This is a genomic window from Streptomyces sp. NPDC004610, assembly GCF_040609715.1.
Lineage (GTDB): Bacteria > Actinomycetota > Actinomycetes > Streptomycetales > Streptomycetaceae > Streptomyces.
In genome coordinates this window covers 55,881-100,036 of sequence record NZ_JBEXLA010000040.1, presented here as the reverse complement: position 1 = coordinate 100,036, position 44,156 = coordinate 55,881, and the positions used below count along the sequence as shown (strand labels likewise).

The window sequence follows — 44,156 nt, the reverse complement described above, 5'->3', positions numbered from 1 at the left end:
ATCGGACAACGTGATCGCCACAGCAGAGGGCCCCGAATGCGACATGGCAACAGGGTACTTACTAATCCTCAGGATTTCCGGCGCATCACACTAGATGTCGCTGGAGCGGGCGAGGGCGACCAGTCCGGCGAACGCGCTGCCTGACCCCTGCCCAGGGGTCAGGCCCGTGCGACGGTCAGCAGCAGCGGCACATGGACACCGAGGCGGGCAGCGGAGTCGGCTACGACCTCGGCCAGCCAGCCGACCGCGTCACAGGACCACTCCGCCAGTGCGCCGGACAGCGATGCCCCGTGCAGGGGCGGACCGTTCCAGAAACGGTCGTCGAACGGCGGCGCCGGGAAGAAATCCGGGGGAGCACTGTCATCAAGCCCGCCCGCGAACACGTTCTGCTCCAGAAGGCCGAGGCCGTGGGCGAGCTGCGATGCCACTTCCGTGGCGGACGGGTCGCGACCGCTGTCGATACGGACCTTCACCGTTGTCCGCGCCCCTGGATCGGATGTGCCGAACCAGTCGGGCGTCTGCATGGACGGCACCGTCGCGTAGGGCGGGCGGGCCGAGGAGTCGATCCCCTGAACCGGCAAGAGAACCTGTACCGCGGCGAGGTGCACGACCCCGATCCGCTCTGTCGTGTCCTGTGCGCAACGCAGGAACGGCTGCACGGGGAGCGGTCTGTCACCGGCCACGGCACTGGCCTCGACCTGGAACCACGCCATCAGGTCCGATGCCCGCGCGGCGAGAGGGTGGTTCCAGCCCGCGTCGTTCATGGCCCACAGTCCTGGTGCGACAGCAGGGTGTGCACCGGGCGCGTCCACTTCCGGGACGCTGGCCCGGTCATCGAGCCAGCCCATGGCCAGCGAGCGCTGGTGGAACAACTGGTAGGCGTCATGCTCGGACTCGGGGTCGTACCAGGCGTGCGGGACCAGCGTGCCGTAGAGGGCGGCGAACATGGTCCCAGCGGTGCGGCGAGCGGCAGGCGCGATGCCCGGCCGTGCGGGGGAGTCCTGCGCAGGCATGTCGCGCTCCTCATGATTCGGTGGTGACCATTGTGGTCGGCCGTCGCCGAGCGGTGGCCGACGGGGCCCCTCAATACACTCGGCAATTCACCTCGGCCTGGTTCATCGGCTTCTCGCCGGTACGTCGACGTCCACATGGTTGCGCCACGGACTGGAGAGTCCCGCTGCCCTGAGGTCTTCGGGGTGTGACGTGCCCGAGCCCCACTGTTTCGGATGATGGGGGGTGGAGGGGCTCGGGGTCGCGCGGGTCGACTAGATGTCGCTGGAGCGGGCGAGGGCGACCAGTCCGGCGAACGCGCTGAGGGACAGGTTGAGTACGGGGCCGTGCGGGTTCTTGCTGTCCCGGACGGGGACGATGCCGGAGGCGGTCGCGCTGTCAGGGGCCCACTCGACGCAGGCTCCGCCGTTGTCGACGCTGTATGAGGACTTGGCCCATTGGAGCGGGGGCGTGTTGGTCGTGAGCATCGGAGGGTGTCCTTTCGTAGCTGTTCGGTGATGGCTACGGATTCCGCCTGAGAGGCGGCCCCGAGCTGAAGCTGATGGTGGTTCTTCACCAGGGGCAGGACGGATGTCAGTCCGCTGCCCGAGCCCCAGCGTTCCGGATGTTGGGGGCGGAGGGGCTCGGGGTCGCGCGGGTCGACTAGATGTTGCTGGACCGGGCGAGGGCGACCAGTCCGGCGAACGCCGAGGGGGAGAGCATCAGAACTGGCTCATTAGGGTTCTTGAAATCACGGACGGGAACCACGCCCTGTGATGTGAGGAGGTTTGCGGCTGCCTCTACGCACTGACCACCGTTCGCGCTGAAAGATGATGCGAACCATTGAGGTGACTCGTTCGTCACGAGGTGCCCTTCCGTAGTGTGCGGATCACGGTCAGGGAAACTGATCGCGGCAGTGATTCGGCTTGCAGTCGATGGTAGGCCGCCAAGATGGGCAACACTGCCTGGGCGGCACGCTCGACATTGTGCCCCGGCACCTGCCTGGAGTGGAGAGTCCCGCTGCCCTGAGGTCTTCAGGGTGTGACGTGCCCGAGCCCCACCGTTCCGGAGGATGGGAGGCGGCGGGGCTCGGGGTCACGCGGGTCGAACTAGCTGTCGCTGGAGCGGGCGAGGGCGACCAGTCCGGCGAACGCGCTGAGGGACAGGTTCAGTACGGGGCCGTGTGGGTTCTTGCTGTCCCGGACGGGGACGACGCCGGACGTGGTGACGCGGTCAGGGGCCCACTCGACACAGGACCCGCCGTTGTCAACGCTGTATGAGGACTTGACCCACTGAAGTGGGGAGGAGTCGGTCTTGGCCATCACAAAGTGCCCTTTCGTAGCTGTTCGATCATGGCGACGGACTCAGCCTGTGACGCTGCCTCGATCTGAAGTTGATGGTACTTCCTCACGAGCGGAAGCACGGAAGACGGATCGCGGTCCAAATGCCCCTGAGTCTGCGACTCAACGTAAGACATGACGGAACGATCGGTCATGGTCAAAAGGTTGACCAACCGGTTAAACGGACGACGCTCGCCCATGCTGAATGGGGCGATCTGTAGCCCAGAGTTGGGCATGGCTGCGAACTCAAGGAGGCCTGCCAACTGGGCGTTCATCACATCCGGTCCGCCGATGGGTCGTCGAATGCAACTCTCATCCAGCACTACATGGATCATCGGGCCCGGGGTCCGAAACAGTGCTGCCTGTCGATCCGCCTGGAAAGTGACCCGTTCAGTGGCTTGCTCGGGTGTTATGTCCCCTTGCTGGACGCCGAAGTCGGCAAGTGCCTGCGTGTATTCGCGCGCCTGAAGTGGTCCGGGGATCAAGCCTGCCTCGAACAGACGGACTTCGGTTGCACGGCTTTCATAGCCGACGTACTCAGGAAATCCCTCCAGCAAGCTGCCGTTACGCATCTCATGCCACTGGCGTTCGAACGTGTCTACCGTTCCCACCAGCCCGAAGGCAACATCCGCAGCTTTCGCGAAGTGCAAGGACGGCGACTTGCGAGTTGTTTCAACTCCCGAGATATGCCCGCTGGATACTCCCATGCGCTCGGACGTATCTTCCTGGGTCCAGCCCTTCGCCTCGCGTGATCTGCGGAGGCGTGCCCCGAAGGCCGCTTGCGGCGACGCATCCGGATTCAGTTCCTTGCGATTGACCATCCCTGCCCCAACTGTCGCGTCCTGACAGCCACGTTGATCGGGTTCCGACCCTACGCCACTCTGATTCCGCCCGGTAGTGGAATCACTACGGAGAGGAGTCGTCATGTCCGGTGAGAACGTACCGACAAATCCCCCGACACCCCAACTCCGCGTCGGTGAGCTGGTGTTGGACACCGCGCGGAACAGACTCGCGATCCTCATGGACACCGGCGGAACCTGGGCGGACGGCCGATACGCGCTCCGTCCGCCCGGCGGCGGTGTCGAGTGGCCCGCGTGGCGTTCGGACATCCGGCCGGCGACCGTGACAGATCGACTCCGCCCCGCCCTCGCCGAGCTGAACGAACGCAGTAGCGGGGGCGCCCCCTGGGGATGACGTGACCCTCGCGTTCGCCCGGCTGACCCGAGGTCGGGCAGCCGGGCGGACCTGAACCCCCGTTCCGTGCGGCAGCGTTCCCCCCGGCGCTGCGGAGGATCGCATGGAACGGTGCCCCTTCGGCCCCGTGTGGCTCGACCACCACTGAGCCGAAGGAAGGGGGGCGGGCACTCACCCGCTCCCGGCCCCGACTGCCCCGTCCTTCACTCGGCAGTCGGGGCCCCTGACTCGCTCAGAAACGTTGAGTCCTGCCTACGGAGGCTGATCGATGACTGACTTACCCAAGCCCGTGGCGCTCCGCGTGCCCCCTCTACAGCCCGCCCCGGTCGAGGGGTGCGCCGTGGGCGGTGCGGCGGCAACCACTCGGGGCTCCGCCCGGAAACCGGGCAGCGCGGTCAGTCCCTTGCCCAATCGCGGGAACTGGTCCGCGAGCACAACCGTAAGCGCCGGGAGGGTGGCCGGTCCCTGTGACAAGTCGTAACCCCGTTCCCCCCGTTCCCGTTCCCGCGCCCACCCGGGTGAACCGACCGCACCCGTTCTTCCACACCCCGCACGAGATCGTCATCGGCATGGTCGTCTTCGATCTCGACTACGACATGCCCGGCAGGGTGAGAAGCCTTGACGGTCGCTGGGTTGAGTTGCAGCGCCCCACCGGATTCAGCTGGCGCGTGCACTTCAGCCGGTTGAGACGGGGCACGGAGCGCGAGGCCCGCCAGCTGATCGCCCTCGGCAAGCTCCAGCGGACACGTGAACGGGGGCGATCCTCTTGAAGTGCTGGCGCGATTTCGCCGCAGCAGTCACCGGGCCGCTTCTGCTCGTTGTACTGAGCGGCACCTGCGGATTCGCGCTCTGCATGGTGCTCCGCACCTAGATTCCCGGTCCTGCGGGAGCGGGTGCCTGGTCCCGAAGTGACGGAACGGGGTTGGGCGCCTCCGAGCCCCGCTCGACTGGCAGAGACGGACAGCCGCAGTCGGGCGGAATCCCGGGTCCGACCGGGCCCGGGACACCTTCGAAAGAGAGCACCGCATGGGCAAGTCCAAGACGGTCAAGGCCGTACGCGCCGAGGCGATCAGGGCGGCCAAGGGGCAACCGACCGGACCCCAGGACAACCAGGAAGCGGCGGAGCGTCGAGCACTGATGCGTGAGGCGAGCAACGAGCACCGGCGATTGCACGCTCGAGAGCGAGTACAGCTGAGCGAGAACGGGCCCGGAGTCCCCGACCCGCACTGACAACAACCCCGCAGCTGAGGAGGGGGTACCGCACTCAGGCGTGTCCCGGTGCCCCTTCCCCGTCTCGTGTTTGACCGCGTCGACGGACGGCACATCGACTACGGGCCCGAGACCGGTGATCTGATCCCCCTCGCCGACATGCTGCGCCGACTGCGACACCTGCGCACACCCGCCTTTCCCGTTCCCCAGTTGGCGGACCGCCTCGCCGGACATCTCAGTGCCCGGGAAGCGCACGCCCTGCGCGGAACCCATCTGCTCCACACGGACACCAACCCCCACAACGTTCTTGTCAGCCGCAGCGGACACGCTCACCTCGTGGACTGGGCCATGCCCGCCCTCGGGCCCGCCTGGGTCGACGCCGCCTACACCGCCACCTGGCTGATGTGCTTCGGGCAGACCCCCGAGGACACGGGGACGTGGCTCTCCGGCATCCCCAGTTGGCAACAGGCGGACACCCGCGCCGTTGAGGCATTCGTCAACGGGACCTGCCGGGACTTCACGGCAAGGGTGGGGGAGCGGGGCGCGGAGGCCAGCAACGCACGGTTCCGGTGTCTCCTCGACCTTCCCCGTCCATCATGATCCGCCCAACACCTCCCCCCCCGGATATTGCGTTGCGGCGCCCGCCGCCCACCCCGGACAGTGGTCCGATGGACCCAGTCATCCGCCCCGCCACCCCCGCCGACGCCCCCGAGATCAGCGTGCTGCTGAACGCCGTCGATCTGATCGAGATCGGTCGTGAGGAGACCGACACGGCCCAGGTGGAGGAGGACCTCACCCACCCCGAGGCCGCCCTCGCGGAGAACTCGTGGCTGGCGTTCCATGACGGGCGGCTCGTGGCGTACGGGCTGGTGTGGGACGACTCGCGCGCCGAGCGGATCGACATGGACCACTATGTGCTGCCGGACCACCAGGACGCGGGGGAGCAGCTTCTCGACCTGATGGAGACCCAGACCGTGCGCCGCGCCCGCGCCAACGGTGCGGCGAAGGCCGTCGTCCATCTCCATCTCAATATCCGGCCCACCCTGGACACCAGCCTGCTCACCGGGCGCGGCTGGTCCACCGTCCGCCGCTACCACGTCCTCACCCGCCCGCTCGACCCCACCGCCGACCCACTGCCCGCCGCCCCCGCCGGGCTGCGGCTGCGCGACTGCCGTGACGAGGGCGACCGGCGTACGGCCCATGCGCTGGTGGAGGAGACCTTTGTCGACCACTTCGACCACACCCCCCTCACCTACGACCAGTGGCTCACCAACCTGGGCAACCGGATGGAGTGGGACCGCGTCTGGATCGCCTCCCTCGACGGCTCGGGCGACGCCGCCGTGCTGGTCACCTCCGACCACCGCGAGCCCTACGCCTGGATCAACGTCCTCGGCGTCCGCAAGGCGTTCCGCGGTCAGGGCATCGCCGGTCATCTGCTGCGGCACGCCTTCGGGGCGTACGCGGCGACCGGCCGGGACACCATCGGCCTGGGCGTCGACACCGCCAACGAGACCGGCGCGCTGCGCCTCTACGAGCGGCACGGCATGAGCACCCACTTCGCTGTGGACACCTGGGAGGTCACCCTGCCCGTGTCCCCGGACGACCACCCCGGGGCCTGACCCGGCGACCGGCCCTGTGCTTGGATGCGCCGCATGAACGACGACGACGGCGGCACCCAGCTCTGGATCGGTACGATCCCCTCCCTCGACCCGGACACCCCGGAGGTGTTCCTCGGGCTCGACCACACCTCCGCCGACCCCGGTGAGCGGCTGGTGTGCGGGCTGCTGGGCAGAGGGCACGAGGGGGAGGAGGGTGTGTTCTATCTGCTTCCCGAGGATCTGTCGGCCCGTTATGAGAGGACCGGCGACCGGCTGTCGGTGACTCTGGTCTCCCACCGGGCCGTCCTCGCCCGCGAGGCCGACGACCCGGAGGGCGGCGACCCGGAGGCCGGTGACCCGGAGGGCGACGCGCTCCCGGTCGACCCCCGCGACCCCGACTACCGGGTACTGCTCCGCCGCGAGACCGTCACCGACCTGGTCCCGCCGAAGACGGACGGCACGGACGGCGGCGAGCCCCGGCCCCTGCTGCTGCTCGACCACACCGGCGGCCCGGTCACCCCGGCCGAGCTGATCGCCCGGTTCGAGCGGGGCGAAGGCGGCATCACCGTCGTGGGCGCGACGGTGTGACGGTCCGTAGGCGATACATAGCGGACGTTCGTGTACTCCTGGCGGCCCCCTGCGTTCACGCCTGGCGGTGAGTGGGGCCACTGACCGGCCCAACCCCGGGGTCCCCCGGGTGGTGGGCGGCACCCGGCGATTCGACACTCCGGGCATGAGCAACCTCACCCCCCGCCCCTCCGGGCGCCTGCGACGGCGCGCGAGATCCGCGGGGCTCTCCTGCGCCGTGGCGCTCACGGCCGTACCCGTGCTGGTCCTCGGCCCCGGAGTGTCCTCCGCGTCCGCCGCGCCGCTGCCCGGTGGCCTCGGCCCCTGTGTCCCCGGTGACTGCCCCGACCCCTACCCCGGTATCAGCAACGGCCCCATCGCGGGCCGGGACAACGGCATCAACATCTTCGTCGGCAGCGACTTCAACGTCCGCGAGGCCGCGTCCGAGGCCGAGGGCCGGGTCGTCGTCCTGGACAACTTCGACATGAACAAGCGCGCGGGCGTCAGCCAGGTCTACAACCTCGGCGAGGTCGGCGTCGGCTCCCGCGTCCCGCCCCCGGTCGGCGCCGACTGGCTGACCACCGGCGGTGACATCACCGTGGCGAGCGGGCAGCGGCTGCTGGCCGAGGCGGGGGTCGTCCGGCACGCGGGCACCGTCACCGGCACCGTCCTGGCCGATCTGGTGCAGGACCCGGACGCCACCGACCCCTATGTGGACCTGCGTGACGAGCTGACCGACGCCAGCCAGTGCTACGCCCGGGTGGACGGCGCCCCGCGCCCCGCCACCGGCACCGCCGTCAACCAGGGCTCCCAGACCCTGTTCACCGGCGACGGCACCTCCGCCCTCCAGGTCTTCAACGTCAACTTCAACCTGACCGCCCCCAATGGCGGCCAGCAGGGCGTGGTCTTCGCGAACATCCCCGCCAACGCCACCATCCTCGTCAACATCGTCGGCGCCGACCGCACCATCAACACCTACAGCGGCGGCATCGACGACGCCACCGACCCGCTCAACGCCTACCGCGAGCGCCTGCTGTGGAACTTCCCCGACGCCGCCTCGGTGGGCCTGATCGGCACCGGGCAGTTCCAGGGCAGCTTCCTGATCGGCAACCAGGCATCCAGCACCACGGTGACCCTGCCGGGCATCAACGGCCGGTTCTTCACCACCGGTTCCCTCACCCACACCTCCGCCGCGACCGGGGGCGGCGGCCAGGAGTTCCACGCCTACCCCTTCGACGGTGATCTGCCCGACTGCGGCGCTCCCGAGCCGGCCACCGGCGTGGTCAGCGTGGAGAAGGTCGACGCCGGGACCCAGGAGGCCCTCGCGGGCGCCACCTTCCAGCTCTGGCGCGAGACCAACAACGTTCCCGGCCTCCAGACCACCGGCACCGACCCCGACACCCGCGTCGGCGCCCCCTGCGTCACCGACGCCGAGGGCCTGTGCGCCCGGACCGTGCAGACGGGCACGTACTACTGGCAGGAGACGGACGCCCCCGACGGCTACGAACTCCCCGAGCCCGCGGTCTTCGGCCCGCTGGTCCTCACCGCCCAGAACGCCCCCGACGGCGTCTCGGTGACCGCGGCCAACCGGCCCACCAACGTCCCGCAGGACAACGGCGCGGTGCAGATCATCAAGACCGACTCCGACACCGGCGACCCGCTGGCCGGGGCCACCTTCGAACTGTGGCAGGAGACCAACGGCGTCCCCGGCCTCCAGACCACCGGCGCCGACCCCGACACCCATGTCGGCGGCGTCTGCACCACGGACGCCGACGGCCGCTGCACCTTCGGTGAACTCCCGCAGGGCACCTACTACCTGCTTGAGACCGCCGTCCCCGACGGCTATCTCCTGCCGGACAACCCGGTCAGCGGCCCGTACGTCCTCGACACCGACGGCGAGACCGCCACGGCCCGCCTCGACAACACCCCCGAGGGCGAGGAACCCCCCGAGCCGTGCAAGCCCGGCTACGGCGACCACGGTCACGGCCACGATTACGGCGATGACGGCTACGGCGACAAGAAGGAGTACGGCGACAAGAAGGACCACGGCAAGGGCTACGGCGACCACTGCACCGACGCCTGATCCCGACCGGCCGGGGAAACCCGTCCCGACCCGCGCCCGCCGTCCCTGTCCCCCGACGGCGGGCGCGGCCGTGCTCCCGGTACTGGTTAGGCTGCGCCCAGTCATCACAGGACAGCGGGAGAGGGGGTCGGCCGATGCCGACGGAGGTCGCGGGGTTGCGGGCACCGGAGGGCCGGGCGGCTCGCGCGGCGGAACTGGTCTGCGCGGAGTACGCGGACGAGGCGCTGCGCCATCACAGTCTGCGCGCCTACTTCTTCGCCGCGGCCTGGGCCCGGGACCGGGGCCTGGACTTCGACGCGGAACTCCTCTACGTCGCCGCGCTGCTGCACGATCTGGGGCTCACCCCGCCCTTCGACAGCCACACCCTGCCGTTCGAGGAGGCGGGCGGGCACCTGGCGCGGGTGCTCACGGCCGGGCTGGGCTGGCCGCCGGAGCGGCGCGACCGGGCCGCCGAGGTGATCGTGCTGCACATGCGGGACGACGTGGCACCCGAGGCGGATCCGGAGAGCAGGCTGCTCCAGGTGGGCACCACCGCCGATGTGTCCGGCGGGACCCTCGGGGACTTCGACCCCGCCTTCCGCCGGGCCCTGGTCGCGGCGTATCCGCGCGGGGACTTCGCGGCGTCCTTCGTCCGGCTCTTCGAGGACCAGGCCGCCCGCAAGCCGGGATGCGCGGCGGCCCTGCTGGTGGCGAGCGGGATGGCGGACCGGGTGACGGCCAACCCGCTCGACCGGGACCTCGATCGGGACCTCGACCGGGACTGACTCACTCCGGGAGGTCCCGGACCGAGTCAGTCCGGGACGGCCGTCTCCTCGTCGGGGGACAGGCCGTTCAGGATCAGGGTGAGTCCGAAGTCGAACTCGTCGGCGTAGTCGTAGCCCGGCTTCATCACATGTTCCATGGCCAGTTCGGCGAGATGGGGGTAGGCGTCGGCGGGCATCCGGTCGATGATGGCGCCCGCCACCTCGTCGCGCTCCGGCTCGCCCCGGAAGGGGAGGCTCACCTCCTGGAGCACGAAACCGTAGAGATAGCTGTCGATCAGTGAGACGGTGTGCGCGGCCATCGGCACCGAGAAACCGGCCGCGCGCAGGGCCCCGATCACCGTGTCGTGGTGGCGCAGGGTCGCCGGGCCGGGGTGGGTGCGGGAGTCCATCAGGCCGATCGCCCAGGGGTGGCGCAGCAGCGCGGCGCGGGCCGAGCGGGCGCGGGCGGCCATCGCCTCCCGCCAGCCGGTGCCCGGGGGGCCCGGGGTGCCCGGCGGTGTGAGCGACGGGAGTTCGATCTCCCCGAAGACCGTGTCGACCATGCCGTCGAGGATGTCCTCCCGGCCCGCCACATGGTGGTACAGGGACATCGCCTCGACGCCCAGCGGTGCCGCGACGGCCCGCATGGTGAGGGACGCCGACCCCTTCTCGTCCGCCACCTCCACCGCCGTACGGATCACCCGTTCACGGCTGAGCGGGGTGCGTCCCGCCGGGCCGCGCCGGGCCCTTCCTCCCTCGGGCATCCGTTGCTCCACCCTCTCTCGCCTCGGCTCTCCTTGACTGCCTTACGGCATAAGGTTACCTTGCCTTACAAGGTAAGGTTCGCAGGTCGGTGGCAGTGAAGGGGTTGTGGCATGGACGGGGAGCAGGGGCCGGGGCGGATGGCCAAGGTCTGTATCGTCGGCGCGTCCGGCAAGCTCGGGCAGTACATGGTCCGGCAGGCGCTGGAGCGCGGTTACGAGGTGGTCGGGGTCTGCCGGGAGCGCAGTGTGCCCAAGCTGGCCGGGTTCGAGGGGCGGATCACCGTGGTGCCGGGGGACACCGACGACCGCGAGGTGATCCGACGGGCGGTCGAGGGGTGCGACGGGGTGCTCACGGTGCTGGTGCCGTGGGGGGTGCGGCAGTACTCCTCGGGCACCGCGCAGGCGGTGCTCGACTTCGCCCGGCCCGGCGCCCGGCTGGTCTTCTCCTGCGGCTGGCACATCACCCGGGACGGCAAGGACCGCTACTCACGGCTGTTCACCCTCGGGCTGCGGGCCGCGACCGTCATCGGCAAGCTGGTGCGGTTCGCCGAGATCGACGACCAGGTGGAGGCGTGCCGCCGGATCTTCGCCAGTGACACCCGCTGGACCGTGGTGCGGGGCAGTTCGCTGGAGGAGGGCGAGAGCCAGGGGCTGCCGGTGTGGGCCGAGCATGTCGGGGATCCGCTGCTGGCCAGCGATCTGACCCGGCGGGTGGACTTCGCCCTGTTCATGGTCGCCGCCCTCACCGACGACAGCCTGATCCAGCAGGCCCCCGCGATCGTCGGCCGCCACGCCCCGAGCGCGCTGGCCCACGCCGCGGGTAGGACGTGAGGGAAAAGGGGGAAAGGGGGGTGGCGTATCGGCATCTCGGGGCCCGAGCAGGCAGCCGGGGACCTCACCCACCCCCCATGGCCGCGAGTCCCTCACGATCTCCGTCCGGCCCACCCATCAGGGGCGACGAGCATAACCCCGGGCACCGACAACGCCCGGGGCCGGGAAGCGGACCCGCTCAGCCGTCGGTCGGCTTCGCCCCGCCCCGCCCGTCCAGCAGCAGGGTCTCCACCTCGCCCACACCCCACCCGTACGCCATCTTGTGCACCTCCAGGACGAAGAACGACTCGGTGGAGATCACGCCCTCCATCAGATGCATCCGCTCATTGACCAGATCGGTGAAGTGGTCGGTGTCCCGGCAGATGACCTCGGCCATCACGTCGTACTGACCCGCCGTCATGATGACGTACGAGGTCTCCGGCAGTTCGCGCAGTTGGCGGCAGACCTCACGGGTCATGCCGGGGCGCACCTTCAGCCCTATCATCGCGAACCGGTCGAAGCCGATGGTCAGCGGATTGGCGATACCGACGATCTGGAGGACGCCGTTCTCCTCCAGCCGCTGCACCCGGTAGCGGACCGAGGAGGCCGGGATACCGAGGTCCTCCGCGATCTGGCTGTAGGCCCGCCGCCCGTCGGCCTGGAGGATGGCGATGATGCGCCGGTCGATGTCGTCGAGCGGATGGCCGCCCTGATGTGCCGTGGAACCCATGGGCCCATCATTCCTCGCCCGGCTCATGAGTCGAAGCCGAGGCCGAGCCGGTCGAGGGTGCGCAGCCACAGATTGCGGGTGCCGGTCTCGTCCTCGTGGGCCATCGAGCGGCGGGTCGCCTGGATGCCGAGCCAGCGCACCGGTTCGGGCGGGAAGGGGACCGGGGGGCGGCGGATCATCGCCGGGCTGGTGGCCTCGGTACGGCGTCCGGCCAGCAGGTCCAGCATCACCTCGGCGCCGTAGCGGGTGGCGCCGACGCCGAGTCCGGTGAAGCCGAGGGCGTAGGAGACCCGGCCGCGGGCCGCCGTACCGGCGAACATGCAGAACCGGGTGGTGGAGTCGATGACGCCGCCCCAGGCGTGCGCGAAGGAGACCCCGGCGAGCGGCGGGAACGCCTCGGCGAACTGCCGGGCGAGGGTCTCGAAGGTCGCGGCGCGCTGGGTGAGTTCGTCGTCGGTGCGGCTGCCGTAGTGGTAGATGGCGTCGTAGCCGCCCCACAGGATCCGCCGGTCGGCGGTCTTGCGGAGGTAGTGGAACTGGTTCCCGGCGTCGGTGATGCCGTGGTCGCCGCTCCAGCCGACCGACGCGAGCTGGGCGTCCGTCAGGGGCTCGGTCACCAGGGCGTAGTCGTAGACCGGGACCATGGTGAGGGCGAGGCGGCGCAGCAGCGGGCGGTGGATGTTGGTGGCGAGGGCGACCTTCCCGGCCCGCACCTCGGCGTAGGGGGTGCGCAGCCGGACGGGGCCGCGCGGGCGGGTGTCCAGGGCCTCGACCTCGGTGTGCTCGGCGATCCGCACGCCCTGTTCCAGACAGGCGCGGCGCAGCCCCCACACCAGGCGGGCCGGGTCGAGCAGGGCGTAGTCCGGGCTCCACAGCCCGGCCTGCCACATCGGGGAGTCGACGTACGCGCGCAGGGCGTCGCGGTCGAGGAGGGTGGCGGGTTCGCCGTGGGCGCGGGACAGGTCGGCGGCGTCGGCGAGGGCGCGGGCCTGCCAGTCGGTGGCGGCGACGGTCACCTTGCCGGTGCGGGCGAAGCCGCAGTCGATGCCGTGGGTCTCCAGGTCGCGTGCGAAGGCGTCGAAGTTGGCGGCGCCCAGGCGCTGGAGGAGACCGATCTCGCCGGGCCAGCGGGCGACGCCGTTGGCGAGGCCGTGGGTGAGGGAGGGGGAGCAGAAGCCGCCGTTGCGGCCACTGGCGGCGTGGCCGCAGGTCTTCTGCTCCAGCAGCAGCACATCCAGCTTCGGGAAGCGGCGCTTGGCGAGCAGCGCGGTCCACAGGCCGGTGTAGCCACCGCCGATCACCGCGAGATCGCATGCGGTGTCCCCGGTGAGCCTGGGCAGGGGGGCGGGGCTCTCGGGGCGGTCGAGCCAGTAGGGGGTGGGGGTGGTGTGGCGGAGCCGGAGGCGGGGGTCCTCCGGACGGGCGGTCGCGGAGGCGGTCGGGGGCGCGGGGGCCGCCGGGGTCCCGGAGGTCTCGGAGGTCTCAGGAGTCTCGGGGGCGGAGGTTCCGGAGGTCTCGGGGGCGGAGGTCATGGGCTCCTCACTGCTCAAGTGGGCCGGATGTGGGGGCGGAAGTGGGGGCGGGGGAGGGGGCGTGTCCCGGATCGGGGCACGCCCCCTGTGCTCGGGTCGGACCCTGCTCGGGTCGGACCTGCTCCGGCCGGACCCCGCTCGGGCCGGACCCCGCTCGGGTCGGACCCCCTGCGGTCAGAGACTGATGACCCCCGTACGCGTGTCCGTCATGTCCATCAGCGTCCACTTGCCGCCGATCCGGCCCCAGCCGGTGCCGCGGGAGCCCGCGCCGCCGAACGGCATGTTGATGTCCCACCAGTTGTTGGACTCGTTGACGATCACCTGGCCGACCTCCAGTTCCTCCATGAACCGGAAGGCGGACTTCATGGACGAGGTGAAGACCGCGCCCTGGAGGCCGAGGGCGTCGTCGTTGGCGATGCGCAGCAGATCGTCCTCGTCGCGGCCGGTGATGATCGGCACGACCGGACCGAAGGACTCCTCCCGGGACAGCAGGCTGTCCTCGGGCACGGCGTCGACCACGGTGAACTCGTAGTAGAGGTCGGTCGGCATCCCGCTGCGGCGGGCGCCGCCGAGCAGGATCTCGGCGCCGCGCGCGCGGGCGTCGGCCATGTGCCGGTCCATCTTGGCGGCCACGCCCTCGTTGTTGAGCGGACCGAGGACGGTCTTGTCGTCGAACGGGTCGCCGAGCCGCACCCGCTCCGACTCGCGCAGCACGGCCTCGACGAACGCGTCGTGCACCGAGGCGTCCACGACGACCCGCTCGGTGGCGCAGCAGACCTGCCCGGCGCACGGGTAGGCCCCGTCGACGGCGGCCTTCGCGGCGGCGTCCAGGTCGGCGTCGGCGAGGACGACCAGCGGGCCGTTGCCGGAGCACTCCATCAGGGACCGCTTGAGCCCGGCCGCGGCGGTGATCTTCGCGCCGGTCGCGGAGGAGCCGATGAAGCCGATGGCGTGGATGCCGGGGTGGCGGACCAGGGCGTCACCGAAGGGGCCGTCGCCGGGCAGGATGTTGACCAGGCCCTCCGGCAGCCCGGCGGCGGCGACCGCCTCCATGGCCTTGAGGACGGTCAGCGGCGTGTTGGCCGGCGGCTTGACGATCAGGGCGTTGCCGGTGGCGAGGCCGGGGGCTGCGAACTCGGCGAACATGAGCAGCGGGAAGTTCCAGGGCGTGATGATCGCCCAGGTGCCGACCGGCCGGTGGAAGGTGAACATCTTCTTGGAGTTGTCGCGGGACAGCAGCGTCTCGCCGTTCAGCCGGACCGCGTCCTCGGCGTGCAGCCGGAACAACTGCGCGGTCTCGGTGACATCGGCGACCGACTCGGCGAGCGGCTTGCCCTGCTCCAGGGTCTGGAGGCGGGCCAGTTCGGCGCGGCGCTTGTCGATCTCGTCGGCGATGCGGTGACAGGCCGCCGCCCGGTCCCACACATTGACCCCGGCCCACGCGCGCTGCGCCCGGTGCGCGGCCTCGACGGCGGCGTCCAGGTCGGCCGCGACGGGCAGCGGGAAGGAACCGACGCGCTCGCCGGTGGCCGGGCTGATCACCTCGGCGGTCTGCGCGCCGGCCCCGTCGGTGAAGGCGCCGTTGATGAAGAGCTGCTGCTCTGCGGTGGTCATGAGGTGAGTGCTCCTCTGTCCGATGGTCAGGTGGCCCGATGGTCAGGTGGCCCGGTGGCTCGATGATCAGCTGGCCCGGTGGCCCGGTGGCCCGGTGGCCCGATCCGTGGTCTGTCGTCCGATTCGGCGTCGTCTACTACGGCAGATGATTCATCGACAAGTTTGAGACGTCAAGATTCACGGATCCGCAAAGTAAAACCTTCCTGATTGCTCATGCGTGCATCTTGACGGGAAATTTTCGCTGGACTTATAAACACCGCCATGAGCACCCCGGCACCCACGAGTCCTCCGGCGAAGTCGCCCACCGCGTCCGCCGAACCCGCCCTCGCCAAGAAGATCCGCTGGTACGACGGCTTCGCCATGTCGCTGACCATGCCCGCGGCCCTGATCGCCTCCCTCGGCGCCTCCATCGGCGGCCTCGGAGCCTGGGGAGCCATAGCCCTCTGGGCGGCCTCCATGGTCCTGGCCACCGCCACCAACTGGATCTACACCGAACTCGCCGCGATGTTCCCGAACTCCTCCGGCGGGATCGCCGCCTACGCCGCCGAGGGCTGGCGCTCCCGCGCCCCCGTCGTCGGCCCGATCGCCAGCGTCGGCTACTGGTTCCCCTGGACCACCGCGCTCGCCGTCTACGCCGGGATCATCGGCTCGTTCGTGCAGGCCCAGTGGTTCCCCGGCCAGGACTGGTCGGTCACCCTCGGCCCGGCCGAACTCAGCTTCCCGATCGTGGTCGGCCTGGCGGTGATCCTGCTCCTCTTCGCCGCCACGATGTTCGGCCTGCATGTCGCGATGTGGCTGGTCTACGTCACCGGCGGCGCGCTGCTCGTCCCGCTGGTCGTCTTCATCGTGCTGCCGTTCCTCAGCGGCGACTGGAGCGCGAGCGGACTGCACTGGAACCTCCCGGACGGCATGGGCGGCGTCCGCGAGGCCCTCGTCTGGCTCTATGTGATGGCCTGGACGTCCTTCGGCGTCGAGGTCTGCGCGACCTTCGCCCCCGAGTACAAGGACACCGTCCGGGACACCTCACGGGCCCTGCGCGCCGGAGTCCTGTTCTGCCTGGGCGTCTTCATCCTGCTCCCGTTCGCCCTGTCCGGCTACGTCGGTGAATCGGCCATCTCCGCCGACCCCACCACGTTCTACGTCGGCGCCTTCCAGGACCTGGTGGGCGGCGCGGCCGATCTGATGGTCGTCTTCCTCATCGCGTCCCTGCTGCTCATCATGATCACCGGCCTCGCCGACGGCTCCCGCGTGCTCTACGAGATGGGCCGCCAGGGCCACACCGTCCGCCAGGTCGGCGTCCTCAACCGGCGGGGCGTCCCGGCCCGCGCGCTGCTGGTCGCCCTGGTCCTCAACATCGTCGTCCTGACGGTCCTGAAGACCCCCCTGGCGATCATCGTCACCGGCAACCTCGGCTACATCCTGGTCCATGTCCTCGCCATCTCCGGCTTCGCCCTGCTGCGCCGCGACCGCCCGGACGCGCCGCGCCCGATCCGCCTGCCGAACTTCTTCGTCCCGCTGGCCTGGTTCCTGGCGGCCCTGCTCACCGTGATCCTGGTCGTCGGCGCCACGGGCTTCTCCATCACCGGGTACGGCGGCTTCAAGGAACTCGCCATCGCGCTGGGTGTGCTGGCGGTGTCGGTGGTGCTGTGGGTGTACCGGCGGAGGGTGCAGGACCGGAGGGAGTGAGGAGGCGGTTCCTCGGGGTGGGCGGTTCCCGGGGAGGAGCGGGCGCCCGGGAGTGCCCGGCAGGGGCGGGCGGTCGGGGAGTGCGTCACCGGAGCGAGCCGCTCCCCGCGCGCCCTTCCCCGCCGCTCACACACCCCACCCCCGTCCCCCGCCCGCATCCGGCCCCGGCGGGCGGGTAGGACGGCGGTAGATTCCGTCCCGGCGGTGCAGCAGGGTGCGCCGTGCGGGGGTTCGCCGGGGGTGGGGGATGGGCGTGCGTACGGGCGGGGGACGGCCCCCCGACGGGGGTGGGGCCGGTTCCGGCACGGGGTGGCGGCAGTGGGTCCGGGTGGCCGCGCCAGCGCTCTGTCTCGCCGTGGTCGCCGGGCTCTGGGCGTGGTGGCCGGCCGGTGGGGGTGCGCCCGGCGCGCACGGGGCGCCCGTCACCGCCGGGCCCGCCCGCCCGGTCGTCGGCTGGCAGGTGGCCGCGAGCGGAGGCCGCCATGACGAGGGCCCCGGCGCCTGGGGCCTCGGGGACACCGTCGTCCAGGGCCGCCTGGACGGACTCTTCGCCTACGCCGCCGGTGACGGGGCCGTGCTGTGGAGCGTGGCCCCGCCCGGCCGCAAGGCCGTCTGCGCGATGAGCCCCGGGGTCGCGCAGGGCGTCGGGCTCATCGGGTTCGGGGAACGGGGGCGGCCCTGCGCCACCCTGGCCGCCGTCCGCGTCTCCGACGGCGCGCACCTGTGGCGGCGCTCCCTGACCGGCGGCGGGCTGGTCGCGGGCGGCCTCGCCGTCGGCGCCTCCCTCGTCCTCACCGCCGAGCGGGACGCCCTGCGCGCCCGCTCCGCCGAGACCGGCGTCCAGCGGTGGTGGCGCGGTATCGCCGACGGCTGCGCGGCCCGCGCCCTCGGCGCCGACGACGACCGCGCGCTGCTGGTCGAGCAGTGCGGTGGGCGGGCCCGCCTCGTCGCCCTCGACACCCGCACCGGCGCGCAGCGCTGGGTCCGGACGCTTCCGGTCCGGGCGCCGGGCGTCACCGCCGCGGTGGTGACGGCGACGCCCGCCGTCCTCGCGGTGGCGGAGGCGGACTCGCGTGGCACCCGGGCCTACCTCGGCTTCGACGCGCGCGGCCGGCCCACGGCGACCGTGCCGCTGTCGGGGCCCGGCGGGGAACTCGTCGCGCCCAAGGGGGTGCGGTCGGGCGGGGGAGCGGCGAGCCCGCCCCTGGTCGCCGGGGAACTGCTGGTCACCCTCGCCGGGCGGCACCACGGCGACGGTGTCCCGGACCATGTGGTCGCCCACTCCCTCACCACCGGCCGCCCGGTCTGGGACCACCGTCCCGAGGGGGTCACCACCGACGCCCTCGCCCGCGAACCCGACGGCCGGATCGGTGTGCTCGGGTCCGGTCCCGGGGGCGGCCTCGTCGTCCTGCTGGGCACGGACGGGCGCGAACAGGGCCGGATCGCTCCGCGGGACCCCGGCGCCACGGCGACGCTGTCGGTCCGGCCGGAGCTGATTCCGGTGACGGAGGGGCATGTGGTGGTGAACCACCTGGCGATGAGCGGAGAGCCGGGGGTGTTCTCCCTGCGCTGAGATCGGCCGAGTGGGGAGGGGGTTTCCCGTGAATCCGATCGGAATGGTGAGGAAGGACCGAACGACCGGCGGGGGCCGGGCCGGGGAACCGGAAGCAGTCGATCCGGCACCCGGTCGCTCCGCGGGCCCGGTGGCTCCGGGGCTCCGGTGCCGATCGACCACCGCCCCTTCGCCGGAGGCGGCAACGTGATTTCGACCCGTCGGCGGTACACCGTTGCCGTTGCCGTTGCCGTTGCCGTTGCCGGAGCCGGAGCGGCCGGGACGCTGACCGCCCTCCAGGTCTGCGAGACCGCCCCGCGCCGCCGTACCCCCTCGACCTCGACCTCGTCCTCGCCGACCGCGCGCCGGAGGCCGGACGGGGCACGGCCCGCGCCACCCGCGCCCCCGGGCACCGGCTCGACGCCCCCACCGGCACCATGAGCTGCTCCCCCGACGACCCCGGCCACTTCACCCGCTGCCCGCCGGGGACGTACTGGCGCCCGTCGAGCGGGAGGTACGGGAACGTCCCGCGCCCGCCTACACCGCCCCGCACGGCGCCGCCGCCCTCGCCGCGGCCGACGACCTCGCCGCCCAGCGCGAGATCGTCGGGGAGACCCTGCTGACACCCTGTGTCCGGCCGGGCGCTGCGCCGCGGCCCAGCGGCTGCCGACGGCCCGCCCGGACCGCAGGGGAGGCACTCCGGGACCGCGAGGAGGCACCCCGGGACCGGACCGCAAGGAGGCACCCCTGGACCGCAAGGGAGGCACCCCGGGACCGCGAGGGACGCCGACGCCCCCCCCCGCGACCGCCGGATGACGGCCGAGCCGACCGCCCCCCGGCGGGGTCCGTACCCGCCCTCCACCCCCGGCAGGGTCCGTACCCGCCCTCCACCGCCGGCCGCTCACAGCAGTTGCGACACCGCCCGGTGTGCCGCGTCGAACGCCGCCTGGGTGTAGCCGAAGCCCTCGGCGTCCGAGTTGGCGATGGTGATCCGGCCGACCGGGCGGCGGGCCTGGGCGTAGGGCCGCTCGGACTCGGGGCGGAACAGGTGCGGGTCGTCCAGGGAGTTGTACTCGTAGGCGTAGCCGTGCGCCCACCGGTTCACGGTGATCGCGGTGATGTCCCGGGCCGCGTCGAAGCCGTACGAGGACAGGGAGCGGGCCATCGAGTCGCGGATCTCGCGCTCGAAGTCGGCGAACTGCATCCGCATCAGCTGCCGCCGCCCCGCCTTGTGCTGCTCGCGGCAGATCAGTCCGGGCTGCCCCGGGGTCGCCGACAGGGAGACCACGGTGGGCAGTTCCGGGCGGCTCGGCATCTTGAAGTCGCCGATCTCGGTGACCGTGGGCAGCCCGAAGCTGCTGAAGAACCGGGACGGGGTGGACACCCGGGACACCCGGGCCCGCGCGAACGGCTGCCAGTCGCGCAGCGCCACCCGCGCGTACACCAGCGGCACCTTGACGCCGTAGCGCATCGCCGCGGCCTGCTCGGCGGGGAGTTCGGGCATGACGTACGAGGCGACCGAGTTCCAGCAGGCCATCACCACGCCCTTGGCGCGGACCTGGTAGCTGCGCCCGCCCTGGGAGTAGTGGATGTCCACCCCGCGCCGCCCGTCGTTGCGGACGCTGAACGCGGTGCTGGCGAGCCGGACGCGCACCTTGTTGCCGGGCCGGTCCAGGCGCCCGTAGTCGGCCTTGGCGGTGACGATCTCGCGCCAGTCGGGGCGGCGCTCGTCGAACGCCTCCGGGACCAGCTTGCTGAGCAGCAGCCGGGCGAGGGCGGCGTTGCCCTCCGGGAAGTAGAAGTAGCCGTCGTCGTCGGTCTCGGCGAGCTGCATCAGCGGGGTGAAACCGGCGCCGGGCCAGGCGGTGTGCGCCAGGTTCAGCCCGCCGAAGCCCGGTTGCCCGGTCGCCCAGGCGTCGGCCGCCGCGACCCGGTCCACATTGACGCCCCACAGCCCGTTCGTGCCCCGCTTGACGACCTCCAGCGCGTCGTCGTCCATCCCGATCTTCTCGCGCAGATAGGTCTCGTACGGGGTGCGCGCCAGGATCTCCTTCTTCTGCGCGTCGGTCAGCCCCGGGTAGAAGTCCTCGGTGGTGGTGTACAGCCGCACCAGCGCGGCCCGGCTGGCCGCCCCCATGGGCAGCTTGGTGGCGTACGAGGCCCAGGACTCGCCCGACTCCCGGATGACCAGCTGGTCCTTGCCCCAGCGCTCGGCGTTGAACAGGGTGGCGCTGCGCAGGGAGTACTTGGCGTAGGCGTCGCTCTTGACCGTGGCCTCCAGCGCCTTGAGGTCGACGCCGAGGTCCTTGGTGAGCAGATCGCGGGAGGCGCGGGTCCAGGTGCTGGGGGTGTCGATATTGACGGTGCCGCCGTTGGAGAGCAGCAGATTGCGGCCGACCTGGAACTCATTGCGGCGGGCGTGACCGCCGAAGTCGTCCAGGGCGTCCAGGATCAGCACCCTGGCGTTCTTCCCGGCATGCTTGCGGTAGAGGTAGGCCGCGGCGAGCCCGCTCAGCCCGGCACCGACCACGACCAGGTCGTACGACTCCTTGAGGCCGTTGATCTTCCCCGGGTCGAAGTCGCCGTTGCGGACGGCGTGGGCGACGTCGTAGGAGCCCTGGCCCTGGCCTTTGAGGCCGGTTTCGGTGGGCGGGTAGGGGGTTTTCGGGCCATGGCCGTGCCCATGGCCGCCATGGCCGCCGTGGCCGTTGCCCTTGCCCGTACCCGGTGCGGCCTGGGCGATGCCGGGGAGCGCGGTGGCGGCGGCGACCGCGGCCGTGCCGACGGCCACGCCGTCGATGAAGTCGCGGCGGGTGATGCGCCGTCCCATACCGAGTTCACGATCACTGAAACCGGGCATGCCAGTCCTCCACGCATGAGTACGGAATCCGGATACGTGGGGGGTGATCGAGATGCTAAACAGTGGTTGGCGCGATAGTTAAGTGCGAAATTCGTTGCAAGTAGGGAATATTGATGCGGAATCAGTTGTGGGGTGGTGAGGGGAGGGTGTGGGTCGTCTGTGCCGATTCCACGGTGTTCGGGCCCAATTCATCAGGTGGGGTGGGGGAGTGGGGCGGGGCGGACGGCGGGCGCCGGGGAGCGCGGCCCGGCCTCCCGGCGTCGGCCGACGGCCCTTTTCCCCACCCCCGGCCACCCCTCCGTCCTCCCGGCACCACCTGCGCCTTTGCCCGCCGGGGAGGGGAATCCGCCGCGACCGGCCGCGCCCCGGCGACGGAATCGACACAGGTCACTCCGGTCACTCCGGGTCGTGGGCCCCCGTGCCGCGCCCGGCGGCCGTGTTGAGGCGGGCCGCCTGCCGGGTCAGATGGTCCCGCTCCCCGACCGTGGGCGCCCGCTCGGCCGCCTCCGCGTACAGCCGGGCCGCCAGCGCCCGGTCCCCGGCCCGCTCATGGAGGTGCGCCGCCACCGCCGGATGACGCGGCAGCGACGCGTCCAGCCCGGCCAGCGCCGCGAGTCCGGCGCGCGGCCCGTCGGCCTCGCCCACCGCCACCGCCCGGTTCAGCCGGACCACGGGACTGTCCGTCAGCCGCACCAGCTCGTCGTACCACTCCACGATCTGCGTCCAGTCCGTCTCCTCGGCGGTGGGCGCGTCCGCGTGCAGCGCAGCGATGGCCGCCTGCGCCTGGAACTCGCCCAGCCGGTCCCGGGCCAGCGCCCCCTGGAGGATCCCGATGCCCTCCGCGATCACCGCCGTGTCCCAGCGGTCGCGGTCCTGCTCGGCCAGCGGCACCAGAGCGCCGTCCGGCGCGGTCCGCGACGCCCACCGGGCATGGTGCAGCAGCATCAGCGCCAGCAGCCCCGCCACCTCCGGATGGTCGATGACCGCCGCGAGCTGCCGGGTCAGCCGGATCGCCTCCGCGGCCAGATCGACATCGCCCGAGTACCCCTCGTTGAAGACCAGGTACAGCACCCGCAGCACGGTGGACACATCGCCGGGCCGGTCGAACCGCACCCCGGCCACCGTCCGCTTGGCCCGGCTGATCCGCTGCCCCATCGTCGCCTCCGGCACCAGATACGCCCGCGCGATCTGCCGGGTGGTGAGGCCGCCGACCGCCCGCAGCGTCAGCGCCACCGCCGACGACGGACTCAGCGACGGATGCGCGCACAGGAAGTACAGCCGCAGCGTGTCGTCCACCTCGGACGCCGGACCCTGCGGCGGCTCCTCCTCTGCCCGCTCCTCCCGGCGCCGCCGCGCCGCCTCCGACCGGCTCGCGTCCAGGAACCGCCGCCACGCCACCGCGACCAGCCACCCCTTGGGATCCCGGGGCGGCCCGCCCGGCCACACCCGGACCGCCTCCACCAGCGCGTCCTGCACCGCGTCCTCCGCCGCCGCGAAGTCCGCCCCGCGCCGGACGAGGATGCCCAGCACGCCCGGGGTGAGGCTTCTGAGCAGGGCCTCGTCCAGGGCGCCGGTCACTCCGTGACGGTGGGCGCCGCGCCCAGCAGTGGCCGTAGCTCCAGCCACTCATGGATCGGCCGCCCGCCCGCGCCCGGCGCCGCGGACAACTCCCCGGCCAGCTCGACCGCCCGCGCCCGGCTGTCGACATCGATCACCATCCACCCCGCGATCAGATCCTTGGTCTCGGCGAACGGCCCGTCCGTGACCGGCGGACGCCCCTCCCCGTCGAACCGCACCCAGAGCCCCTCCGGCGACAGCGCCCGCTCGTCCACGAACTCCCCGCTCTCCCGCAGCCGGTCCGCGAAGTCGCTCATATACCGGATGTGCGCCGTGATCTCCTCCGGCGTCCACCGGTCCATCGGCACGTCGTTCACCGCGGCCGGCGCGCCCCGGTAGTGCTTGAGCAGCAGATACTTGGCCATGGTCGCTCTCCTCGATCCTGTACGACCCCTTGTGGTCGTGTGTACACCGGGGACGCAGCCGGGACACGGATCTCGACATCCCCGCCGGAACTTTTCCCACTCTTTCCCGTCAGGGCGGTGGGGGGCCGTCCCGGTGTGCGGGGGGACCGCTCAGCCAGACCGAACTTGGACGATTCCCACATGGGGTCACCCCCGCATACGCGGGGACCACCTCCGCCAGATCCCGGCCATGGCCTCCAGACCGGGACCACCCCCGCATACGCGGGGACCACGCCGCGACCATGAACCAGGAGATCCGCGACCAGGGACCACCCCCGCATACGCGGGGACCACCGCACGCGGCCGGTGTTGATCACCCAGGGCATGGGACCACCCCCGCATACGCGGGGACCACAGGAGTCGACCTGCGCCTTTATCGCTGGCGGGTGCGGATTTTACCCACTTCTTCAAACTCCGACCTTGCTTGCATACAGGGCAATTTTCTCCCCTTCGTGCTTACCGCCCGACTCCCTTTCGCTGCGCCTGCTCCATTCTTGCCGACGGTGTCCTGAAGGGTGATGTCCAGTCAGGGTCTTTCGGGCGCTTGGTGTGGTTGCGCGTGGTCGAGCAGGCGGCGGCGTGCGTAGTGCGCAAGGCTGCCGGTCCGACCGCTGAGCATGGTGACTCTGCCCACAAACACGCGCACCCCGGGCCGTCGTGGTGATGGTCGGACAGGTTGATCCGAGTTTCCATGTGGCGCCCGGCTGCCGGTCTTCCCTGTTGTGCCTCCCCGGCCCTGACGGTGGCATAAGCGTTGATACCGTCCGGGATTCGCCCTGAGTTCCCTGCCCGTCAGCCAGGTCGAGGGCCTCGCGCTCCTGGCCGATGTGTTGGGTCACGGCTTTGTCGAGTTGGGGACGAGGGCGGCGGGTGGTGCGGTCTTCCTGATGTGGAGCGCAACCCGGTGCCGCAGGGTTCGTACATCGCCGAGTCCCGCGCTCGGAGGGCGCCCAAGGTGTCAGCCGACCGGAGGCGGCAGTGGCCAGGTCGGGGGTCCGTTGCTGCGTGAGCGGACGGTCCGGCACCAGGTGTCACGAGCCGGACCGCGTGGCAGGCCGCATGGCGCTGATCAGTGGGAAGTGCATGGCGTGGCGGTGTCCGGCACGCCGGCGGGGGGCGTCCGCGTAGATCCCTGCCCCTTCCAGGACGCGGGACCGGTGCCCCTGATGTCAGTGGGGTCTCGTATGCTGCGGGCGATGAGCGAGGGTGGGCCCGTCAAGCGGGTGATCGATGGCCGGTTCGAGCTGGAGGCGCGGCTCGGCGGCGGAGGCATGGGCACGGTGTGGCGGGCGCGGGATCTCGTCCTGGACCGGGCCGTAGCGCTGAAGGAGGTCCGGCCCCCGGACCCGGGGCTGGCCGAGTACGACCCGGAGGCCGCGCGGCAACTGCGCGAACGGGTGCTGCGCGAGGCCCGCGCCCTGGCCCGCGTCGAGCACCCCAATGTCGTCACCATCCACCATGTGGTCGACGGCTCCGAGCACCCCTACCCGTGGCTGGTCATGGAACTGGTCACCGGCGGCTCGCTCGAAGGACGCCTCGCCCGCGGTCCGATGGAACCCCACGAGGCCGCCCGCCTCGGCCGCGAACTCGTCGGCGCCCTGCGCGCCGCCCACAGCGCGGGCATCCAGCACCGGGACGTGAAACCCGCCAACGTCCTGCTGCGCCCCGACGGCCGCCCCGTCCTCACCGACTTCGGCATCGCCGCCATCCGCGAGTCGACGGCCCTCACCGCCACCGGGTCCGTCATCGGAACCCCCGACTACATGGCCCCGGAACGCATCTCCGGCGGCGACGGCGGACCCGAGTCCGACCTGTGGTCCCTCGCGATGATGCTGTACGTCGCCGTCGAGGGCCACCATCCGCTGCGCCGCGCCACCACGCTGGCCACCCTCGCCGCCGTCCTGCGCGAGGAACTGCCCCCGCCGGTCCGGGCCGGCGCGCTGGCCCCGCTGCTCGTCTCGGCCCTGGCCAAGGACCCGGCGCTGCGGCCGGACGCGGCGACGATGGACGCGATGCTGGCGGGGGCGGAGACGGGCGACACCGGGGCGCCTCCGGCCCCGGGTGCGGGTGCGGGTGCGGGTCCGGGTGCGGGCGGCTTCGGCCCGCCGCCGGGCGGGCTGCCCCCGACCTCGGCCGCCCCGATGACCTCGTACGCGCTGGCCCCACCGGGGTCGCAGAGCACCGGCCCGCAGACGCCCGGCCGGCAGTACCCCGGGTCGCAGACGACCGGCTCCCAGGCGACGGGCCCCCAATACCCCGGGTCGCAGAGCACCGGCCCCCAGACGCCCGGCCAGCAGTACCCCGGGTCGCAGACCACCGGCCCCCAGTACCCCGGTTCGCAGTTCTCCGGCTCCGGGACCACCGGCCCGCACGCGAACCCCTATGCCACGCCCGCCGACAACCCCTACGGGGCGACCTCGCCGGTCGGGGCGCCGGGCGACGGCGGCCGGGACGACCGGCTGCGGCGGCGGTTCGGCCGGATCATGATCGGTTCGTCGGTCGCCTCGATGGTCCTGATCGGCGTCCTGCTGTGGAACTTCCTGCCGGACGGGGGCGGGGACCCGGCGGGTGCCGGGGCGTCGGACTCCCCGGGGGTCTCGGCGAGCGACGACGGCAGCGGCGCCGACACCCCGGCGGAGACTCCGGCGGAGACCCCGGCCGACAACCCGGCCGAGACCCCCGAGGGATCGGACGACTCCGGGAATTCCGGCGGCTCGGGGGACTCCGGCGGTGGTGACGAGGCCGCCCCCGGCCTGCTCGACCCGGACGGTATCCGCACCGCCGTCGCGGCGCTCAAGGAGGCCACCGGCACGGACCAGGTGAGCGGTCTGGCGGTGTACCCGGAGTATGTCTCGGCCGATGTCATGGTCGACGGCAGCAAGAGCCGCTACGAATCCTGGAGCTACCGGCCGGGCGAGGGCGCCACCAAGGGCATCATCAACGGCTCGGTGGGCTCGACGGACAGCCCGTTCGACATCGACGACTTCGACTGGGACGCCGTCCCCGGGTTGTTCGAGCGGGCCGAGAAGGAACTCAACGTCAAGGACGTCACCTCGCGCTATCTCGCGGTGAACGGCGACGACCCCACCTTCGGCGACCCGAAGCACATGGCGGCCTACCTCATCAACGACTACAGCCAGAGCGGCTATCTGACGGCGGACCCCCAGGGCAACGTGCTCAAGGTCTACCCCAACGACGACGCGGACTGAGCGGCCCGGCGCTCCGCCCGCTCACCAGCCGGTGCGCAGCAGATGGTTCAGCAGCAGCGCCAGCACCGCCTGCGCGGCCAGCCAGGCCCGGGGCCGTTCGAGGAACGCGCAGCACGGCAGCAGCCAGAGCGCGAACGGCAGCCAGATGCGTTCCGTCTCCGCCTTGCTCATCCCGGACAGATCGGCGATCAGTACGGCCAGCAGGGCGCCGGTGACCAGGACGGCGAGGCGGATGTCCCCGGTGGCCGGCGCCCTGCCCCCGGGGAGCAGCGCCGCCCCGGTCCGGCGCAGGCCCGCCGCCGTCGCCAGGCCGGTGATCAGCACCGTGCAGGCCAGGTTGGCCCAGATCCAGTACCCGTAGGGGCGGATCCCCCCGGCGCCCTGGTCGTACCGGGTCAGCAGCAGGCGGTATCCCTCCCACCAGTCGAACCCGGCGAGCGTGAACAGCCCCGGTACCACCGCCAGCCCCACCACGAACGGCACCAGCAGCGCCGGACGTGCCCGCAGCCCCCGGCGGGCCAGGAGGACGACGGCCGCGCCGATCACCGCCATCAGGGTGAGGCCGTAGGAGAGGTAGCAGGTGAGGCCGAAGAGCAGCCCGGAGCCGCCGGCCGCCGTCAGTGACCCCCGGGTGAGCGCCAGTGCCAGCAGGGCCACCGCCCACGCGGCAACCGCCGCGAAGTAGGCGTCGGCCGAGGTGCCCAGCCACACCGCCGCCGGGGCCAGCACCAGGAACGGCGCCGCCCGCCGCGCCAGCCCCTCGCCCGCGAGGGCGCGCACCGCGACCAGCACCGCCACACACGCCGTCGCGCCCAGCACCACACACCACATCCCGGCCCAGCCGCCACCCCGCAGCCCGGCCCGGTCCAGCAGTACGAACGTGAGGGTCGCCGCCGGGGGATGCCCGGCGACATGGGCGGGCCAGTGGTCGGGGGAGCCGCTCAGAATGTGCTCGGTGAAGGTGTTCAGCGCGGCCGGGATGTCCCGGAACCGGTCGATGACCTGGAGATACTCATAACGGGTGGTCAGCCGCCCGGCGATCCCGCGCTGCCAGCCGTCGATCAGGGCCAGCGACACGATCCAGGCCAGCGAGGACGCCCACGCCACCGCGAGCAGCGTCCGCCAGCGCAGCCGGGCCGCGAGCCCGGGACCGTACACCACCGCCGCGGCGGCGATCAGGACGGCGGCCGGGGTGCCGGGGCCGACGTGCGGGCCCCAGGAGGCCAGCAGCGGGGGCCAGCCGACGAACAGGGTGTGAGCGGTGTCCTCGATATGACGGCCGATCAGCACGGCGGCCAGGACCAGGAGGACGGCGACCCCGGCGGCGTACAGATCGCGGCGGGTGCCGGACGGGGAGGGGCGGGGGGTGCGGGGGCGGGTGCGGGTGTGGGTGCGGATCACATCGGCACGCTAGGCCGGGCGGGCGGCCGGACCCGGCCGAACGGGCCGGACGTCAGCGTTTCGTCATGGGTCGTGCCCCCTTCGGCGGGCCGGGGCGGATCTACGGTCGGCACATGCGAGACGCTCCTCTCCCACCCACCTCCCCCGGCTTCTGGCGCAGCCCGCTGCGCGGGGTCCGCTTCACCTCGGTGCTCGGCCTGGTGCTGCTCGCCGGGATCACCGTCCTGTTCGCGACCGGGCTGCTGTCGTACGCCGCCTACAACCCCGATCTGTCGCCGGTCAACGACCAGACCCCGGACAAGGGGATCCTCGGTTTCTTTCTCTTCTCCTGGCCGACCGACCCGCACTGGCTGTACCGGCTGACCCAGGGGGTGCATGTCACCCTCGGGGTGACCCTGATCCCGGTGCTGCTGGCCAAGCTCTGGTCGGTGATCCCCCGGCTGTTCGCGCTGCCCCCGGTCCGCTCGGTCGCCCACGCCCTGGAACGGCTCTCCCTGCTGCTCCTGGTGGGCGGCGCGCTCTTCGAGTTCATCACCGGAGTGCTGAACATCCAGCTCGACTACATCTTCCCCGGCTCCTTCTACACCCTCCACTTCTACGGGGCCTGGGTCTTCATCGCCGCGTTCGTCGCACACGCGGCACTGAAGACCCCGAAGGCGCTGCGCAATCTGCGGCGGATGCGGGCGGGCGAGGAGGACGACCTCGCGTCGCCCCGCCCGGCCGAGCCCACGGTCTCGCGGCGCGGGGCACTCCGGTTCATCGGCGGCGCCGCGCTGCTGCTCTTCGCCACGACCGTCGGCCGCAGCTTCGACGGCGTCCTGCGCCGCACCGCGCTCCTCGCCCCGCACGGCGGCGCCGACCCCGGCAGCGGTCCCAACGGCTTCCAGATCAACAAGACGGCGTCGTACGCGGGGATCGACCCGGCGGAGACCGGCGCCGACACCTGGCGGCTGGTCGTGACCGGCCGCACGGGCACGGTCCGGCTCAGCCGCGCCGACCTCGGGCGGCTGCCGCAGTACAGCGCGGCCCTGCCCATCGCCTGCGTGGAGGGCTGGTCGACGTCCGACCAGTGGTGGCGCGGTGTCCGGCTCGCCGAGCTGGCCGCGCTGGTCGGGCACGGTGACGATCCACCCGACGTCCTGGTGGAGTCCCTCCAGCGGCGCGGCGCCTTCCGCCATGCCGCGCTCCGCGCCAACCAGGTCGCCGACCCGCGCGCGCTGCTCGCCCTGACCGTCAACGGGGAGGATCTGTCCATGGACCACGGCTACCCGGCCCGGGTGATCGTGCCGGCGGCGCCCGGTGTGCTGAACACCAAGTGGGTGGCCCGGATGACGTTCGGGGAGCTGTGATGGGGCGGGCGAAGGGGAGGGGGACAGCGGGCCGATCCCGGTCCCGGTCCGGGTCCCGGTTCCGGGCCGTGCTCGGGAGTCCGCTGCAACTCCTGCTGCTCGCCTGCTCGTTCGCGCTGGCCGGCTACGCGGGGGTCCGGCTGTTCGCCGATGACTGGTTCGGGGTGGCGGTCTGGCTGGTCGGGGCGGCGCTGCTGCACGATCTGGTGCTGCTGCCGCTGTACGCGGGCGCGGACCGGGCGGTCACCGGCTCGCTCGCCGCGATCGGCCACCGGGACCGGGTGATGTACGTCCGGGTCCCGGCGGCCCTGTCGCTGTTGCTGCTGGCGGTGTGGTTCCCGCTGATCAGCGGGATGGTGACGGCGGAACGGTACCGGTCGGCGACGGGACTGTCCTCGGCGGGCTTCCTGACCCGCTGGCTGGTGATCAGCGCGGTGCTGTTCGGGGGGTCGGCGGCGCTGCTGGTGGTGCGGGTGCGGCGGGAGCGGAAGGGTTGACGGCGTGGGCCGGCGTCTGTCGGTCGTCTTCGGTGCCGGTGCCGGTGCCGGTGCCGGTGGTGCGGGGCGGCGGGAGCGCAAGGGTTGACGCTGGGGGCTGGCGTCGGTCGGTCGACTCCAGTGCCCGGGGCCGGTGGCGCACGTGCGCCCCGCGCGCTTGGGCTGACGCCGGGTCCGGCGCCCGCCGGTCGTCCCCGGTGGTGCGCGAGGGCTGAGTGCGGGGGCCCGGCGTCTATGCGTCGCCCCCGCCGCCGGGCCCCGCCGTGTCGGTGCGCAGGGGCGTCTATGCGTCGCCCCCGCCGCCCGGCCCCGCCGTGTCGGTGCGCAGGGCGACGAAGCGGCGGCCTCCGGCGGCCCAGTGACCCGCCGTCCGCCAGTCCCGTGCCCGGCGCAGGAGGGCCGGGGTGCCGAGGCGGGCCCAGGGGAACGGGGTGCCGGTGGCGTGGGCGGCGGTGAGGGGGACGACCCGGACGCGGGTGCGTTCGTCGACATCGGCGGGGTCGGTCTCGGCGAGGAGCAGGCCGCCGGGACGGAGCAGCCGGGCGGTGCGGGCGAGGAGCGCGTCCGGGTCGCCGCCGATGCCGATATTGCCGTCCATCAGCAGGACCGTGTCCCAGCGGCCCTCGCCGGGCAGCGGGGCGAAGACCGAGCGGTGGATCGCCTGGCCGCCGAGGCGCCGGGTGCGGGCGACGGCGGCCGGGCTGACATCGACGCCGAGGGCGGGGCGGCCCCGGGCGGCGAGTTCGGCGACCAGCCGCCCCGGACCGCAGCCGATGTCCAGCACCGCGCCTTCGCAGCGGTCCAGTACGTCCCGGTCCACCGCGTCGGCCCGCGCGCACCACCGCTCCACCTCCAGCGGCAGCAGCCAGCCGTCCTCCCGGCGCAGGAAGAGCGGGCCGTGCCCGGCGCGGAGGGCGGCCGAGTAGGGGTCGGCCCGGGTGGCATCGGGCCAGGTGCGGTCCCGCTCACCAGGGCCCGGGAGCGCTGTCCGCCTCACCGGTCGCCGCCCGCCGTCCGGGTCAGCCGGGCCAGCGCCGCGGCGAAACGGCCGTGCGGGGCGAGTGCGGCGACCGCGTCGGCGTCGTCGGCCGTGTCGACATCCCGCAGCCACGGCAGCTCCCGGACCCGCAGCCCGGCCGCCGTCAGCCGCTCCCGCTGCGCCTTCCCGGTCACCGGCGTGGACATCGGCACGCCCCGCAGCAGCGCCGGATCGGGGTCGGCGAGGCCGAGCGCCCAGAAGCCGCCGTCCTCGGCGGGGCCGAAGTACGCCTCGCAGTCGGCGAAGTCGACGGTGAGCAGCGCGGGCGTGACCTGCGGGGTGTCCATGCCGATCAGCAGGGCCGGACCGGCGCAGTGCGCGAACGCGTCCGCGAGCCGGGCGTCCAGGCCGCCCGCGCACTGTGCCACCACCTCGAATCCCGGGGGCAGCCAGCGCCCCGGGGTGCCGTCGAGGACGAGCAGCCGCCGGGACGCGGGCGCGGCGGCCACCGCGTCCAGGGTGTCGGCGAGCGCGGCCTCGGCCAGGACGGCGGCCTCGGCCGGGGTGAACCGCGGGGTGAGCCGGGTCTTGACCCGGCCGGGGCGCGGCTCCTTGGCGATGACGACGAGCGTGGTCATTCGGCGGCCCCCTCCACCGGCCGGGCCAGCACCCGCCGCATGTCCCGCACGGTCTGCCAGGTGCCGCGCCAGGTGCCGGTCACCTTGGACACCCCGGTCCGCGGCAGATACGGCACGTCGTGCTCCGTGATCCGCCAGCCGGCGTCGGCGGCACGCACCACCATCTCCAGCGGATAGCCGCTGCGCCGGTCGGTGAGGCCGAGCCCGAGCAGCGGCTCCCGGCGGGCCGCCCGCAGCGGGCCCAGGTCGTGCAGGCGCAGCCCGGTGCGGTGGCGCAGCATCCGGGCCAGGGCGAGGTTCCCGGCCCGGGCGTGCGCGGGCCAGGCACCCCGGCCGCGCGGACGGCGCCGTCCCAGCACCAGATCGGCCCCGCCGGACCGGAGCTCGGCGACGAAGGGGACGAGCAGCGCCGGATCGAGGGAGGCGTCGCAGTCGCAGAAGCAGACGATCCCGGCGGTGGCCGCCGACAGCCCGGTGTGGCAGGCGGCGCCGAAACCCCGGCGCGGCTCCGGCACCACGCGGGCCCCGAGCGCGCGGGCGATCTCGGCCGAGCCGTCGGTGGAGCCGTTGTCGACCACGACGGCCCGCCAGCCCTCCGGGATCCGGGCCAGGACCCAGGGCAGCGCCTCGGCCTCGTTCAGACAGGGCAGGACGACATCGACGTCGTGGGGTGGTGGTGGGATCACAGCGCTCACCCTACGAATGAGAAACGGACATTCGGGACGTCCGCTCCTTACGAAACGCGGACGTCGGGCCGCCCGCGCGCCCACCGCCCACCACGGCCGGGCGCCCGGTGCCACGCTGGGGCCATGCACCAGCCCCCGCCCCCGCCCCCCACCGCTCCGGCCGCCCCCGCCCGCCGGGTGCTGGTCGTGGACGACGACCCCACCGTCGCCGAGGTCGTCGCCGGCTACCTGGACCGGGCCGGTTACCTGGTGGACCGGGCCGGTGACGGGCCCGCCGCGCTCGCCACCGCCGCCGCCCACCGGCCCGACCTGGTCGTCCTGGATCTGATGCTGCCCGGCATGGACGGTCTGGAGGTGTGCCGCAGACTGCGCGGCGACGGGCCCGTCCCGGTCATCATGCTCACCGCGCGCGGCGACGAGGAGGACCGCGTCCTCGGCCTGGAGATCGGCGCCGACGACTATGTCACCAAGCCGTTCAGTCCCCGCGAACTCGTTCTGCGCGTCGGATCCGTCCTGCGCCGCGCCCGCCCCGGCCCCGCCGGACGCCCGCTCGGCGCGGCCGGGCTCCGCCTCGACCCCGCCGCCCGCCGGGCCGCCAAGCACGGCACCGAACTCGCCCTCACCCTGCGCGAGTTCGACCTCCTCGCCTTCTTCCTGGCCCACCCCGGGCGGGCGTTCAGCCGGGAGGATCTGATGCGGGAGGTGTGGGGCTGGGACTTCGGCGATCTGTCCACCGTCACCGTCCATGTCCGGCGGCTGCGCGGCAAGGTCGAGGACGACCCCGCCCGCCCCCGCCTCATCCGGACGGTGTGGGGCGTCGGCTACCGCTTCGAGACGGCCGCCGACGCCCCTGAACCCACTCCCATTCCCACCCTCGACCCCATTCCCGCCCCCGATCCCGACCCCGCTCCCGCCCCCGACCCCTCTCCCGCCCCCGATCCCGAAGGCTCCGACCGTGCGTGACACCCTTCTCATCGCCGTCTACGCCTTCGCCGGTGCCGCCGTCTCCGGGCTGGCCGGGGCCGCCGTGCTGCGGCTGATCCGGCGCCGTTCGCTCACCGCCTCCCTGACCGTGGTCGCGGTGGTCGGCGTGGTCGCGATGCTCTCCGGCACCCTGGCCGTGGCCTGGGCGATGTTTCTGTCCCCGCACGATCTGACCGTGGTCACCACCGTCGTGGTGATGGCGGCGGCGGTGTCCCTGCCCACCGCGCTGGTGCTGGGCCGCTGGGTGGTCGCCCGCAGCCGTGAACTGGCCGTCGCCGCACGCTCGTTCGGCGACGGCGGCGCCTTCGCCGCCCCCGACGGACCGGCCACCGCCGAACTCGACGCCCTCGGCCGCGAACTCGCCGCCACCAGCGCCCGGCTCGCCGAGTCCCGGGAGCGCGAACGCGCGCTGGAGACCTCCCGCCGGGAACTCGTCGCCTGGATCTCGCACGATCTGCGCACCCCCCTCGCCGGGCTGCGCGCCATGGCGGAGGCCCTGGAGGACGGGGTCGCCACCGACCCCGGCCGCTATCTCACCCGGATCCGCGCCGAGGTCGAACGCCTCGACGGCATGGTCGGCGACCTCTTCGAACTCTCCCGCATCCACGCCGGAACCCTCCCCCTCACCCCCTCCCGCATCTCCCTCTACGACCTGATCGGCGACGCCATCGCGGGCGCCGACCCGCTCGCCCGGCAGCACGGCGTACGGCTGGTGGGGGAGCGGGTGGAGGCCGTACCGGTGGAGGTGGACGGGAGGGAGATGAGCCGGGTCCTGGGAAATCTGCTGGTCAACGCCATCCGCCGGACCCCGGCCGACGGCACCGTCGCGGTCGCCGCCGAACGCGCCCCCGACGGCGAGGTCGTGCTGTCCGTCACCGACGGCTGCGGCGGTATCCGCGACGAGGATCTGCCCCGGGTCTTCGACACCGGCTGGCGCGGCACCGACGCCCGGACACCCCCGGCGGGCGCGGGACTCGGCCTGGCCATCGTGCGCGGCATCGTCGAGGCCCACCAGGGCCGCGCCCGGGTCCGCAACATCCCGGGCGGCTGCCGCTTCGAGGTCATCCTGCCGACGGCGGCGCCCTGACCGGCCCGCCGAGACCGACTCAGTCCGTGCGCAGGTCCGCGTGGGCGAACTCGCGCATCCCGGCGGCGAAGCCGGTCTCCGGGCGCCAGCCGAGCGCGTCGCGCAGCCGGGACGAGTCGGCGGTGATGTGCCGGACATCGCCGAGCCGGAACTCCCCGGTGACGACAGGTGCCGGGCCCCCGTGGGCGGCGGCCAGGGCGTGGGCGGTCTCGCCGACGGTGTGCGGCTCCCCGCTGCCGGTGTTGTAGACGGTCAGCGCGCCCGGGGCCGGGGCCGCCTCCAGGGCCAGCGTGTTGGCGGTGGCCACGTCCCGCACATGGACGAAGTCCCGCCGCTGGCCGCCGTCCTCGAAGACCCGGGGGGACTCGCCCCGGGCGAGCGCCGAGCGGAAGAAGGACGCCACCCCCGCGTACGGGGTGTCCCGGGGCATCCGGGGCCCGTACACATTGTGGTAGCGCAGCGACACCGCCGTACCGCCGGTCGCCCGCGCCCACGCGGCGCACAACTGCTCCTGGGCCAGCTTGGTCGCCGCGTACACATTGCGCGGGTCGGCCGGGGCGTCCTCGCCGACCAGGCCCGGCGCGAGATCCTTCCCGCACTCCGGGCACAGCGGCTCGAACCGGCCCGCCGCGAGATCGGCGGCGGTCCGCGGCCCCGGCCGGACGACCCCATGGGCGGGGCAGGTGTACCGGCCCTCGCCGTACACCACCATCGAGCCCGCCAGGACCAGCCGCCGCACCCCCGCCCCGGCCATCGCGGCGACCAGCACGGCGGTGCCCAGGTCGTTGTGCGAGGCGTAGTCGGCGGCGTCCGCGACACCCTCGCCCAGGCCGACCTTCGCCGCCTGGTGGCACACCGCGTCGACACCCGCGAGCGCCCGCGCGACGGCGTCCGGATCGCGGACGTCGGCCGCCGGGTCGCGCCGGATGTCGTACACCACCGGCTCGTGCCCTCGGGCGAGCAGGGCGTCGACGACATGGGACCCGATGAACCCGGCACCGCCGGTGACCAGTACGCGCATACCGGCCACGCTAGGCCCGCGCGGGCCGCCCTCCCGGCGACCTGCCGGGCATGTCACCGGGACGTAAGACCCCGCCCGGCGCCGGGGACCCGGTCAGGCCGGTGCCGGTGCCGTCGCCGTGCGCCGCCGGGGGTCCAGTCGGCGCAGCAGCAGCGCGTTGAAGGTGACGATGATGGTGGAGGCGCTCATCAGCAGGGCCGCCCACTCCGGGCGCAGCACCAGACCCAGGCTCGGATAGAGGGCACCGGCGGCGACCGGGATGGCCAGCAGATTGTAGATCGCGGCCCAGAACAGGTTCTGCTTGATCTTGCGGCGGACCGCGCGGGCGATCCGCAGCGCGTAGGCGACATCGGCCGGGTCGTCGCGGACCAGCACCACATCGGCGGTCTCCACCGCGACATCCGTCCCCGCCCCGATCGCGATGCCGACCTCCGCGCGGGCCAGCGCCGGGGCGTCGTTGACGCCGTCGCCGACCATCGCGACCTTGGCGCCGCCCCGCTGGAGCGCGGCGATCCGCTCGGCCTTGTCCTCGGGCAGCACATCGGAGATCACCTCGTCCACCCCCACCCCCCGGGCCACCGCCCGCGCGGTCGCGGCCCGGTCGCCGGTGAGCATCACCGCGGTGACCGCGTCCCGGCGCAGCTCGGCGACGGCGGTACGGGCCGACGCCCGGACCGTGTCCGACACCGCCACCACCCCCAGCGGCTTCCCGTCCGCCGCCACATACATCGCGGTCTTCCCGTCCGCCGCCAGCCGGTCGGCGACCTCCACCAGCGCCTGGGCCGCCACCCCCTCCCGCTCCAGCAGCCGCGCGTTCCCCAGCAGCACCCTGCGATCGTCCACCACGGCGACCACCCCGTACCCCGGTACGGAGTCGAAGGCGGTCGGCGGCTCCACCGCCCACCCCCGCTCCTTCGCCGCCGCCACGATCGCCGTGGCCAGCGGATGCTGGGACGGCTGGTCGGCGCGGGCCGCGAGCCGCAGCACCGTCTCCTCCTCCACCCCCGGCACCGGGACGACCTCGGTGACCGACGGTCTGCCCTCGGTCAGGGTGCCCGTCTTGTCGAAGACGACCGTGTCGATCGCCGCCGTGGCCTCCAGCGCCGTGGCGTTCTTGAACAGCACCCCGCCGCGCGCCCCCTGCCCGACGCCCACGGTGATCGCGGTCGGGGTGGCCAGCGCCAGCGCGTCCGGACAGGCGATGACGACCGCCGACACCGCCGCCGTGATGGCGAACCCGATGCCCTCGTCCCCGATCAGCGCCCACGCCAGGAACGTCACCACACCGGAGCCCAGGGCCAGATAGACGATGTACTTCCCGGCGGTGTCGGCCAGCCGCTGGGCCGGGGCCTTGGACGCCTGCGCGTTGCGCACCATCTGCACGATCCGGGCGAGCGCGGTGTCCGCGCCGACCGCGGTGGCGGTGAAGGTGAACGCGCCGGTGGTGTTGATGGTCCCGCCGACCACCGGCGAGCCCGCGGTCTTGGCCACCGGCAGCGGCTCCCCGCTGATCATCGACTCGTCGACATGACTGGCCCCGTCGAGCACCGTCCCGTCCACCGGGACCTTCTCGCCGGGCCGTACGACCACCACATCACCGGTGACGACCCGCTCCAGCGGGACCTCGGTCTCGGTGCCGTCCCGCCGGATCCGCGCGGTGGGCGGCGCCAGCGACAGCAGCGCCTCCACGGCCCGCCCGGTGGCGTAGCGGGAGCGCATCTCCAGCCAGTGCCCGATCAGGCTCAGCGTGGTCAGCATCGCCGCGGCCTCGAAGAACACGTCCTCGGCCCCCGCGAAGGTGGCGAACACGGAGTAGAGGTACGCCACGAGGATGCCGGTCGCGATGAGCGTCATCATCGTCACCTCGCCCTGGCGCAGCGACCGCCACGCCGAGGAGATGAAGATCCAGCCGCCCCAGAGCACCACCGGCGTCCCCAGGATCAGCCCGAACCACGCCATCGGCAGCCCGAACGGCGGGTCGGCGGTGAAGCCGATGCTGTGCCCGATCGGCGAGTACAGCACGATCGGCACGGTCAGTACGGCGCAGACGAGGAAGCGGCGGAACATGTCCCGCACCATGGAGGCACCGTGGCCGGCGTGCTCGTCGTGCTCTCCGTGCCCGGTGTGGCCGTCATGATCGCCGTGCCCGGTGTGCTCCTCGTGTCCCGGATGCTCGGCGTGCCCGTCCTCGGTGCCGTGCTGCCGGTCCGCCGTGCCCACCGCCGGATGGCCCGGCTGGCAGCACGAGTCCGGGCAGTCCTCGCACACGCACCCGTACCCCCGCTCCGACAGCGCGGCGGCGAGCCGGCGAGGGCCGGTGCGGTCGGGGTCGTACCCCACATGGGCCACCGAGCGGGTCCGGTCGAGATGGACGGAGTGCACCCCCGGGAGGGACTCCAGGCCCCTTTCCAGGGCGGCCAGTTCCGTCCCGCAGGAACAGTCGGACAGATCGATCTCGGTCACTGCCAAGGTCATATCGGCGTCTCCCATGAGTACGACAATACCCCTCAGGGGTATGACGGCAAGACGGGAGGCAGCCCCAGACAGCCCGGCCCGTCCCCCCGGCCGTCGAGGTCGGCGGCGAGTTCGTCCCGCCAGTACGGGGATATCCGCTCATGGAGGATCAGGCCCGCGGCGGTCGTCAGCGGGAGCCGGATGAACGCCGACAGCGCCTGCGCGGCCCGCTCCCGCGCGGACCAGGCGAAACGGTCGTCCTGGGTGACCCGGACCGGCTCCGCCGACCAGGGCGGGGTGAGCAGGCGCTGCGCGGCCCGGGTCTCCGCGGCGAGGGTGCGCAGCCGCAGATCGAGCGGGTCGTCCGGCGCGAGCGGGACTTCGGTGTCCCGGCGGACCAGCACCAGGGCTTGGGCGATCTCCGGGTAGGTATCGAGCCGGGTCTCCTCGGCCAGCCGCGCGAGCTGGGCCGCGAAGGCGGTGCGCAACTGCCGGGGTTCGGTCCGCTCGAACAGTCCGGCCAGGTCGTACTGGCGCACCTCGGTCATGGGCAGGCGGCGATACGGCTCCAAGTCGTCCAGGTGGGGGAGGAGGAGCGCGCTCGGCAGGTCCCCGGCGGGGAGCGGGGGGAGCGCGATGCCGTACTCCCGCGTCAGCTCCGTCAGCAGCCGGGTGTACGCGGCGGCGGCGTCCGGCCAGGGCTCGAAGCCGGGCAGCCTCCTCGACTGGGCGCCGGCCGGGCCGATGATCCGCTGGGAGTCCCCCTCGCGGGGTGCCTCGATGCGCCGGCCCTCTTCGGGGCGGAGGACGCCCTCCTCGGCGACGGTGACGGCCACCCCGGGGCCTGACTTGGTCAGGGCCAGTGCCCGGGTGCCCGCCGACACCAGCCGCAGCACCTCCGGCCTGGGGAACTGCGCGACGCCGGACTCCTGCACGGCGTAGGCCCACTCCCCGGCCCTGTCCGCCCGGACCAGGGGGCGGCCCGCGGCCCAGAGGGACGCCCCGGAGCGCACCGCCCCCCGCCGGGTGCGCGGACGGACGGTACCGGGCAGCGCGCCCAGCCGACGCATCAGTTCGGCGGGGGTCAGACCCCGGGCGAGAAGGATGTCCGGCTGCTCAGGGAGGGGCGGTGAGGTGGGGAAGAGGACAGGCTTCACGGAGGGGGAGGGGAAGGCGGATGGGGATGCGGAAAGGACGGGCCTCGCGGAGGCGGAGGCGGATGAGGATGCGGAGATGAAGGGCGGTGCGCTGCCCATGGGCGTATCGGCGGGCGCGGGAGCCGTTTCCGGTTCGGTCGCCGCCTCCGCCACTCCCAGCGCCGACACCGGGTCCGGGACGATGTCCCGCTCGTCCTCCCATCGCAGCGCGCCCTCCGCCGCGATCGGGATCTGGCCATGGAACTCGCGCCCGTCCCGCAGGGCGTCCGCGAGGTCGGCCAGCAGCTGGCGGAAGCTGGGCCACTCGGTGAAGGTGGGCATGTCCTCGTCGAAGTAGCGGCCCGGACGGCCGTGGTGGGGGCCGGGGCGGCAGGTGACGAAAAGACCGTCCGTGGACTGCCAGCCGATGCCGAGGGTGAGCAGCAGCCACTCGGGGCGCCAGAAGGCGGCCAGCTCGTGTGCGTCGTCGTCCTCCTCGTCCTCCTCGCCTCCGTCGAGGTCGGCGAACCGCTCCCCGATCCGCCGCAGGGACAGCGTCCGGTCCACGATGTCCGCGACGCACGACAGCGGGCCGTAGTAGGACAGCTCCAGTGTCCCGTCGGCGAGTTCCACCCCGTCGTGGCGGCGCAGCGAGGCCGCCACGTCGTCGGGGAGGGTGACGCCCAGGGTGCGCTGGGCGGCCTCGATGTCGGCGGTGGAGGCCGGGGGCCGTAGCCGGGAGAGGGTGACGGGGGCATGCCGGGACAGCCAGTCCTCGATGCGGTCCCAGGACTCCCCGACGGTCGCGATGCTCATGCCCACCGAGCCTAGGACCCGGCACTGACAATGCCTCAGACCCGAGGATGCAGCGGGCAGGAGCGCGGACGCGGGGCCGGGATCGGGAGGGTGAGGGAGAGGCTGGTGACCGGGGGCAGGCTCCACGCCTGGCGGACGTCGCCGATCAGGGGGCGGGCGCTGTAGGAGGAGACGGACAGTTCGAGCCGGGCCTCGGCCAGCGACTGGGGGTCACCGGCCGGGGCGTTCGCCAGGGCCTGGCCGCTGCGCTGGTCGAAGGCGGGGGCGGCGAAGATCTGGAGCAGGGTCAGGGCGAAGTAGGTGTAGACGGACGCCTCGTGGATCAGGGCCGCGCTGTCGCCGGGCAGCGCGGGCACGGCCGGGACCCCGGGGGCGGACCGCGCGGAGAAGCGCTCCAGGGACCGGGTCACCGCGTCGGCGTCGCAGGCGCAGGCCGAGCGCAGCCGGGCCGTCAGTTGCCGGTAGGCGCCGAGCACGTCCGCGCTCTCCTGCGACCACTGCTGCTTGGCCAGCAGGGTGTGATATCCGGCGAGGGTGTCGGACAGCTCCTCCAGGATCAGCCGTCGGGAGATGTCGGTCAGCTCCATGGAACTGGTCCGCTCGTGCATCTCCATGATCCGGCGCCCGTAGCGGATCAGATCGCGCGGCACCCCGCCGGACAGCGCGTGCGAGAGCAGGACGTACGGCGGGGTCAGGCCCGGCGCCCGCCGGTCCATGATGTCCCGCGACTCGGCGAGGTCAGCGGGCTGGACATGCACGATGTCGTCCAGCGAACTGTCCGTGGCGTCCCGGTGCGGCAGCCCGCGCCGGACGAAGGCGGCGCCGACATCCTCGGCGACCGAGATCAGGTAGTACACGTGCGGCACCCCCAGGATCGCCTTGATCTCGCTGAGGAACGCCCGCGCCTGGAGGTCCGAGCCGAGCCGGTCGAGTTCGTCGAGGGCGATCACCGTACGGTGGCTCTCCGCGCGGACCTGGTCGGCGATGGCGGTGAGCAGCGCCCGGAAGTCGTCCACGAGTTCGGGGAAGTTCGGCGGGATCGTGGACAGCGACGAGGTGTGGGTGCCGGTGACGGCGGCGAGCTGGGCGGCGCCGGGGGCGATGGCGGCGGTCGTGGTCTGCACGGTCTTCAGGTGGTACAGCTGGTCGCGGCAGCGGGTGACCAGTCTCGGTTCGGGTTCGCGGGCGGTCCAGGAGGAGAGCGCCAGCAGCAGGCCGCCCGCCGTGAGACAGAGCAGCCGGGTCGGGTTGTCCGGGTCCAGGAACAGCGCGACCGCGTGGTCGTTGCGCCGGAACACGTACACGAAGGCCACCAGGGCGCCCAGCGCCGCCGGGGAGTACAGCCACCGGGCCGGGAACGTCCGCCCGCCCAGCCGGTAATCGCCCTCCACATACCCGACCAGCCACAGCATCAGGGCGATCAGCAGCAGCACCACCTCGCCGATCAGGAACCCCACGTTGTCGGCCACCGCCACGGCGTTCCGCCGCACCTCGGCGTCCCAGGGGACGGAGACGCCCGTGCCGATCAGCAGCGCCGCGCCGGTCAGCCGGACCAGGTTGCGCGGGGCCCGGCGCAGATGGCGGCGCCAGCGCGCGGAGCGCCGTACCTGCCAGATCAGCAGCCCGGCGAGGGCGAGGAGCAGACCGGCGCCCAGGTTGTCGCCCCGCCAGACGTCCAGGACCAGCCCGGTCGCCCGGTCGGCCACCGTGTCGGCGTGGGAGCGGACCGTCCCGTCGTACCGCCCCCACAGGGAGCGGGAGGTGGCGAACAGGCCGAGGACGAGCAGCCCGGCGGCGAGCACCGCGAAGAACGCCCGGCGCCGCAGCCCGCGCAGCGCCCGGCCCAGCCTGCGGCCCGCGCGGACCAGCCCGGACAGCCGGGTGAACTCCGGGACCGGGTAGCCCTTGCGCCGGATGTACTGCTCGCAGACCCGGCCGAACAGGAACAGCAGGAAGTCGTGCGGGGCGTAGGTGGCGGGGATGTGCGCGGACACCGAGAAGTCGTTGTCCTCGACCGCGCTCTGCAACAGCGTCGTCTTGCCCGAGCCGCGCGGCCCGCACACCGCTATGGTGCCGCCCTCCAGGATCGCCAGCTTGCGCCGCAGTTCGCGCGCGGCGCCGCCCGCCACCACATACGCGCCGCCCTGCGGGGCGCGCAGCCCGTCGTAGCTGTCGGGCAGCAGCACACTGTGCGGATCGTCGCCGAGCAGCGCCTCCACGACGAGGAGGACGACCGGGGCCGTCCCCGCCACCCGCAGATCGTTCTCCCAGCGCTTGAGTTCCACGTGGGCGTTGAACTGCTGCGGCTTGGACACCAGGACGGCCCGTACCAGGATCACCTGGGCCAGCAGATGGGTCTCCGACCGGGCGGAGCCGGTGGCCCAGGCCATGAGAACGCCGAACAGCGCGCTGATGAGCGCGAGGAAGCCGCCCGTCTGCCACGCCGCACCGTCGAACAGGGTTTCGGTGGCACCGGCGAGAACGGTCGCCACCATCAGCAGGCCGCCGAGCCACACCAGCACCGAGCGCACATCGAACCCGAGGTCGCTCCGGGCCCGCGCGACCGAGGTCCTGGTCTCCTCCAGCCGGTCGGCGGCGGCCCGGTACTTGCCCCGCGTCCCCTCGCACGGCGCCAGCGCCCGCCCCGTGTTCCCCTGCCCCCGCATCGCCGCGCGGACGGCGTCGGCGGTGACCCCGGGTCGGGAGTCCAGGCGGCGCTGGACCCGGGGGTCGGCGAGGCACGCCTCGACGGTCCGGCGGTAGACGGTCTCCTCGGCCGGGTCCGTCCAGACGAAGTCCGTGTCGGTGGCGGGCCCGCCCGGCGCTCCGGTGGGCGCGGGCTGGATCGTCGGGTTCGCCATGTGCGTACCGTCCCCCCTCGTGGCGTGCGCGGGCCAGAGTGTAGTGCGAACGGTCGTCGTGCCAGGGTGGGTTGGGGGACAGGACGTGTTGCGGACAGGATCTGTCCTCGATGCTCGGTAGTTTCCTGGTCAGACCCGGCTCGGGGACGGCCGGCCGGGGCCACGGACGGCGACGGACGACGATGGACGACGACCATGGAAGACGACGGAGGCGGCGGCGATGAACGAGGAGATGAACGACAGGACAGCGGTGCCGGGGAGGACGACGGCCCCGGCCGCGACCGGCGGACGCGCCCGTCCCCCCGTCCTCACCCCCCGCGCCCTCAACCGCGCCACCCTCGCCCGGCAGCTCCTGCTCACCAAGGCGCCGATGGCCCCGCTGGCCGCCGTCACCCATCTCGTCGGGCTCCAGGCGCAGGAGGTGAAGCCGCCGTACTACGCGCTCGCCGCCCGGCTGGAGGGGTTCGCCCCGGAGCAGCTGTCCACGCTCCTCGGTGAGCGGGCCGTCGTCCGGATGGCCACCCTGCGTTCCACCATCCACCTCCACACCGGCGACGACGCGCTGACCGTACGGCCGTTCGCGCAGGGCGCGCTGGACCGGGAGGTGAAGATGTTCCGCAAGGGGCTGGTCGGCGTCGATCTGGAGCGGCTCGTGGTCCTCGCGCGGGAACTGGTCGAGGCGGAGCCCCGCACCATGCGGCAGGTCCGGGACGCGCTCGGCGTGCACTGGCCGGACGCAGACCCGCAGTCCCTGTCCGTCGCGGCCCGCTGTCTGCTGCCGCTGGTGCAGGTCACCCCGCGCGGGATGTGGGGGCAGAGCAAGCAGGTCGCCGTCACCACCGTCGAGCACTGGCTGGACCGGCCCGCGCTGCCCGCCCCCGCCCGGCAGGACATGGTGCTGCGCTATCTCGCCGCCTTCGGGCCCGCCTCCGTCAAGGACATGCAGCACTGGTGCGGGCTGACCCGGCTGCGGGACGCCTTCGAGAGCCTGCGCCCCGAGCTGATCACCTTCCACGACCAGCACGGGGTGGAGCTGTTCGACCTGCCCGACGCGCCCCGCCCCGACGCCGGGACGCCCGCGCCGCCGCGCTTCCTCCCCGAGTTCGACAACGCCCTGCTCTCCCACGCCGACCGCACCCGGGTCCTGCCGTCCGTCCACCACGGCCGCACCTGGCAGGTCAACACGCCCTACTGCCCGCTCCTCGTGGACGGCTTCCTCGTCGGCGTCTGGGGCCTGACCGCCGACGCCCTGGTGATCGAACTCTTCGACCCGCTCGGCAAGGAGCGGCGCGACGAGGTGGTGGAGGAGGGGGCGCGGATGCTGACGGCGGTCCACCCGGGGGCGGGCCACGACATCCGCTTCGGCACGGTCATCCCCGACTAGCCGAGGAGGAGCACGGGCGGGCATGGATGAGGAGCACAGGAGCACGGGCGGACATGGATAGGGGGCGCTGCGGGCCGCTCGTGGAGGCCCGCAACGCCCCCTGGTCTTGCACCTGAGGGATGCTCAGGAGTACGGGGAGTCCTTCTTCCGCACCGGCGGTGCCGACCCGTTCACGCGGTCACCGGCATCGCGTGCACGGCCGTCGCCGGTTACGAGTTGATCTGGGTGGTGACCAGGCTGGAGAAGGTCGTCAGCCGGGTGTAGACCCCCGGGTACCCGGCCCGCGCGCATCCGTCGCCCCAGGACGTGACGCCCGCCAGCCGTCCGCCGATCACCAGGGGGCCACCGCTGTCGCCCTGGC

37 protein-coding genes, 1 pseudogene and 1 CRISPR repeat array (1 of these 39 only partly in view) are annotated in these 44,156 nt (G+C 72.8%); of the genes and pseudogenes, 17 read left to right on the top strand and 21 right to left on the bottom strand.

What is annotated here, in order from left to right:
* Nucleotides 1–158: 158 nt before the first annotated feature.
* The 5 genes from ABZX40_RS34335 to ABZX40_RS34315 all read right to left on the bottom strand — a co-directional run bounded on the left by ABZX40_RS34335 (nt 159) and on the right by ABZX40_RS34315 (nt 3,151).
* Nucleotides 159–947: a hypothetical protein gene (locus ABZX40_RS34335; RefSeq protein WP_355746324.1), complete on the bottom strand. Its 789-nt coding sequence runs from the start codon at nt 945–947 to the stop codon at nt 159–161.
* 318 nt (nt 948–1,265) lie between these two features.
* Nucleotides 1,266–1,478, bottom strand: a complete 213-nt coding sequence (locus ABZX40_RS34330) for a DUF397 domain-containing protein (protein WP_355746327.1) — start codon at nt 1,476–1,478, stop codon at nt 1,266–1,268.
* Nucleotides 1,479–1,653: 175 nt separating this feature from the next.
* Nucleotides 1,654–1,854, bottom strand: a complete 201-nt coding sequence (locus ABZX40_RS34325) for a DUF397 domain-containing protein (protein WP_355746330.1) — start codon at nt 1,852–1,854, stop codon at nt 1,654–1,656.
* Between the two features lie 245 nt (nt 1,855–2,099).
* Nucleotides 2,100–2,312 carry a DUF397 domain-containing protein gene (locus tag ABZX40_RS34320; protein WP_355746333.1) on the bottom strand — a complete coding sequence of 71 codons (213 nt, stop codon included), beginning with the start codon at nt 2,310–2,312 and terminating at the stop codon, nt 2,100–2,102.
* The gene (locus ABZX40_RS34315) at nt 2,312–3,151 is read right to left on the bottom strand and encodes a helix-turn-helix transcriptional regulator (RefSeq protein ID WP_355746336.1); all 840 of its coding nucleotides are present in this window, start codon (nt 3,149–3,151) and stop codon (nt 2,312–2,314) included. The genes ABZX40_RS34320 and ABZX40_RS34315 overlap by 1 nt, the downstream gene beginning before the upstream one ends.
* Nucleotides 3,152–4,042: 891 nt before the next feature.
* On the opposite strand from ABZX40_RS34315, the gene ABZX40_RS34310 reads away from it, so the two are divergent.
* The 7 genes from ABZX40_RS34310 (at nt 4,043) to ABZX40_RS34280 (ending at nt 9,745) form a co-directional block, all read left to right on the top strand.
* Complete coding sequence (locus tag ABZX40_RS34310) at nt 4,043–4,294, top strand: hypothetical protein (RefSeq protein WP_355746342.1); 252 nt, start codon at nt 4,043–4,045, stop codon at nt 4,292–4,294.
* 256 nt (nt 4,295–4,550) lie between these two features.
* Nucleotides 4,551–4,754: a hypothetical protein gene (locus ABZX40_RS34305; protein WP_355746345.1), complete on the top strand. Its 204-nt coding sequence runs from the start codon at nt 4,551–4,553 to the stop codon at nt 4,752–4,754.
* Nucleotides 4,755–4,820: 66 nt separating this feature from the next.
* On the top strand, nt 4,821–5,333 hold the full coding sequence (locus ABZX40_RS34300; protein WP_355746348.1) for a phosphotransferase: 513 nt from the start codon (nt 4,821–4,823) through the stop codon (nt 5,331–5,333).
* A gap of 68 nt (nt 5,334–5,401) precedes the next feature.
* A complete protein-coding gene (locus ABZX40_RS34295) occupies nt 5,402–6,352 on the top strand; it encodes a GNAT family N-acetyltransferase (protein ID WP_355746351.1) in 951 nt (316 codons plus the stop codon).
* Between the two features lie 33 nt (nt 6,353–6,385).
* Nucleotides 6,386–6,919 carry a hypothetical protein gene (locus ABZX40_RS34290; RefSeq protein WP_355746354.1) on the top strand — a complete coding sequence of 178 codons (534 nt, stop codon included), beginning with the start codon at nt 6,386–6,388 and terminating at the stop codon, nt 6,917–6,919.
* A 145-nt stretch (nt 6,920–7,064) separates the two neighbouring features.
* Nucleotides 7,065–8,981, top strand: a complete 1,917-nt coding sequence (locus tag ABZX40_RS34285; RefSeq protein ID WP_355746356.1) for a choice-of-anchor A family protein — start codon at nt 7,065–7,067, stop codon at nt 8,979–8,981.
* A 134-nt stretch (nt 8,982–9,115) separates the two neighbouring features.
* Nucleotides 9,116–9,745, top strand: coding sequence for an HD domain-containing protein (locus ABZX40_RS34280; protein WP_355746359.1), 630 nt, complete (start codon nt 9,116–9,118; stop codon nt 9,743–9,745).
* A 26-nt stretch (nt 9,746–9,771) separates the two neighbouring features.
* Here the strand turns inward: ABZX40_RS34280 and ABZX40_RS34275 are convergent, their stop codons facing one another.
* The gene (locus tag ABZX40_RS34275) at nt 9,772–10,488 is read right to left on the bottom strand and encodes a TetR/AcrR family transcriptional regulator C-terminal domain-containing protein (protein WP_355746362.1); all 717 of its coding nucleotides are present in this window, start codon (nt 10,486–10,488) and stop codon (nt 9,772–9,774) included.
* A gap of 111 nt (nt 10,489–10,599) precedes the next feature.
* On the opposite strand from ABZX40_RS34275, the gene ABZX40_RS34270 reads away from it, so the two are divergent.
* A complete protein-coding gene (locus tag ABZX40_RS34270; RefSeq protein ID WP_355746364.1) occupies nt 10,600–11,319 on the top strand; it encodes an NAD(P)H-binding protein in 720 nt (239 codons plus the stop codon).
* A gap of 178 nt (nt 11,320–11,497) precedes the next feature.
* On the opposite strand, the gene ABZX40_RS34265 is transcribed toward ABZX40_RS34270, so the two are convergent.
* The 3 genes from ABZX40_RS34265 to ABZX40_RS34255 all read right to left on the bottom strand — a co-directional run bounded on the left by ABZX40_RS34265 (nt 11,498) and on the right by ABZX40_RS34255 (nt 15,174).
* Complete coding sequence (locus tag ABZX40_RS34265) at nt 11,498–12,028, bottom strand: Lrp/AsnC family transcriptional regulator (protein ID WP_355746366.1); 531 nt, start codon at nt 12,026–12,028, stop codon at nt 11,498–11,500.
* Between the two features lie 23 nt (nt 12,029–12,051).
* Nucleotides 12,052–13,560: an FAD-dependent oxidoreductase gene (locus ABZX40_RS34260; protein WP_355746369.1), complete on the bottom strand. Its 1,509-nt coding sequence runs from the start codon at nt 13,558–13,560 to the stop codon at nt 12,052–12,054.
* Nucleotides 13,561–13,734: 174 nt separating this feature from the next.
* Nucleotides 13,735–15,174 carry an aldehyde dehydrogenase family protein gene (locus ABZX40_RS34255; protein ID WP_355746372.1) on the bottom strand — a complete coding sequence of 480 codons (1,440 nt, stop codon included), beginning with the start codon at nt 15,172–15,174 and terminating at the stop codon, nt 13,735–13,737.
* Between the two features lie 261 nt (nt 15,175–15,435).
* On the opposite strand from ABZX40_RS34255, the gene ABZX40_RS34250 reads away from it, so the two are divergent.
* From ABZX40_RS34250 to ABZX40_RS34240, 3 genes and pseudogenes are all read left to right on the top strand, one after another.
* Nucleotides 15,436–16,860, top strand: coding sequence for an APC family permease (locus ABZX40_RS34250; RefSeq protein ID WP_355746375.1), 1,425 nt, complete (start codon nt 15,436–15,438; stop codon nt 16,858–16,860).
* Nucleotides 16,861–17,188: 328 nt separating this feature from the next.
* On the top strand, nt 17,189–18,433 hold the full coding sequence (locus ABZX40_RS34245) for a PQQ-binding-like beta-propeller repeat protein (RefSeq protein WP_355746378.1): 1,245 nt from the start codon (nt 17,189–17,191) through the stop codon (nt 18,431–18,433).
* Between the two features lie 186 nt (nt 18,434–18,619).
* Nucleotides 18,620–18,888 (top strand): annotated as a pseudogene (locus ABZX40_RS34240) (FAD/NAD(P)-binding protein); the annotation flags it as partial.
* Between the two features lie 425 nt (nt 18,889–19,313).
* Here ABZX40_RS34240 and ABZX40_RS34235 read toward each other — a convergent pair.
* The 3 genes from ABZX40_RS34235 to ABZX40_RS34225 form a co-directional block, all read right to left on the bottom strand.
* The gene (locus ABZX40_RS34235) at nt 19,314–21,272 is read right to left on the bottom strand and encodes an FAD/NAD(P)-binding protein (RefSeq protein ID WP_355746381.1); all 1,959 of its coding nucleotides are present in this window, start codon (nt 21,270–21,272) and stop codon (nt 19,314–19,316) included.
* 396 nt (nt 21,273–21,668) lie between these two features.
* Entirely contained in the window at nt 21,669–22,838 is a 1,170-nt protein-coding gene (locus ABZX40_RS34230) for a DUF6596 domain-containing protein (protein WP_355746560.1), read from the bottom strand.
* Nucleotides 22,839–22,846: 8 nt separating this feature from the next.
* Entirely contained in the window at nt 22,847–23,254 is a 408-nt protein-coding gene (locus tag ABZX40_RS34225) for a YciI family protein (RefSeq protein WP_355746384.1), read from the bottom strand.
* 182 nt (nt 23,255–23,436) lie between these two features.
* Nucleotides 23,437–23,648: a CRISPR direct-repeat array (repeat unit 29 nt; unit sequence GGGACCACCCCCGCATACGCGGGGACCAC).
* A gap of 841 nt (nt 23,649–24,489) precedes the next feature.
* Between ABZX40_RS34225 and ABZX40_RS34220 the strand changes: the two genes are divergently transcribed.
* A complete protein-coding gene (locus ABZX40_RS34220) occupies nt 24,490–26,502 on the top strand; it encodes a protein kinase (protein ID WP_355746387.1) in 2,013 nt (670 codons plus the stop codon).
* 21 nt (nt 26,503–26,523) lie between these two features.
* Here the strand turns inward: ABZX40_RS34220 and ABZX40_RS34215 are convergent, their stop codons facing one another.
* Nucleotides 26,524–27,900, bottom strand: a complete 1,377-nt coding sequence (locus tag ABZX40_RS34215) for a hypothetical protein (protein ID WP_355746563.1) — start codon at nt 27,898–27,900, stop codon at nt 26,524–26,526.
* Between the two features lie 116 nt (nt 27,901–28,016).
* On the opposite strand from ABZX40_RS34215, the gene ABZX40_RS34210 reads away from it, so the two are divergent.
* Both ABZX40_RS34210 and ABZX40_RS34205 read left to right on the top strand, forming a co-directional pair.
* Nucleotides 28,017–29,252: a molybdopterin-dependent oxidoreductase gene (locus ABZX40_RS34210; protein ID WP_355746390.1), complete on the top strand. Its 1,236-nt coding sequence runs from the start codon at nt 28,017–28,019 to the stop codon at nt 29,250–29,252.
* Nucleotides 29,253–29,320: 68 nt separating this feature from the next.
* Nucleotides 29,321–29,749: a hypothetical protein gene (locus tag ABZX40_RS34205; RefSeq protein ID WP_355746393.1), complete on the top strand. Its 429-nt coding sequence runs from the start codon at nt 29,321–29,323 to the stop codon at nt 29,747–29,749.
* Between the two features lie 283 nt (nt 29,750–30,032).
* On the opposite strand, the gene ABZX40_RS34200 is transcribed toward ABZX40_RS34205, so the two are convergent.
* The 3 genes from ABZX40_RS34200 to ABZX40_RS34190 are packed head-to-tail and all read right to left on the bottom strand — an operon-like array spanning nt 30,033 to nt 32,061.
* Nucleotides 30,033–30,746, bottom strand: coding sequence for a class I SAM-dependent methyltransferase (locus tag ABZX40_RS34200; RefSeq protein ID WP_355746396.1), 714 nt, complete (start codon nt 30,744–30,746; stop codon nt 30,033–30,035).
* Nucleotides 30,743–31,366 carry a DUF2064 domain-containing protein gene (locus ABZX40_RS34195; RefSeq protein ID WP_355746398.1) on the bottom strand — a complete coding sequence of 208 codons (624 nt, stop codon included), beginning with the start codon at nt 31,364–31,366 and terminating at the stop codon, nt 30,743–30,745. The genes ABZX40_RS34200 and ABZX40_RS34195 overlap by 4 nt, the downstream gene beginning before the upstream one ends.
* Nucleotides 31,363–32,061 (bottom strand): glycosyltransferase family 2 protein, encoded by a 699-nt coding sequence (locus ABZX40_RS34190; RefSeq protein ID WP_355746401.1) that lies wholly within the window; start codon nt 32,059–32,061, stop codon nt 31,363–31,365. The genes ABZX40_RS34195 and ABZX40_RS34190 overlap by 4 nt, the downstream gene beginning before the upstream one ends.
* A 114-nt stretch (nt 32,062–32,175) precedes the next feature.
* On the opposite strand from ABZX40_RS34190, the gene ABZX40_RS34185 reads away from it, so the two are divergent.
* Together ABZX40_RS34185 and ABZX40_RS34180 are read left to right on the top strand one after the other, a co-directional pair.
* On the top strand, nt 32,176–33,015 hold the full coding sequence (locus ABZX40_RS34185) for a response regulator transcription factor (RefSeq protein ID WP_355746403.1): 840 nt from the start codon (nt 32,176–32,178) through the stop codon (nt 33,013–33,015).
* On the top strand, nt 33,008–34,123 hold the full coding sequence (locus ABZX40_RS34180) for a HAMP domain-containing sensor histidine kinase (RefSeq protein WP_355746405.1): 1,116 nt from the start codon (nt 33,008–33,010) through the stop codon (nt 34,121–34,123). The genes ABZX40_RS34185 and ABZX40_RS34180 overlap by 8 nt, the downstream gene beginning before the upstream one ends.
* 19 nt (nt 34,124–34,142) lie before the next feature.
* Here the strand turns inward: ABZX40_RS34180 and ABZX40_RS34175 are convergent, their stop codons facing one another.
* The 4 genes from ABZX40_RS34175 to ABZX40_RS34160 all read right to left on the bottom strand — a co-directional run bounded on the left by ABZX40_RS34175 (nt 34,143) and on the right by ABZX40_RS34160 (nt 42,411).
* Entirely contained in the window at nt 34,143–35,144 is a 1,002-nt protein-coding gene (locus ABZX40_RS34175) for an NAD-dependent epimerase/dehydratase family protein (RefSeq protein ID WP_355746407.1), read from the bottom strand.
* A 93-nt stretch (nt 35,145–35,237) separates the two neighbouring features.
* Nucleotides 35,238–37,619 carry a heavy metal translocating P-type ATPase gene (locus ABZX40_RS34170; protein ID WP_355746410.1) on the bottom strand — a complete coding sequence of 794 codons (2,382 nt, stop codon included), beginning with the start codon at nt 37,617–37,619 and terminating at the stop codon, nt 35,238–35,240.
* Between the two features lie 32 nt (nt 37,620–37,651).
* A complete protein-coding gene (locus ABZX40_RS34165; protein WP_355746412.1) occupies nt 37,652–39,550 on the bottom strand; it encodes an SMI1/KNR4 family protein in 1,899 nt (632 codons plus the stop codon).
* Between the two features lie 35 nt (nt 39,551–39,585).
* Nucleotides 39,586–42,411: a hypothetical protein gene (locus ABZX40_RS34160; protein WP_355746415.1), complete on the bottom strand. Its 2,826-nt coding sequence runs from the start codon at nt 42,409–42,411 to the stop codon at nt 39,586–39,588.
* 220 nt (nt 42,412–42,631) lie between these two features.
* Here ABZX40_RS34160 and ABZX40_RS34155 point away from each other — a divergent pair, with 220 nt between their 5' ends.
* Nucleotides 42,632–43,795 (top strand): winged helix DNA-binding domain-containing protein, encoded by a 1,164-nt coding sequence (locus ABZX40_RS34155; RefSeq protein WP_355746418.1) that lies wholly within the window; start codon nt 42,632–42,634, stop codon nt 43,793–43,795.
* A 209-nt stretch (nt 43,796–44,004) separates the two neighbouring features.
* Here ABZX40_RS34155 and ABZX40_RS34150 read toward each other — a convergent pair whose 3' ends face one another.
* Nucleotides 44,005–44,156, bottom strand: partial view of a serine protease gene (locus tag ABZX40_RS34150; protein ID WP_355746420.1) — the end only. The gene runs 637 nt beyond the window's last position; 152 of the gene's 789 nt are visible here — the last part of the coding sequence; its start codon lies off the right edge, out of view — the gene reads right to left on this strand; the stop codon is at nt 44,005–44,007.

Excerpts from the sequence above, each read along its gene's own strand:
- ABZX40_RS34335 (WP_355746324.1), bottom strand. The coding sequence starts at position 947 with ATGTTCGCCGCCCTCTACGGCACGCTGGTCCCGCACGCCTGGTACGAC.
- ABZX40_RS34330 (WP_355746327.1), bottom strand. The coding sequence starts at position 1,478 with ATGCTCACGACCAACACGCCCCCGCTCCAATGGGCCAAGTCCTCATAC.
- ABZX40_RS34320 (WP_355746333.1), bottom strand. The coding sequence starts at position 2,312 with ATGGCCAAGACCGACTCCTCCCCACTTCAGTGGGTCAAGTCCTCATAC.
- ABZX40_RS34315 (WP_355746336.1), bottom strand. The coding sequence starts at position 3,151 with ATGGTCAATCGCAAGGAACTGAATCCGGATGCGTCGCCGCAAGCGGCC.
- ABZX40_RS34305 (WP_355746345.1), top strand. The coding sequence starts at position 4,551 with ATGGGCAAGTCCAAGACGGTCAAGGCCGTACGCGCCGAGGCGATCAGG.
- ABZX40_RS34295 (WP_355746351.1), top strand. The coding sequence starts at position 5,402 with ATGGACCCAGTCATCCGCCCCGCCACCCCCGCCGACGCCCCCGAGATC.
- ABZX40_RS34290 (WP_355746354.1), top strand. The coding sequence starts at position 6,386 with ATGAACGACGACGACGGCGGCACCCAGCTCTGGATCGGTACGATCCCC.
- ABZX40_RS34285 (WP_355746356.1), top strand. The coding sequence starts at position 7,065 with ATGAGCAACCTCACCCCCCGCCCCTCCGGGCGCCTGCGACGGCGCGCG.
- ABZX40_RS34280 (WP_355746359.1), top strand. The coding sequence starts at position 9,116 with ATGCCGACGGAGGTCGCGGGGTTGCGGGCACCGGAGGGCCGGGCGGCT.
- ABZX40_RS34275 (WP_355746362.1), bottom strand. The coding sequence starts at position 10,488 with ATGCCCGAGGGAGGAAGGGCCCGGCGCGGCCCGGCGGGACGCACCCCG.
- ABZX40_RS34270 (WP_355746364.1), top strand. The coding sequence starts at position 10,600 with ATGGACGGGGAGCAGGGGCCGGGGCGGATGGCCAAGGTCTGTATCGTC.
- ABZX40_RS34265 (WP_355746366.1), bottom strand. The coding sequence starts at position 12,028 with ATGGGTTCCACGGCACATCAGGGCGGCCATCCGCTCGACGACATCGAC.
- ABZX40_RS34260 (WP_355746369.1), bottom strand. The coding sequence starts at position 13,560 with ATGACCTCCGCCCCCGAGACCTCCGGAACCTCCGCCCCCGAGACTCCT.
- ABZX40_RS34255 (WP_355746372.1), bottom strand. The coding sequence starts at position 15,174 with ATGACCACCGCAGAGCAGCAGCTCTTCATCAACGGCGCCTTCACCGAC.
- ABZX40_RS34250 (WP_355746375.1), top strand. The coding sequence starts at position 15,436 with ATGAGCACCCCGGCACCCACGAGTCCTCCGGCGAAGTCGCCCACCGCG.
- ABZX40_RS34235 (WP_355746381.1), bottom strand. The coding sequence starts at position 21,272 with ATGCCCGGTTTCAGTGATCGTGAACTCGGTATGGGACGGCGCATCACC.
- ABZX40_RS34225 (WP_355746384.1), bottom strand. The coding sequence starts at position 23,254 with ATGGCCAAGTATCTGCTGCTCAAGCACTACCGGGGCGCGCCGGCCGCG.
- ABZX40_RS34220 (WP_355746387.1), top strand. The coding sequence starts at position 24,490 with ATGAGCGAGGGTGGGCCCGTCAAGCGGGTGATCGATGGCCGGTTCGAG.
- ABZX40_RS34210 (WP_355746390.1), top strand. The coding sequence starts at position 28,017 with ATGCGAGACGCTCCTCTCCCACCCACCTCCCCCGGCTTCTGGCGCAGC.
- ABZX40_RS34195 (WP_355746398.1), bottom strand. The coding sequence starts at position 31,366 with ATGACCACGCTCGTCGTCATCGCCAAGGAGCCGCGCCCCGGCCGGGTC.
- ABZX40_RS34185 (WP_355746403.1), top strand. The coding sequence starts at position 32,176 with ATGCACCAGCCCCCGCCCCCGCCCCCCACCGCTCCGGCCGCCCCCGCC.
- ABZX40_RS34175 (WP_355746407.1), bottom strand. The coding sequence starts at position 35,144 with ATGCGCGTACTGGTCACCGGCGGTGCCGGGTTCATCGGGTCCCATGTC.
- ABZX40_RS34170 (WP_355746410.1), bottom strand. The coding sequence starts at position 37,619 with ATGACCTTGGCAGTGACCGAGATCGATCTGTCCGACTGTTCCTGCGGG.
- ABZX40_RS34165 (WP_355746412.1), bottom strand. The coding sequence starts at position 39,550 with ATGAGCATCGCGACCGTCGGGGAGTCCTGGGACCGCATCGAGGACTGG.
- ABZX40_RS34160 (WP_355746415.1), bottom strand. The coding sequence starts at position 42,411 with ATGGCGAACCCGACGATCCAGCCCGCGCCCACCGGAGCGCCGGGCGGG.
- ABZX40_RS34155 (WP_355746418.1), top strand. The coding sequence starts at position 42,632 with ATGAACGAGGAGATGAACGACAGGACAGCGGTGCCGGGGAGGACGACG.